Below are 41,092 nucleotides of genomic sequence, written 5' to 3' on the forward strand. Positions count from 1 at the left end.
GTGCCGGGCCGGAACGCGTTGAGCACCTCGGGACGGTCGAACGCGATCCGCACCGCGCCGGTGGACACCGCGCGGTGGTAGGTGATGTCGCGGAAGTCGAAACCCTCCACCTGCTTCCAGGCGTCGGGATCGAAGGTCTCGGAGATGATCGTATTCACGATGCAACCCTAGAAGATCCAGACCTTGCGCCTGCGCCTGACCTGCTTCGCCGGCGGATCAAGTTCCTTGTAAAGAACTACGACACGGGCACCGGAAGGAAGCATGTCACTCCGCCACGCATAACCGCAGGTCGAGGGCTCGCCACCAGGTGTCGGCAGGGCCTTCGGGTCCCTCGTGAACACATCTCCGTGTCGCTTCCGCCTCTGCGGCTGGGGCACGCGATAATCTCTGGTTATCTGACCTATCCCGCGGAAGCGGGCGCAGGCCCATGCCGACGGAAAGGCCCTGATGAGCGCCGAGAGCACCCCAGACGGCGGTCCGGGGGCCGGTCCGGGCGCTGGTGCGGGCATCATTGAGCTCGACACGGGGGTGCTGGCCGGTGGTGTCGCGTCCGCGGCGGCCCGCGCTGCTTCGCTGGCTGCGTTGGCCGAGCGGGCCGACGCGCATGCGGTCGCGGCCCGGGCGGCGAGCACCCGTGCCGCGTATGCCGGGGACTGGGCCCACTTCGCCCGCTGGTGTGCCGCGGCGGGGTTGGCGGCGTTGCCGGCGGCGGTGGACACCGTGCGGTTGTATCTGGCCGATCTGGAGGCCACCCGCACCGAGTGTGGCGAGATCGCGTTCTCCCCGGCGACGATGGGCCGGCGGTTGGCTGCGATCGCTGCCGCCCACCACGACGCCGGGCACCCGTCGCCGACCCGCGACCCGGCAGTCGGGGCGGTGCTGACCGGCATCAAACGCGCCCGCGCCCATTCCAGGCACCAGATGCGCCCGCTGCTGCTCGAGGACCTGCGCACTGTGCTGGGCGGGATGGGGTTCGGGACCTGGCCGGCCGGGTTGATCGCCGCACGGGACGCGGCCGCGTTGCTGATCGGGTTCACCGGGGCCCTGCGCCGCAGCGAGCTCGCCGCTCTCACCGTCGCCGACGTGGTCTTCCATCCGGTCGACGGGCTGCACGTGCGGATCGCGAGGTCCAAGACCGACCAGACTGGCCGCGGCGCCACCGTGGTGCTGCCCTACGGCACCTGGCCGGGGACCTGCCCGCCCTGTGCGGTGCTGCGCTGGCTGCAGCTCCTCGCCGCCGCCCCGCAGGGGCGTCCGGCGCTGATGCGTGCCGTCCTGGAAACCCCGCCCTGGCCCGACCTGACCCACCTGTTCGACCACCCCGACCCCACCACCGGCACGTCTGCGCCGGCCGAGACCGGCACTGCGGGAGCCGCGGGGCAGACACCCCGGTCGGGGCGTGCGCCGGTGCCCGCACTGGCCGGCGACACGCCGCTGTTGCGCGGGGTCCGCCGCGGCGGCACCCTCACCGATACCGCGATGACTGGGGACGCCCTGCACGCCATGGTCCGCCGCCGCGCCCACACCGCAGGCCTACCGGGGCCGGTCGGGTTCCACTCGCTGCGCGCCGGGTTCGTCACCACCGCCCGCCGCGCGGGTGCTGATCACCGCTCGGTGCGCCGTCAGACCCGCCACTCCAGCGACGCCATGATCGAAACCTACGACCGCGACCACACCCCGCTCGCCGGCAACGCCGTCACCCGACTCGGGCTGTGAACTCCCGATGACCCCCGAGCCCGCCGTTGTTCGACCGGTCGCCGGTCGAGCAGCCCCGGTGGGTTGCGCGGAGCCACTGCGGGATGCCGCCGGTGCCGGTTACCGCCGGGAGTGGGCGTTGTTCTGCGACTACGCCGCCGCGACCGGGCAGCCGGCGCTGCCGACCACGGTCGCCGCGCTGGCCGGGTTCTTCACCGCGCTCCCGGCCCGCCCAGCCACCCAGGCCCGGCGGATCCGCGCGATCGCCGCCGCACACCGGCGAGCCGGGCACATCCTGGCCCGCCCACAGAACGGACCAGCCGCGCTACCGGACCCGACACCACGGCCCCGGACCGCCCACGCCGCCGGAGTGGATCCGCTCGAGATGATCGCCGCCTGCGCGACCCGCGGCTGGCCACACGGCCTGCACGGACGCCGCGACGCCTTCCTGGTCGTCACCACCCTGATCCTGGGGCTGCCGCAGGGACGCGTCCGCGCGCTGGTCCCCGCCCAGATCACCCTCGGAGCCGATGGCGTGCGGGTCGGTGCCCACGCAGTGCCCGCCGACGCCGATCCGCGGCGCTGCCCGGTATGTGCGGTCGTACGCTGGCTGGACATCCTCGGCATCCTCGACGGCCTCGGACGCGGATCAGCCCGCATGCACCTCACCGCCGCGCACACCCCCACCACCCTCGATCCGCACCGCCACTACATCCCAGGCCCGCAGCGGTGGCGCGCCGCCGCCACCCTGCTACCGGCCATCGACCGCCACGGCTGGCACGACGACTACCAACCCATCACCACACGCACCATCCGCACCCGCCTCACCCTCGCCGCACAACACCACGAACAGGACACACCGGCCCTCGGTACACAGGCACCGGGGACGGTCGAGTGCGGGCCGGTTACCGCGGGTCGGTCAGCTCCCGGGCTGGAAGAGGCCCTTACCCTCCTCGAGGACATCGCCGACGACGCCGACGCCCTCAACGACCGAATCCTCGCCCTGCTCAAGGACAACCAATGACCCCGTGAACCCGTTGCCACCCAGTTGTTAAGGCAACGCCGATGAGTCTCCTATCTCATACATCCTTTCCCCGGGCTTATCGGTTACGATCACCCTAATCACACTAGATTCTCGTAGAACCTGGGAGACGGACCGTGGCTCGTATTGAGCACATTACGCTGGTCGATGACCTCGACGGCAGCAGCGCGGACGAGACCGTCGAGTTCATCGCGGACAACGTCGCCTATGAGATCGACTTGAGCCGGGCCCATGCCGCCGCATTCCGTGAGGCACTCGCGCCCTACGTCGCCGCAGCGCGACGGGCACCCGGCACGGCACGACAGCCGAGGCGAGACCGCACGACTGCAGTCACGACGATGACCAGTGAACGACGCCAGCGGAACAGCGCGATCCGTTCGTGGGCCCGCGAGAAGGGGTACCCGATCGCGGTCCGTGGCCGTATCCCGACCGAAGTCGCCGATGCATACGCCAAGGCCGTTGAATCGGGCCCCGCCCCGGATCCGCGTGCGTCGACCCCGTCGGCGCCACACTTCCAGGACGCCGGCTGACCCTGAGTTCGCATGCTCAAAAATTGTGTCGTCTTCGTATTGAGAGATGCTGCGATGGTGCCTGCCTCGAGGACAGAGGCACCATCGAGCCGTTCGCCTCGACTTCGGGGGTCCCCCCGATGACGCCGCAGAAGTGACAGCGACGCGGAATCGAGGTATCTGACACCCTGCCTGCGCACCGGTCGACGACAGTGTGCGGACCACTGGCGAAGGGCCCGTGCGCAATAAGCCAGTCAGTCGTTAGTACTCCGACGATGCTTACGACAGGGAGAACCAGATGACGCTGCCGGGCTCACGACGCCTCACGTTGAAGGAAGCAACAGCGCACTTGGCCTCTCAACCTTTCAGTGTGTTGTTGGGGACGCGCCTGGTCTCGTTCAGCCCCGACCGGACGATCCTCGAGGTAGATGCACGCGAGGACCTACTTCAGCAGAATGGTTTCCTGCACGGAGGCGTCCTTGCCTACGCCGCTGACAACGCTCTGACCTACGCCGGCGGTGCAGCGCTGGGGCCGGCGGTTCTGACCGGTGGGATGAGCATCGAGTATCTGCGTCCCGCGCTCGGAATCACACTGCGGGCGACCGCGCGGGTCCGCCATGCCGGCAAGCGCAGAACCACCTGCGCTTGCGACCTGGAGATGATCGACGAGACCGGCCAGGTGCGACTGTGCGCGGTGGCCCAGGGCACCGTCCACCCGGTATGACGGGTGGACGGTCCTTGGACTCCACCGGGCAGCTGCCTCCACGATCTTGGGGGAACCGCACGTGTGACCGGTGCGGAGTGGTCTGAGGGTCTGCTGGTCGTCGTGTCCCTCTCATGGTTGTTCGGGTGCACTCGATGGGCGGTGGCGGTGGAGGTATCCCACGGAGGCCGCGCCGAGTAGCGGTGGCCAGAGGGCGGCGAGCAGATAGCAGACGGCGCACAGCCATGCCCAGGCGTTGTAGTCGGTGCCCGCGAACGGGTCGACCTTGTCCCAAGCGATGATGGACATCGCCACGAGCAGAGCGAGCACGAGCGCACCCGCCGATCCCGCGCCGCTGACGACCGCCGGTACGTAGCGGCCGGGTCGAGGGGGCAGCCAACGTGGAGTCACCTTCCTCGGCTCGATCGTGAGGAAGAACATGCATCCGATGGCTGCGAGCTGCATGGCCGACAACAGGAGCAGATACCACGCTCCCGCACCCGGAATCTCCTGCTCCTGGCGCCAAGCGTCCGGTGTGCCGAGAGTGGCCCCCATCGCGAGAGGGAGCCGCCACAGAGCGGTCGGCAACGCGACCGTCATGCCGGCGTACGCGCACCACGCCACCCAGTTCACCGAAATCGACCGAGTGCTCATCGTTCGCCGAGCGCCGCGCGACCGTGCCCGACGACGTGACGCGGAACGGAGGTCCTCATGATGTCGTCTCCGTGCCCGCGGAACCACTGCGCTGGTGCCCGGTGATTCCCGTCGATCGCCTGTGCGGGAACGGACTGTCGGCCGGCTGAGGAGCGGCGGCCCGCTCGGCGAGGCGTTCCAGCCGCAGTCGCGGGAGCGTGCCGAGCGCGTGCCCGAGAACCACGGCGAGAGCCCCGTGCCGCTCGACCGTGTGCGTCACCCGCGTCTGGTGCCGCGTCGGGTGCGGTGACAGCTGCCACTGACCGGTTTCGGAGAGCCCGCTCACCCGCCAGGACATCGTGATCTCCTCACTGTCGACGTGGGTGTAGGTGAGGGTTCCTCGCAGGCCACGGATGACCTGGAGTTGATAGTCAGTGCCGGCTGCGGCACGCGCAGGGCCCTCGACCCGCACGAAAGCCGGGTTCCATTCGGGCAGTAGCGGAGCGGACAGGAGTACCCCGCGAATGCGCTCGGCAGGAGCCTCGATGATGGCGCTCAACGTGGCGGTGGCCATTGGACGGTTCCTTCCTGCGGACTCGACGGGATGTATGCCATCGACGCGGGCCTGCACAGGTACCTCTGTGTCTGCTCGGCGACTGGTCTCTACATCGGTGTCGCGATGACCGCCGTGGCGTGGGCATCGAGCACGGCCCTGCCGTCCTCGATGACCGAGCGGGCCCGGCCTGGACCACTACTGCCGACCTGTTCGAGGTGCGCCCCCGCCGTCGTCAGGTCCCCGGTCAGGTCCCCGGCCAGGGCCACGGCGACCGGCTTGGCGGTCTTGTTGACCAGGAGGATCTTCTGGTGACCGTCGGTGGTGAGGTAAGCCTGGGTGTGCAGGCGAGTGTCGGGGTATCCGTGTTCGGTGGTCGCTGAGGTGCTGACCAGCGTGTCTCCGGGGCTGAAATGATGAAGGAGCAGGGCCAGGGCGTCGTATCGCGCGTTGGGTTTCCCCGTCTGCCAGTCCAGCAGGCTGATGCCCGGGTTCATTCCGGGGTAGTCGATGAACTCGGCGATTCCGACCAGGTCGATGCCCAGTTCGACCAGCTTGGCCCAGATGTAGGACTGGACCGATCCGCTCAGCGCCCAGTACTCGGCGGGGAAATCCGGGGCGGGGTCCATGGGCGCTGGTGGGAACGTGCCGAGTTCGTTGATGTGGGTGGCCGTCTGCGGCGCGAGCCGACGCCGTACGGCGTCGATATGGCGGGCCTGGTCGATGAATGCGTCCGCCTGGGCGAAGAAGATGTCCCGCCAATGTTCGTACGGTGCGTTGCCTTCCGGGCCGAACGGATTGACGATCTCTGGCTGGGCGTAGAAGTGGTAGGAGAACGCATCGATCGGGACGTCGTCGGCGTGGTTGTCCCGGTCCAGGAAGTGCCAGTAGTACGCCGGATCTGGATGGACGTGGCTCAAGGACAGGCCGATGAACTTCATGTCCGGGTCGAGGGGCTGCAGTCGGGTGACGACCGCGTCGTAGAGCCGGGTGTAGACTTCCGGTGAGAGCTGATGGCCGACGTCCGGCTCGCACAACACCTCCCAGTAGGCGAAGCGGTACCGGTGCCCCGACTCATGCCAGACCCCCAGCTCGTCGGTGAAGCCACCGGCGATGTACCAACTGGCCAGGCGATAGAAGTAGTCGGCGACCTCCGCACAGGTCGGGTCGCGCAGTTCGGTTCCCTGCTCGTACTCCCAATGGATCTCGTCCGGGTCCTCAGCGACCGGCACCGGCTCGGGGGTGATGAACATCCAGGTGGGGATGGTGGCGAAGTTCGCGACCACCGGCCGGCCCTGGGCGGCCGAGACGAAGTCCTCGACGAAGGGATCGAGCAGTTCGAAGTTCCACGATGTCGCCTCGGCGCTCGGCGGGGCGATCTCGGGTACCGCAAGCCGGGGCTGGGTGAACCAGGGCAGAAACCGGGTCAGATCGGCGCGCAGGTCGCGCAGCGCAGCAAACGCCGCCTCGTGGATCGCAGAACCCCGCCGGAGCTGAGGAGCGGTCCACAAATGGGTCGTCAGCGTGGTCCGGGATGTACCGGTCGGCGTGGACCAGTCGACCCGAAGCGTGGCATCTGCGCCCCCGGGAGAATGCGGTGGAGCTTCGGTCATGTCAGTGTTCCTTCCTCGGGAGGGCGTGCGTGGCCGAGCGCAGGCAGGATCGCCTGATCGACGATCGCGGCCAGGGTTGGGGCATCGGGCACCTCACCGGTGTCGATCTGGTGCTTGAGTACCAGCGCCTCACCGATGTCGACGACGACCGGCGTGACCAATCGAGGATCGACGACGCCGCGCGCGGCATAGTGCTCGATGACAGTACGAGTGAACCTGTTGCCACGAGCGTCGAAGACCCGCTCGTAGAGAGACTCGACGAGATCAGGACGTCGTCGACGTTCCGCCAGGATCGCAGCCACGACCGGCGCGGCGGGCCCCTCGAGCCAGCCGACCAGATGCTCCAGCGCGCGCAAGAGATCCGATCTCAGCGCATCGCCACCCGGCGAGACCTCCTCGACCGGCACCATCGCTCCAAGCGCGTCGAGCAACAGATCCTCGACCGACGACCAGTGCCGATAGATCGAGGTCTTGGCCACGCCTGCCCGACGCGCAACCCCCTCGACCGTGAGCCGGCCCAGCCCACGCTCGGTCACCTCCGCAATGACCGCCATCTGGCAGGCGTCGCGCACATCGGCCAGTGAGCGCCGAGGCGCGCCAGCCTTCCTCGTGTTCACACCGGCCAGCATAGATACGCCGTCGTGGCTACGCAACCGTCGCTACTGCTAGGTAAGCAACACGAGGAGAACCAGCGCAGCCACACCGAGCCAGTGGAAGGCGAGTGCGAATCGTGCCGCCCCGGCCAGGGAGCGACGTCCAGACGACGGGGCCCGGGCACTGTGATGCCATCGAGCCCTGAATGCTGTCCAAGTGGACAGGAGAGTCGCGGACTTGCTAGCGTCCTGTCCATGCGGACAGGACCTGCGGCTGGAGCCGCACTGCCGGGGACCACGGGTCAGGCGACAGATCGACCGGCGCGGCTGCACTACGTGGACTCGATCCGGATCGCCCTGTCTGCCTTGGTGATCTTTCACCACGCCGCGCAGGCCTACGGACCACAGGACTGGTGGTACGTCGAGGATCAGCCGACGGCACAGTGGATCGAGGATTTCGCCGTCCTCAACGCCCCGTTCAAAATGAGCCTGTTCTTTCTGGTCGCAGCGTTCTTCCTGCCCGCCGCTGTCGACCGCCGCAGGGAGCGGCCCTACCTCGGGCCACGGTTGCGGAAGCTGGGCGGACCGATCCTCGTCGGGTTCTTCCTGCTGATCCCGGTCCTGATGTACGCCTACTACCTGAACTTCCGGCACCACGGGCCGATCGGGTTCGGCGACTACTACTGGAACATCTACCTCGGCGCGGGCCCGGAGCCGGAAGGCTGGAGCGGCCCGATCTGGCCGGATCGTCAGTTCGGGCATCTCTGGTTCATCCAACACCTACTGGTCTACTCGCTGCTCTATCTGGTGTGGCGCGCGGTCGTCGACCGCATCCGCACCCGTCGCGGCCTACCAGCTGCACCAGGCGTCCGTCGCACGCCGGAGAACATCAGCGGGCTCGCAGTGCTCAGCTTCGCCGTGGTTGTGGCAGTCGGCACCGCTGTCCTACGGATTCGGTACCCGGTCGACGAGTGGATACCGGTCGCGGAGATCATCCAGACCGAGCCGGCCGATCTGGCCCAGCACCTCCCGTTCGTGATCGCCGGCGTCCTCGCCTACCGCAGGGGCTGGCAGGAGACGATCCGGCCTCGGGTGGCCTACGCCTGGTTCGCCGCCGCTGCTGTGTTGAGTGCCGGCTACGTCAGCTTCCGTGAGCCGTTGACCAGCTTCTTCGCTTGGGGCGGCGCCAGCGCCGGGCAGTTCGCGTGGGCCGGCTACGAGACGGTGCTGTGCGTCGGGTTCGCGCTCGGCCTGGTGGTGTTCTTCCGCGACCACGTACGTGGCACCAGCAGACTGCAGCGCGGCGCCGCGAATGCCACGTTCGCGATCTACCTGATCCATCTCCCGATCGTGGTCGGGCTGCAGTACCTGGCCCGCGACGTCCCCCTCGACGCCAGCGGCCGCTTCCTGATCGTCGCAGGGGTCGGTTTCGCGCTCAGCGTTGCGGCCGCCCTGGTCCTCCGTCGCACGCCGGTCGTCCGCGCGGTCCTGTGACGATTACGCTCCTACCGTGCCACCAGCGCCCGCCAAGCCGAACCGCGGCGATGCCCGCGTCGCGCTCGTCGCCGCAGGACGCAAGCTCTTCGCCGAGCAGGGGTACGACGCCACCACAACCCGCCAGATCGCGGCCGAGGCGGCGGTCTCGCATGCGCTGCTCCGCTACCACTTCTCCTCCAAGGCCGGCCTGCGCGACGCGGTCGACGACGACGTGCTCGGCTCGTTCACGAACGCCGTGGCATCAGCTCGCGAGGAAGGCATCGAGGACGGTGCCCTGGCCGAGGTCGGCCGCGCCACGGCGCTCCTGTTCGGCGCGGACCAGGAACGGCGACGCTACCTACGACGAGTACTCATCGACGGCGATGACCGCGCCGCAGCACTGCTGGCACGCCTCGTCTCAGGCGCCGAACGGGAAGTCGAACGTCTGCTGCCCCAGCCCAGCGCGTTACCGCCGGAGCACCGTCGATGGGCCGCCTACCAGACGCTCTTCCTGATCCTCGGGCCACTCCTGCTCGAACCAGCCCTGCACGCCGTCCTGGGCAGCGACCCCTTCGCACCCGAGACCCTCGCCCAACGAAGCAACGCCAACCAGCGACTGCTGCAACACGGCTTGTTCGCCTGAGATGACTCGATGAGCCTTTGCCAACCTGGTGTTCGGGCTGTTCAGCAGGTGTGCGGCGTGGCGTGACCTCGACCGCGGTGGTCGGCTGGCCCGCCCGATGGGTGCGGCTCATCGCGTCGGTTGCCAGAGGCCGATGGTGTTGCCTTCGGTATCGGTGACAGCCGCGCTGTGGCCGTGGTCGCCGATCGGAACGGGGCCGGTGACGCGGCGCCCGCCGACGTGCTCGACGTCGTACAGGGTCGCGGCCACATCGGTGACCTGAACGACGATGACGGGCGCGGCGTTCGGAGCGGCGTCGTGGACGAGACCGCCGTTGATCGCTCCCGGTGCATCCGGTCCGGCGGTGAGCAGCTGGGTGTACCCGGTGTCGGGGACCGCCACGGTGTGCCAGCCGAACGCGGCTCGATAGAAGTGTCGGGCGCGCTCAGGTTCGGCGGCGGAGAGCTCGAAACGGACGACGGGACAGATCATCGCGGTTCTCCTGTCGGAGCGGTGTTCCAGAGTCGTGCCGTCACGACCGCGGCGCTGACCACGAGCAGGACAGCGGCCAGGGCTGCGGCGGTGCTGAAGCCGCATACGAACGCGTCGGTTGCGGCGGTGACCGCGGCAGTCGGGTCAGGGAGTGACGGCGCGATCTGCAGCGCGCCGCCGAGCGTGTCGGCGGCGTCGCGGGTGACGAGCAGTTCGGGTGGGGCGGTATCGGCCAACCCGGTGCGGTAGATCGCCGCGGCGGCGGTGCCGAGGATGGCGATTCCGACGGCACCACCGAACTCCGCGGAGGTCTCGCCCAGTGCGGAGGCTGCGCCGGCCCGCTCGGGCGGTGCGGTGGACACGATCAGATCGACTGCCAGCGGGGCGACCAGCCCGGTGCCGAAGGTCAGCACGGTGTAGGCGGCCATGACCGCCGGTACCGTCGAGGTGGCGCTGATCGTGGTGAGCAGCAGGAATCCGGTCGCGGCGAGCAGCAGGCCGGTGCCGACCGGTACGGCGGTGCGCACCCAGCGGACTGCGGTGGTGGCGAGCACGATCCCGGCAACGGTTCCGGCGATGGTGGGCAGCATCCACAGCGCTGCAGTGAACGGGCGCAATCCGAGCACGAGCTGCACAAACTGCACCGCGAGGAACCCCATGCCCGCACTGGCCGCGACCACCACCGCCTGGCAGGACAGTGCGGCACCGAACCCCCGACGACCGAACAACGCCAGTTCGATCAGCGGTGCCCGGGCCCGCTGCTGACGCCGCACGAACAGCACTCCCGCGAGCGTTCCGATGATCAGACCTGTCACCGGCATCGGTCCACCCGTGCCAGCGGCGAACTCCTTGACCCCGTAGATCGTCGCGGTCACCGCCAGCAGCGACAACACCGCCGAGGCCACGTCGGGGCGAGGCCGGCCGGGATCGCGGGACTCGGGCAACAAGACCGGTCCGACTAGAAGCAGGGCCGCCATGACCGGCACGTTGATCAGGAACACCGAGCCCCACCAGAAGTGCTCCAGCAGCACCCCGCCGACGATCGGCCCGATCACGACGCCCCCGGTGAACGCCGCGGTCCACACCCCGATCGCGGCGCGGCGGGGCCCGTCGTCGGGGAACATCGTCCGGATCAACGCCAGGGTCGACGGAGCCAGGGTTGCCCCACCGACACCGAGCAGCGCCCGGGCCAGGACCAGCGTCTCCGGTGTCGAGGCGAACGCGGCCAGCACCGACGCTGCGCCGAACAGCGCCGCGCCGGCCAGCAGCAGTCGTCGCCGCCCGATCCGGTCTCCCCACGCACCCATGGTGATCAGCAGGCCGGCCATCGCGAACCCGTACACGTCCATGATCCACAGCAGCTGGGTGCCACTCGGCGCAAGATCCGCCGATAGCCACGGCGCGGCCATGAACAGCACCGAAAGGTCCATCGACGCCAGCAACGCCGGCAGGGTCAACGCCGCCACCCCCCACCACCGCCGACCTCGCCGCCGGTCCGCCTCGTTCTGCACCGTCTCGTCCACCATGGCTGAACCATACACAGTATTAAACGTTGTATGAATCCTGTCTTAGACGGTGTGTAGGTAGACTGTGGCGTGTGGGGCATCGTCAGGACCTGCTCGCGGCAGCTAAGCGGCTGATCACCGAGCAGGGGTATGCCCAGATCACCGCCCGGGACCTGGTGGCCGCCTCCGGGACGAACCTGGCCTCGATCGGTTACCACTTCGGGTCCAAGGACGCGCTGCTGACGGCGGCGGTCCTGGAGGCCTACGAGGAGTGGGACGAGATCGCAGAAGCGGTCACCGCCCTGCCGCCCGGTACGCCGAGTGAGAGGCTGCACGTGTTGCTCGACGGGCTGCGCGCCGCTGTTGCCGCGCAACCCCGGCTTTTCGCGGCCGGTCTGCACGTCATCGCACGCAGCGAGGGTGACGCCGATGATCGTCGACGCCTGGTCGAGGCCTACGGCCGTGCTCGACGCGGGTTCGCTGCGCTCGTCCTCGACCAAGACCCTGACGGGCTCGACGAACACACCGTGCACGCCGTCGGCTCGCTCGGACTGGCCGTCATCATCGGCGTTGCACTGCAGTGGCTTCTTGACCCGCACGCGGCGCCGGACGGTGAGGGACTCACCGAGGCCGCCCGAGCGCTCGCTGAGCACCCTTCACGACCACCGCCCACCCAGGCCGAGGCTGACAGCAGTGGCGGCAGCCATGATCGTCGCTCGGCCCACCATGAGGTCGACTGAGAACACTGCTCCTGCACTCGGCCACCGGAAACTCGCGAGCACATCTGCGGGGACACCAGCAGGACCCTGTCGGTGGGCTCGACCCCGAGCGACTTGCCCTCGGCCCGTCGACCACGTTGTCGCGGTGGCGTCGGTGAACGCCACTGCGCGGTCCGAGTGGAGCGACATGACTCGATCCTAGGTGTCACCGTGGCGCGGGAGGGTGCCGAAGAAGGCACGGATGTCCGCGGCGTGTGCGGCGGGCTCCTCCATGGCGACGAAGTGGTTGCCAGGGTTGTCGTTGGGCCAGTGGGCGATGAGGTTGTTTCGCTCGGCCAGTCGGCGGATCAGCTCCGAGCCGCCGGCATAGACGCCGGTGGGGACTTTGTCCTGCCCCTTGGGCCAGCCGAAGCCGCCGTCGACCAGCCCGTCATACATCGGCCACGACGACGACGCGACGGTCCCGGTGAACCAGTAGAGGCTGACGTTGGTCAGGACGTGATCACGGTCCATCACGTCGTCGGGGGCCTTGGCCATCGGGGTGAACTCCTGGAACTTCTGCAGCATCCAGGCGAGCAAGGCGACGGGGGAGTCCTGCCAGGCGTGTGCGAAGGTCTGCGGCGCCTTGCGCAGGAGGACGTGGTGGTCGACGCCTCCGCCGGACCAGGCCAGCATCTGCTCGTACTCCGCACGCTCGTCGTCGGTCATCTCGGCCACGTCGTCCTCGGTAGGGAAGCCGATCCCGCCGTCGATGTGCACGCCCACCACACGCTTGGGGTCAGCCTCGGCGATCGCCGGAGCCACGTAGGCGCCGAGGTCGCCGCCCTGTGTGCCGTAGCGCTGATAGCCGAGCCTGCTCATCAACTCGGCCCACATCCGGGCGACGCGGTCGACGGTCCATCCGGCCTCCCGGGGCGCTTCGGAGAAGGCGAAGCCTGGGACGGACGGGACCACCACGTGGAAAGCCTGCGCCGGGTAGCCGCCGTGCGCGCGGGGGTCGGTCAGCAACGGGGTGATCTGAGTGAACTCCACAAATGTGTTGGGCCAGCCGTGGGTAAGGATCAGCGGCAGTGCGTCGGGCTCCGGCGAGCGCACGTGCAGGAAGTGCACGTCGTATCCGTCGATCTCGGTGAGGTACTGCGGGAACTCGTTGAGGCAGGCCTCCTGCGCACGCCAGTCGTAACCGGTGCGCCAATGCTCGGCCCACTCGCGCAGATAGTCGGCGGGAACACCCCTGCCCCATGCGTCACCGGGAGCGCTGCGGGGCAGTTGTTTCACCCAGCAGGTACGGGCCAGCCGCTCGGTAAGATCGTTGAGCGCGGTCTGGGGGATTGCGATTCGGAAGGGGCGGATCTCCGGGCTGGTCATGCTGTGCCTTTCCGGTGGATGTCGGCGATGCGGTCCCCAGGCTAGGCATCATATAGGTCAAATCCGGTCCTATTCGCGTGTCAACACGAAAGGGGACCGCGACCGATACAGCCGCCCTCCTGCTGGCACTGCTCGCGTTGTTGCAGATCCCGCGCAAATGATCGGGCAGCGAGCTGGCCGAGCGCATGGAGTGAGTCGGCGCACGGTCGGCGCGACGTCGACCGGTTGCGATCGCTCGGCTATCCGGTCGAGGCAGTCATGGGCGCCCCTGGGTGGATAGCGGCTGGTGGCCAGCGCGGTGCTTGGCGGCGATCAAGACCGTCACTCCGACGCCTTGCTCGCAGCACCCCGGCCACCTACCGGCGCAAAGTACGTCTTCACGCCATCACCTTGATCATCTCAAACACCTCGCAGGAACCGTTGGAGTTCGCGGTTGAAGGCCTCCGGGTTGTCCTGGTTAGCGTTGTGTCCGGCCTCGGGAATAACGACGTAGTCGATCTGCGGGTCGCTCGAAGCCCAGCGGGTTCCGTCCTTGCGGATGTTTCCGGTGCCATCGTGCTCTCCGTGAGTGAGGAGGAAGGGGACGTCGATCCGGAGGTCGGGGGAACCCTCCCGGCGCACCGCAGTCGCGACGGCATCGAAGATGCGGGCTAGATCGCGTTGAGCGATCGTCGACAACGCGTCGAGCGCGTAGGCCCGCACGTCCTCCCGCACCGCGGTCGCCCTGGCCATCGAGCGGCGCAGGTGGCCAATCGGCCAGAGGGCGAAGGCATGGACGGCGAAGCGCATCGCCGCGTGCTCCGCCCGGGTCAAAGTGGAGGCAATCGGGGTCGAGCCGATGACGACGAGCGCCACGACGCGATTGGGATGTCGCAGAACAGTGTGCTGTGAAACGTACGCGCCCATCGACTGGCCCACCAGCACGGCTCTGCCGATTCCGGCGTCGCCAAGCACTGCGACGAAGTCGTCGACATAGTCGTCGATCGTGGGGCGATCGATGCCTAGGGGATGGGATCGGCCGTGGCCTCGAGCGTCCCAGAGGAGCACGCGGTGGTCAGAGAGGAGCACTGGGACCTGGGCATTGAACATGCGGTGATCCATGGCCGCGCCGTGCAGGAGCGCGATCGCGGGCCGGTCCACGGCACCCCCCACCCAGTAATGGAGGGAAGTGCCGTGGCGCTCCAGCACACGGCTCTCGAGACCCACAGGCGTGCGGGTCCAGTCGATGGTCATCGCCGCCTCTTTCGGGTCGGTGGTTCGTGTCGGTGTTGCCCGGGTGTTGACGGTCAGGAACTGCTCCACCCTCCCCGCTACTTGCTTGCCCGCTACCTGTCGCCCCGCCACTGACCCAAGAAGGCTGGTCCTGGTCGGCGCCGCCGACAGGAGTGACTCGGGAAAGATCTGCACTGCCCCAACTTGGCCTGCCCTCCTGTCGAACCTCAGATGCTTTGGCCTGGCCGCCCGGTCGGCCGGAGCCCCGCTGATCGGCAGGCCGACAGCGACACCGATCGGAAGGTGGCTCTGCTGGCGACGGTTGCAATCGACAACGGCGGCCTGTTCCCGTCGTTCCGGTTCGAGGACTCATCACCGTCCACCCGAGCTGCGCCACGCCCGGACGTTGGTGCGCTCGCCCGGTCGGAACGGCTCGTGTGAAGGCAGCTTCGGGACTCTGACGTTGACGTACGGGCGCTGTTCCCGGGGAGGTCCCCGTTGTACTGGACGTGATCGCGCACTCCGGGGGCAGCCGCACCGACTGCAACGCCATCTGCCCCTGCCGAGTCCCTGGCCTGCCGGCGGCATCTCGAGTTCGGGACAATGCTCCAGACCGCCGCGTCATGCGGTGAATGGTTCTACTGCCAACCGGCCCCACACCACCACTGCCGCTAGCGCCAGGTAGGCAAGGTTGATGACTACGTGAGGGTGTTCCTTGCGGCGCAGGTGGGTGACGGCCGCACCGACCATGATGACGACGAGGCCGAGCGCGGCGAGCGGCACCAGCACGGGCGCGATGCCGACAAGGGGTGGAGCCACCAGGCCGATGGCGGCGAGCAGCTCGAGCACTCCGATGGCCTTGATCGCGACTGGACTGAATTCCTCGGTCCACGCGGCGCCATCGCGCCCGCGGATTCGGCCGGCAGCACGGAGCTTCTCCTTCGACAGGGCGACCTTCAGCGTTCCGCTCGTGAAGAAGACGGCGGCCAGCACGATGGCAGCTGCCCATAGGATCGTGTTCATTCAGTGGATTCCCCTTGTGTTCCCGCCATGTTGGCGGTCGGTGTGCCGGCGACAGATCGCTAGCCCGGATCTTTCGTCCCGCGGCGCGGGCTTGATCGACACCGGTGCTGGCCGGTTTGGTGGGGTTGATTGTGCCTGTGGGGTGTGACAGTTCGGCCGAGGTCGCTCGGGTGGCGGCGGCTCCACGGTCCGGTCGAGGGGTCCTGGGTCGGGGACTGTAAAAACTTCGGCTCTGGCACAGATTCGGTGGTGGACTGTCAGCTGAGCAGGATCCGCTGCCGGAGCAGCGGGAACCCGGCCCGGCGATACATCTGCCGCTTGAGCAGCTTGACCTTGGTGTTCGCACCTTCCGATCGGCCCGTTGCTGTAGGGCAGGGTCAAGCCCGCCAGGACCGCGGGCAGGTCCTGGCGCAGGCCGCGGACAAACCTGTGCAATGGGGTGAGGTCGCTGTTGTCGACCGCGTTCATCCAGGTGTGCACCTCGGTGCCGCGCCGTTGGGTGAGCAGGCTCGCGACGTCGCGCACGTGTTCGACCAGCGCGGTGAGCTGTGGGCATGCTGCGATCAGGTTGTCGAGGTGCGCGCGTCACCGTCGGCGAGATCGCCCGGCGGGGTCATGATCCACGAGACCAGCCGACGCGGTGCGGGGACGGCCCGCTCGGTGCGGGCCCGGCCTTGGTTGAGGTAGCGGACCAGCAGGTTCGCGCTGCCGGTGTAGCCGCGCTCGCGGATCTCGGACGAGGTCGCCAGGCCTGTCGTGCCGAAGGTAGCGGCTGGGCTCGATGCCCTGGACGAGCAGGTGGTGGATGGTGGTGGACCGGGGCGTGCCTGACCCGGGTGCGCTTAGTTAGAGAAGGCCGGCTGTGCGAGCGGCGATGGCTGCGCGTCCTCGGTTCGGGGCGTCGAGCTTGCGCATTGCGCTGTGCAGGTAGGCCTTGACGGTATTGACGGTGATCCCGAGTTGGTCGGCGATTTCTGCGTTGCTGGCGCCCACGGCGACGTGTCTCATGGCCTCGAGTTCCCGCGGCGAGAGCCCCCGTCGGCCAGGGTCGGCGCGTTCGGTGTGTGCGGACCGGGCTCCGGTGAGCCCGTCTCGGATCCGGGTGAGTCGAGTCCTGAGCTGGGGGTCGGTTGTCGAGGCGATGAGCGCGGCGAGATCACCGATCGCTTCGCTGCGGGGGGCGTCGAGTGGCGGTGGGGCGTGTCTTTCGAGTAGGCCAGCGGCGTCGCGGCTGATGTTTGCGATGACGGCACCTGCGTTGCGGACGGCGAGGTCGCCGATCGGACGGTTCTCGCGTAAGGCCCCGTACACGACACCGCGCACCGCGCCGTGGAGCACGATCGGGTAGGCGAGGATGGCGGCGAGCTGCTCACGCTCGACCACCACGTGGTCGTAGTCGTGGGTGATGGCGGCGGTGGTGGCGTAGTCGCTGACCCGGCACGGCACCCGGCGGGCCATCGCGGCCCCGCCCAGTCCTCGCCCGGCGAGCACGCTGATCATCCGCAGGGAGTCGCCGAACGTTCCGACGAGCTGGTTGATCGTCAGTTGCACGCCGCCCCGCAGCTTGCGGGTGGTGCCGCCGAACACGACCGGCAGGCCCGTGGCGGCGCTGAGCTCGTGGAGGTGGCGGTGCATGACCTCGTCCAGGACCCGCGCGACGGTGTCGTCGTCGACCACGGCCGTCTCCCTTCGTCGGGGAGGCGCCGATGCCGACCCCGGTTCTGTGACGTGCAACGAGCCGATGCGCTCGATGTTGTGACTCAGGACCCGTGCGATCGGTCAACTCGCCGGTCGGCCCTCCGAGCAGCACGCGGGCATCTGTCGCAGGTCACCGAGCTGCCAGCGCGAATCTGCGCGGGGGAGGGCCCGATCGACGCCCCGTTCATCCGGGGCGGGTACCGCCTTAGGTTGGTGTCATCGTCACCTTCCCCGAACGGCCCCGTTGTGGTCCGCAGCGTGTGCGACGACGCCGCGCAGGACGCAGGGAGGGCACTGTGCGAAGGAGCCGACGGCTCGCCGTCCTCGCCGTGACGGCGGCGATCATGGCCGGTGGAGCGGGAGCCGCGATCGCGGCTCCTGCACTGCCGCTGCCTATCCCCGGAGTTCCCGGGGCGCAGGAAGTGACCGACTCCGGTGAGTGCGAGATGACCCGGACCGGCGAGTACCCGCGCTCGACACCGGAGTCCGTCGGCCTGGACTCGGCCAAGCTCGACGAGGCCATCGGCTACTGGACCTCGCAGGGCGCGGAGACGGTGAAGGTCTTCCGGCACAGCTGCCTCACCGGCGAGTCCGCGCTCGACCCCGCACTCGAGCGCGTCCCCCGCATCAACTGGAGCCAGACCAAGACCGTTTCCGCTCTGATCGCCGGTGTCGCGGTCCGCGAGGGACTCATCGAGGTCGACGCACCGATCGGCGACTACCTGCCCGAGGGTCTCGGCGACGAGGCACACCGGACGATCACGGTCCGCTCGGTGCTGACGATGAGCACCGGCGTCCAGATGAACTGGGCGCGCGGCCTCAACCTGTTCACCGACATCTCCCGCGCCCGCGAGGCCATGTCGATGGAGATCCAGCATGAGCCGGGCGAGTACTTCCAGTACGACCAGACCACCCCGTCGGTGCTGAACTACGTCATCCAGCAGGCGATCTGGCAGCAGGACCCGGAGCTGGACTACCAGGACTGGGCGCAGCAGGAGTTCTGGAACAAGCTCGGGATCCCCGAGTCCGCCTACTGGTGGCAGCGTGACCGTTCGGGCAACACGCTCGGCTACTCGAAGCTGTTCCTGCGTCCGTTGGAGTTCGGACGGCTCGGTGAGCTGATGCTCAATGACGGCGTCTACCAGGGCGAGCGCGTCATCGACGAGTCCTACATGGCGGAGCTGCGGACCGGTAGCGACGCCAACTGCGGCTACGGTTTCCTGACCTGGCTGAACTCCTGCGAGCCGGGCAAGACCCAGGTCGACGCGGCGTTGTTCGAGCGCCGCACCTACGACCCGGCCGGGCCGTGGATCACCTCCGCGCCGAAGGACCTGTACTTCTCGTTCGGCCTGCACGGCCAGCACACCTTCGTCATCCCCAGCCTGGACATGGTCGTCACCCGCAGCGGTGAGGTCCCGCCCGACACCCTGGAGAACACCCCGAGCGGCGACACCAAGCCGCTGGCCGGGGCGCACATCCAGGAGGGCTACTTCACCTTCTTCCGCAAGCTGATGGATGCGGTCACCGACATGCCCGACGACGTCCGCGCCACCATCGCGAACCCCGACGGCCCCTGGGAGGGCCCGACCGGACCCGACCTCGCCCTCGACCCACAGCTGTTCCTCGACCCGATCGATGCCGCACCCGGCTCCTACCTGGCCGTGGGAGACCAGGCGCCGCAGGGCTGCACGATCGCCGGCTGCGAACAAGAGCCCAACGACGGCCTGAAGTGGATCACCGACGTGCCACGCACCGTGCCCGGCGTGGCCGGTATCGAGGAACGGCCGAACGGCTGACCCTCGACCCCAGATCCGGCGGGACGTTTCTCCTGGCGTCCCGCCGGACCGGTGAGCCGGTCCCCCCCGGGATCACCACAAGGCTGCCCTGTGTGCGAACCGCAGGTCATATCGGCGCATCGGCACGGCCGGCTCACCCCGGCGCGCGCCGAGGGACAGAGGACGTCAGCGCCGACCCGTCCCGCTCTACAGCGACCCCGGCTACGACTCCAAACCGCACCGACGCATTCTGCTCAGCTAATCCGGCACACCACCGCTTCTGCGCCAGAGCAGGAAAGTTGACAGTCCCCCGTCGCCGAGGGTCGGCAGCACTGTCAGTGGTGGCCGAGGTGGTTGCCGGCCTGTGCCGCGGCGGCGAGCGCGGCCACGACCGGGCCGAGTGCCACCCGGGCCTGGTCCAGCGCCCCGGCCACCTCCCGGCAGGTGTCGGCCCCCGACCGGTCGCCACGGTCGTCGTAGAGGGTGAACGCCTCGGGGAGGTGGCCGGCGACGTGCGCGAGCAGCTGATCCAACCGTGCGGCCGCGGACTCGAGGGTGGCGACGAGCTGGACCACTGCGGCGGGGGAGCCCAGTGCGCCGGGGTAGCGGGTGGTGTTGTTGAGGTAGCGCACCAGCTCGCTGAGCGCCACGGCCGCCGCCGCGTTGAGCTCGGGGTCGCGGGGCCCGTCGTAGGGCCACCGCGGCGACGAGGTCGTCGCCGTGGAACTCCGGCCAGCCACCCAGCGCCGCCCGCCCCTCGTCGCCTCGACTGTGCTCGTTCACGGGCCCGCCACGGTCACAGGGGGTGCAGTCGGTCAGTCCGGGGTGTTGGTGTGGGTTTTAGCGGATGGCGATGACGGTGATGTCGAGGTCGAGTCCGGTCCAGGCCTGATCAGCGGTGATCGCGGGCCCGTCGAGGCGGGCGGCCAGGGCCAGGCAGCACCGGTCACCCAGGGACAGCCCAGCGGTGCGGGTGGCCGGCCACAGCTTGGCTGCGGTGGTGGCGTCGGCGGCGTCGAGGGGTTCGATCCGGATGCCGAGGGTGCGCAGGCGAGTCACGGCGCGGTCGGCGTCGACGCCGTGCTGGGCCAGTTTCTGGTGGACCTCGGCCAGGTTGACCGCGGACAACACGGCTCCGCCTACGTGTCGGTCGACGATCTGGGCGCCGGGTTCGGCGCGTAACCACGCCAGGACCGCGGACGCGTCGAGCACCGACGGGCCCGCCCCGGCGGACCGCTCGCTGCCGCTGCCGCTGCTGGTCATCGGTCACCGTCGATCTCGCCCCAGGACTGCCCGGCCGCAGGCGCGACCTCGTCGCGGTCGGGGTGGCGGTCGGGCAGGTGTGCACCGGTCTCGTCGTCGTAGATCTCGCCGCAGGCCGGGCAGGACCGTTGGCCGGGCCCGAACGGTTCGAGCTCGGTGCCACAGTCCAGCCGCCCGCACATCCACACTTGGTAGGCCGGGCCGACGTCGTCGGCCGGGTCGGAGTCGCGGGTCATCGGGCGTTCTCGGCGGCGGCTTCGGTGCGCCGTTCGGCGATCAGCTCGTCGACCGGCGAGCCCTCGGGGTCCCCGGTCCAGGACTCGGCGATCTCCCGACGCATCCGGTCGATCAGCTGTTCACGGGTCTCCAACACGACTCGACCGTCCTCGACCGACAGGATCAACGTCGCTCCGGGATCCATCTGTAAGTCGCGTCGGATCTGCGCGGGGATCAGGACCCGGCCGTCCTGGTTGACGACGACCTCCGCCGAGCGACCGGCAGGTACCTGTTCTGTCATGAGTCGAGGATACCCCATGCACGCGATATAGCTGTCACCTCACGGTCATATATGTCAGATGCTCGACATGCCCTGCATCCTGTAGCTACGCGACATAACGTTGCTTCTGTCGCGCAGCACGAGAGCAGGGTTTGAGGGTCCTGTCTGCGGTCCGAGGGGGCAGGATGCCGGGGTGGATCTCACCCCGCTCCAGCGCGTCACCCTCTACCGCCTCGTCGAGGGCACCCAGACCGTGGAGACCGCGCACCGGCGGTCGCTTCGGTGGCTGCGCCGGTACGGGCTCATCGACGCCGACCACGTCCCCACCGACGAGGGGCGGGCCTACCTGCAGTCCACCCGGCGGGGACGACGGTCGCGCTCGTCGTCGCCAGAGCCGGTCGACCCGACGAGCGGGACGCGGGACGCGATCCGGCGCTGGCAGGCCGGCGAGCGCGAGTAGCGAAGACCCGTGCGGCGGCGACTTGCCGGCCCCTGACGACGGTACATCGGAAACCCCCGGGTGGCCGATGATGCGCCGGGTCTGAGTCTCATGTCGGGCCGCGCCACGCAGTCCGGGCTAGCCGCTCCCAATCGGCCGCTCTATTATATCAGATGTTACCACATTAGGGCCAAATTCAAGCAGGAGGAGCACGCGTGGATCCGACCGTCAGGAAGTGGCTGAATGAAAGCGGCATGGCGATGTTTGCGGCAGACTTCGACGACGAACTGACTGTATTGACCCTTGTCGCTTCTCACCCAGAATCAAATCGGTTACCCAAAGAAGTACTACATGCTTGGTGTCGCAGATTGTCCGAAGCTCGGATGACATGGCGTCAGGCGGAAGTCGCTTTTGTCCACGCGGCACGTGATGCGGGCTGGGCAGACGAGCGCATACGGGTTGCCCTTGGACTGGGCCAGAACCAGGACCTGGATGACCACGTATCGATACTCGAGCGCCAGAGCGTTGAGCAACATCCATCACGCAGTCCGGGATCCTGGGGAGCAGCTCCCTGAATCACAAAAACCGTGTTGGGCGAGGTACTCAGGTGCCGTCCAATCGTCCTCGTCGAGTCGGCGAACACCGTGCGTAAGCAGAAATCGCGCCGGTCAGGCGGATGCAGGACCCGATTTCCGCAGCTTACGTGTGGCCGCGTGCGTGATCGTGGGGTGTCACTGCTGGTCAGCGGGACGGCGTCTGGTCTAGGTGTACTGACCACAGACATGGGTCGAGGTCGTCTGACGACACGACCTGACTGATCTTGAAAGGCGAAGACCTCCTACGGAGCGTGTGGAGCTGTCGAAGGCATCCGCACCTCAACCACAGCAGGTCCTCGTGGTTCACGCTAACGCCCCGCTCACCGAGAAGCACAGGCTGCACCTTGCCCTCCTGATCGTCGAGAACGGGCTGCCGATCGCGCAGGCCGCGCAGCGGTTCCAGGTGGCATGGCCGACGGCGAAACGCTGGGCCGATCGCCGGGCTGCACCGCCTGACCCACGTGGACCGGGCCACCTGCTCCATGTGCACGTTAAGAAGCTGGGCAACATCCCCCGACGGCGGCGGCTGGCGCTACCTGGGTCCGGGTCCAGCAGTCCTGGCCCTGGGCGATCGACCTCGCGGCCGCGTTCACGCGCCTGCACGCACTTCCCCCGGTTGACCGGCACCTACAGAAGATCGATCGCGAGCTTCATGAATCACCAGGGCTAAACGGGCCGAGTTGCGCGGGGCGATCTCGACCAAGCCAATCCGAATAGTTTCTGCGGGCCACCGTTGGCGAGCTGTTCCGCGTCGACGCCGCGAAGATCGCCGGCCACACAAAGCTGATCAGCGCGCGAATGGACACCGACAGCGCGGACGGGAAGGAAGGGGACCGGAGCTCCTGGTGACAACGAGTTGATCTCAGCGATCACTCGTCTACCAGGGCTCCTCTACGTCCCGGGACCGCCACGCCGGCCAGGACCAACCCGTGATCACCACATGGAAACGGTTCAATGCCGCTCAGGTCTTAAGCACCGGGGGTTGACTCATCGACGATCTGCAGGTTAAGTGGTTTGCGACCCTGTAGTTCTTTTCTAGTCGAAGCGACATCTAACCGAACAGTGAGACGCGATGCACACTCACGCAAGATCGAAGATCCCCCACACAGTGGGCCGTTCAATGGTGCTTGGCGCACTTCTCGCCACCCTGCTGTCCTTTGGCCTGACAGGTCCGGCTGCAGCATCAGGCGCGACTAGTCCATCTGTCGCGCATGAATCGGTTTCTGTGATGCAGGACGGCGGGACCGCCCCTCCACCCAGCAACATCAATATCTACGTTCGAACGTATACACTGGACGATACACCAAACCCGATATCTGCATGTCGAGCGGGCGGCGCGGATGGCGTCGCTAACGGCGTCTACGGCCGCTACTACTGCTGGGACACGGTGCCGGGTGAGATCTCAGAGCTATGGGTTACCCGAATGGCAAGATAGGAAGCGTCGAGTAGTCTCAGGCTAGTTCGTGGGGCCGTCCGGGTCTCCTACCCCCGGCGGCCACGACGGACGGCCCCGCCGGCACCGGGCCGCCCGGGTGCGGTGAGAGTGTCAGAGGGACCTGCGAGGCTGGTGGGGTGAGCTGGCCCCAGCGCGTGTACCACGCGGTGACCTGCACCGATGACTGGTGTGACCCCAGCTGCCCGATCGCCGGCCTCGATCCGACCGGGTGCCGGTCACCGTGGCGCGTCGGACGACACGCCGCGCGATGTGCGCCTCGGGTGAATCCCGGCGGTCTACCGTGACCGCATCGGCGGGCGTGCAGGCCGGATCGGCTACATCTCGTGGAGCGGGCGTGCCCTTGCCGGGCAGGTCCGGTACGGCCTCGTCTCGATGCACGGGAGTGTGATCGATGTACACCTCGGCCTCCCACATCGCACCCGGCCACTCGGCCACCCCCGCCCGGGTGCCGCGAGCCGCGGGGCGGGTGGGGTTGCGGCGGTGTGACCGGTGTCGGCGCACCCCGTGTGAGCCGATGGAGCAGGTCCTGATGAGCGCCGAGTGGCTCATCGCCGGTCCGGACGGCCCGACCTTGGCCTGCTTCTGCCGTTCCTGCACCCCCACCGGTTCGATCACTGATCTGACCTGTCTGCGTTGCGGTGACGGCCCGCTGCTGGCCGGCGGCCTGGCTGTCGACACCCTCGACAATCTTCCCGCCCCGGCCCGCCGTTGGTTGACCGCGGCGGGGTGGCGCCTCGACGGTCCGGTGTGCCCGGGGTGTCTGCCCTCGAGGGCCCGGTGACCGCCGCCGCGCACCGGCGGGACCGGGCGGCGCGGTTGGTGTGTTGTGGGCGTAGCTGGGGTGGGGTCGAGCGGGCGCACTGTTGTCGCCGCTTCGGTGGTTGCGGGCATGTCTTCGACGACGCCGCGCTGTGGGACGCCCACCGTGCCGGCGGGCGCTGTGTCGCCCCGCACGAGCTCGGGCTCCTCCAGACCGCCACCGGGACCTGGGTCCGGGCCCTGCAGCGCCCCCAGACCTGAACCACGCCACCGGGCAAGCGCGTTTGTGGTCGGTCCCGGTTGCGAACGGGCTGTCCGGACCATCATCCGCGGAAAACGCAGGTGCGAGGGGTCTGCCCGCTGCGACAGGTGTCTTCGCCGATCGGGCGGTGGATGCCGCGGGTCCGGCCCCTGGATGCTGTGGTCGGTGCGGGCCTGCAATGTCGGCGGGTCTGTGGTGGTCATGGCGAGTGTTCTTTCCTCGTGATCGTGGTGTGCCGGCCGGTGTCGGTCGACTGTTCCTGCGGTGTGCGGCCCAGGATTTTGGTGGTGCTCGCTTCGGGGGTGAGGTCGAGGCGGCGTAGGAGTTGGGCGTTGAGTGCGACGACGACGGTGGAGGCGGACATCAACAGGGCGCCGATGCTCATGGGCAGCACGAATCCGACGGGTGCCAGCGCTCCGGCGGCCAGGGGCACGGACAGGAGGTTGTAGCCGGCGGCCCACCACAGGTTCTGCTTCATCTTGCGGTAGCTCGTACGGGAGAGGTCGATGACCGAGAGCACCGAGCGGGGGTCGGAGGAAGCCAGGATCACCCCCGCCGAGCCGATGGCCACATCGGTACCGGCGCCGATGGCGATCCCCACGTCGGCCTGGGCGAGGGCGGGAGCGTCGTTGACACCGTCGCCGACCATCGCGACTTTGCTGCCCTCGTCCTGGAGTTCGGCGACCTTGGCAGCCTTGTCCTCGGGGCGCACACCGGCAAAGACGCGGTCGATCCCGAGGTCCTGGGCGACGGTCTCGGCGACGGCTTGGGCGTCACCGGTGATCATCACGACCTGGGTGCCGGTGGCATGCAGGGCCTCGACCGCATCGCGGGACTCGGGCCGGATCTCATCGGCCAGCCGCAGCGCGCCGATGATCTGGCCGTCGGCCAGGACGTGGAGGATGATCGCGCCCTCGTCCCGCCAGGCGGCAACGATGTCGAGCTCGTCGAGGCCGTGCTGGTCGAGCAGGTGAGGGCCGCCGACCTCGACCACGGTGCCGTCCACGGTGGCTCTGACCCCGACCGCTGGGGAGGAGGAGAAATCGCTCGCTGTCGGCGTGCGGAGCTCACGCTCGCCCGCGGCTTTGACAATCGCCCGCGCCAGGGGGTGTTCGCTGTCAGACTCGGCCGCGGCGGCCAGGACCAGCACCTCGTCCCGGCCGCGGTTGCCGGCGGGCTCGACGGCGGTGACGATGGGCTCGCCCTTGGTCAGGGTGCCGGTCTTGTCGAACAGGACCACGTCGACGGTGCGCATCGACTCCAGCGCGAGCCGGTCCTTGACCAGGACACCGCCGCGGGCGGCGCGTTCGGTGGCGATGGAGACCACCAGCGGGATCGCCAGGCCGAGCGCGTGGGGGCAGGCGATGACCAGCACGGTGATGGTGCGCACCACTGCGGTCTCGGGCAGGCCGACCAGCGACCACACCACGGCGGTGATCGCGGCTGCGCCGAGCGCGAACCAGAACAACCACGCCGCGGCGGTGTCGGCGAGCCGCTGAGCTCGGGACGAGGAGGCCTGCGCGTCGGCGACGAGTTTCTGGATGCCGGCCAGGGTGGTGTCGTTGCCGGTGGCGGTCACCTTCACCCGGAGCCCGGAGTCGGTCGCCACGGTCCCGGCCACCACCGCGTCTCCCACCTCGCGGCGGACCGTCGCGGACTCGCCGGTGACCATCGACTCGTCCATCGAGGCCGCCCCGTCGACGATCCTGCCGTCGGCGGGCACCGCCGATCCGGGACGAACGATGACGACGTCACCGACGACCAGGTCAGCGGGTAGGACTTTCACGACGTCCTCGCCGTCGATCCGTTCGGCCTCGTCGGGCAACAGCGCCGCCAGCGAGTCCAGGGCGGAGGTCGTCTGGGCCAGGGAACGCATCTCGATCCAGTGACCCAGCAGCATGATCACCACCAGCAGCGCCAGCTCCCACCAGAAGTTCAGATCATGATCCAGCAGGTGCAGGCTGGCGCCCCAGGAGGCGAGGAACGCTACCGTGATCGCCAGCCCGATCAGCAGCATCATGCCGGGCTTGCGGGCACGGATCTCGCTGATCGCACCGGTGAGGAAGGGTCGACCGCCCCAGGCGTAGATCACCGTGCCCAGCACCGGGGAGACCCACCACACCCACGTGGCCTCAGGCAGGTGGTAGCCGATCAGGTGGGCGAACATCTCGTTGAACCCGACCACGGGGACGGCCAGGGCCAGCATGATCCAGAACAGTCGCCGGAACTGCCCCGCGTGGTCGGCGTGGCCGCCGTGGCCGCCGTGGCCGTTGTGGTCGAGGTGTTTGCGGTGATCGTCGTGGCCACCGTGTCCCGTGGGCCCGCGGCGGTCCGGCCGTCCGTGGTGCGCGGGGTCGACCTGGCCGCTGGGGGTGTGGTGCGCGAGGTGGTCGTGTCCGTGTTGCTCAGACCGGTGGTGCTTGGTGCGCCCGCCCTCGCGCTGATGGCGGCCGCTGGGTGTGGTGTTCATACCGGTCTCGTCTCTCCTGCTCGGGTGGGATCTGGTGCTGGCGGGGGCGTGGCGGTGGCGGGTCCGTTCACGGGTTCGATCTCAGGTCGACGACGCATGTGGCTGGCCACGGCCAGCCCACCGGCCTGGTGGTCGACGCCGTGGACGGTTTCCGCGGCCCGTGGCGGTGGCCGCGCCGAGGCACTCCACGTCGGTCGGTGAGAGCACCTCGGTGCCGACACCGCAGTCCAGGTCGAGGGCCTCGGTCGTCCCTCGGCACTGGTCCACCGCGCGTCGGTGGACCGTATCGCCATGATCTTCCCCGGCCCTCGTGTTCGGCCGAAGTCGAGGCCCGGTCCGCGTCGTCGTCCTCTGCACAAGCGCAGCAGACCAGCAGGTGGGCCGCACCGGGTACCGCAGCCCGTTCGCGCCGGCCAGGTTCTCGACCGTGGGAGTGGTCTCCGCAACCGCCAGAGGCAGCATCGTGGCCATGATTGCCGCGGCTGGAGTGGCTGTCGCGGCTGGTGGGGCGTCGTGTGCAGCCATCGTGGCCGTGTCATCTCCGGTTGGCCAGGGTTCGGGGTTCAGGTCCGGGCCGGGCAGGAGTGCTGCCCGCGGGGGCGGCCTGGTCGTCAGCGGTGGCCCGGAACCTGCGCAGGCGCAGGCTGTTCGCCACCACCGACACGCTGGAGAAGGCCATGGCCGCTCCGGCCAGCATCGGGTTGAGCAGCCCGAAGGCGGCGATCGGGATGGCGGTGGTGTTGTAGCCGAACGCCCAGAACAGGTTCTGCTTGATGATGCGCAGGGTCCGGCGTGCCAACCGGATCGCATCGGCGGCCGCGCGGAGGTCACCGCGGACCAGGGTGATGTCGGCGGCTTCGATGGCCACGTCGGTGCCGGTGCCCATCGCCAGGCCCAGGTCGGCCTGGGCCAGGGCGGGGGCGTCGTTGATCCCGTCACCGACCATCGCGACGACCTTGCCCTCGGACTGGAGGCGGGCGATGACGTCGACCTTGTCCTTGGGCAACACCTCGGCGACGACCTCGGTGATGCCGACCTCAGCGGCGACCTGCTCGGCGACCGTCTGGTTGTCCCCGGTCAGCAGCACCGGGGCCAACCCCAGCTGCTTGAACCGGGCGATCGCCTCGGCGGAGGTGGGTTTGATCCGGTCGGAGACGACCAGCACCCCACGTGCCCGACCGTCCCAGCCGACGGTGATCGCGGTCTTGCCCTTGGCCTCGGCGGCTCGCTTCGCGGCCCCCAGGTGCTCACCGAGGGGCATCGACCAGTCGTTGAGCAGTGCCTCGCGACCGACGAGGACGGCATGACCGTCGATGACACCCTGGACACCCTTGCCTTCGATGTTCTCGAAGGACTCCGGGGCCGGCAGGTCACCGACCTCCGCGATGGCTGCGGCGGCGACGGCTCGGGCGATGGGGTGTTCGGAGTAGTCCTCCAGGCCACCGGCCAGGCGGAGCAGCTCGGTGGCGTCCACCCCGTCGGCGGTGATGACCTCGGTGAGGGTCATCTTGCCGGTGGTGACAGTGCCGGTCTTGTCCAGCACGATCGTGTCGACCTTGCGAGTGGACTCCAGCACCTCGGGCCCTTTGATGAGCACCCCCATCTGCGCACCGCGTCCGGTACCGACCAGCAACGCCGTCGGTGTCGCCAGGCCCAGGGCGCAGGGGCAGGCGATGATCAGAACCGCCACCGTCGCGGTGAACGCCGCGCTGGCCGGGAACCCGGCGCCGAGCCATCCGCCCAGGGTGGCGACCGCGACTGCGATCGCCACGGGCACGAACACGGAGGAGACGCGGTCGGCCAGGCGCTGGATCTCGGCCTTGCCGGACTGGGCGTCCTCGACCATCTTCGCCATCTGCGCCAGCTGGGTGTCCGAACCGACGCGGATGGCCCTGACGACCAGGCGGCCCCCGGCGTTGACCGTGGCACCGGTGACGTTGTCGCCGACGGTGACCTCGACCGGCACGGACTCACCGGTGAGCATCGAGGCGTCGATCGCCGAGCTGCCCGAGGTGACGACCCCGTCGGTGGCGATCTTTTCACCCGGCCGGACCACGAACTCGTCCCCGACGCTGAGCTCGTCGATGCCGACCCGCTCCTCGGTCGTGTTCCCATCCGGGGCGTTGCGGAGGATCGAGACCTCCTTCGCGCCGAGTTCGAGCAGTGCGCGCAGAGCGGCGCCGGCCTGGCGCTTGGAGCGCTTCTCGAAGTATCGGCCCAGCAGGATGAAGGTGATCACCCCTGCGCCGACCTCCAGGTAGATGTGCCCGAGCCCGTCAGAAGGCGAGATCGTCAACTCGAAGGGGTGAACGACCCCGGGTTGACCTGCTGAACCCAAGAACAGGGCGGTGATCGACCAGAGCAGCGCCGAGATGGTGCCCACCGAGATCAGCGTGTCCATGGTGGCCGCACCGTGCCTGAGGTTCGCCCAGGCCGCCTTGTGGAACGGCCAGCCCGCCCACACCACCACAGGAGCGGCGAGCACCAGCGAGGCGAAGCCCCAGTAGTCGAACTGCAGGGCAGGGATCATCGCCATCGCGATCACCGGCACCGACAACACCGCCGCACCGATCAGACGCTGCCTGAGCGCCCTGATCTCGGCGTCCCCCCTCGCTTCGTCCTCCTCGACGGGAGCACTGGCGGTGCCCCCGCGCGAAGGGGGGAGTTCGGCGGAGTAACCGGCCTTCTCCACCTCCGCGATCAGCAGCTGCGGATCGTAACCCTCCGGGGCGGTGACGACGGCCTTCTCGGTCGCGTAGTTCACACTCGCGCTCACACCGTCGAGCCGGTTGAGGCTCTTCTCGATCCGGTTCGCGCACGAGGCGCAGGTCATGCCACCGATCTGCAGCTCAACCCCGGTGAGACTCACCTCGGCACTGGCGCGGTCAGTGGCCATCCCCTTCCCCTTCCCCTTCTCCGTTTTCGTCGTGACCGTGCCCGTCACTGGTGCTCGCGCCACCACCGGCGATATCAGGGCGGGTGGCAGCAGTGACGTCGACAACCAGTGGGGCGGTGTGGACCTGTCCGTCGACCTGGAAGTCCAGGAACAGCAGGTACCGGCCCGGTGTGGGGGCGGTGGTCTCGAACACGATGTGCGGTCCCGAGGTCTCACCGACCCGGGGGGCGTGCCCGTGGGGGTGGACGTGCAGGTAAGCCAGATCCCCCTCACGCAACATCACCAGATGACCGAACGCACCCAGGTACGGCTCCAGCGTGGTGACCGGTTGACCGTCACGGGTGACGGTCAGCGTCAACGCGCTGGCCTGGCCCGCCCTCAGCTCACCGTCCACGGTGACCTCGAAGTCGGCGACGGTGGTCTCGGTGACCGGGCGATCGGCCGGTTGCGGGTGGTAGTCACCGGCGACCTGCGTCGTGGTCGACAACGTCAGCGCCTCACCGGTCGCGGCAGGAACGAAGTCGACGAAGATCCGATACGTCCCGGCTGCCTCCCACTGCCACGGAACGGTCCAGGTGCCCTCGGCGCCCGGTTCCGGGTGGACGTGGCGGAAGTGCTGCCCGTCAGCCCGGACCACGATCAGGTGCAGCTCCTTGTCGTGCTCCAGCTCGACGTCCGTCACGGGCGCACCGTCGGGGCCGGTCACGGCCAGTGAGATCTCACCGTCGGTGTCGGTTGAGGTCGGTGTGTCGACGGTGACGAGCTGGTAGCCGACCTGGGCCAGACCGAGCCCCAGCAGCGACGCACCGCCGTCGTGGTGCCGGGGGCCGGCGTCGGTCTCGGCGTCTGCCTCTGCTGTTCTGTGATGCTGCTCGGAGACCTCGGCGCTCCAGGCCTGCACGGTCTCGTCGGGGACGACCGCGCCGGCCGCGGTGAACGCCACGGTGAACACGGCCACCAACCCCGCCCCGTACAGGCCCAGCCGCGCAGGCGCGTTCATCTCAGCTCCTGGCCGCGGCGTAACCCGCATCGGCGACCGCCGCGATCACCGCAGCGTCGTCGACCGGCCGGTCGGACTGCTCGGCGGTGATGACCAACCGCCCCGTCTGGGCACTGACCTCGACATCGGCCACGCCCGCAACACGCGAGACCTCCTCACGTACCGACGCCTCGCAGTGCCCGCAGCTCATCCCGCTCACCGTGTACTCGATGCTCGACACTCCACTCAATTCCTTCACCTGTGTACGACTTGACGCACCGACGATATACCCCCCGGGGGTATAAGTTCAACCAGGAGCGGTCCCCTCGACGAGTGGTCGGGCCTGACCGGTGGGAGGGACGTGACGCAGGCGAGTGGCGGCGATGACTGCTGCGAGCACCGCGATGACCGCGGAGACGAGCGCGGCGGCGTTCAGGCCACCGGTGAAGGCGTTCTGGGCTGCAGTGAGGAGTTGTTCGCCGAGGGGGCCGTCCAGCTGCCCCGCGGTGGCCAGTGCGCCGTCGACACTGTCCGATGCCATCGCCGCGGCACCGGTGGGCAGCTCATCGGGCACCGAACCGCCGATCCGGTCGCGGTAGGCGGCGATCCCGACGCTGCCGATCACCGCGACCCCCAAGGAGATCCCCAGGTCGTTGGCGGTGGTCGCCAGACCCGAGGCGCCACCGGCCTGCTGTGGCGGCACCGAGCTGACCACCAGGTCGGTCGTCAGGGCCATGGAAGGCGCGACACCGGGGTAGGTGATCACGAAGCTGGCGATCACCAGCACCAGGCCGGTGTCGGAGTCGAGCTGGGTGAACAGCAGGTAGCCGGCGACCTGGGTGAGCAGTCCGATGGCGATCACGTTCCCGGGCCGGAACCGGCGCGCCAGCACCGGGGACAGCGTGGCAACCACGATCAGCCCGGCAGCGGCCGGCAGGATCGAGAGTCCGGCTTGCAGCGGGGAGAGCCCCTGCACGTGTTGGAGGTACTGGGTGAACAGCGAATACACCCCGCCCAGCGCAGCGGCCGAAAGCAGGAAGACCACCAGCGCACCGCTGACGGTGCGATTGGCGAACAATCGCACATCCAGCAGCGGTATCTGGGCCCGCAGCTGGCGGATCACGAACCACAACCCGGTCGCCATCCCGGTAGCCAGCAGGCCGATCGAGGGGCCGACCGGCTCCTGGGCGGCGAAACGCTTGATCCCGTAGATGGTCGCCAACAGTCCGCCGACGAGCAGCAACGCGCTGAACAGGTCGATCCGCGCGGTGGGGTCCCGGTGCTCGGGCACCAGCAGAGGAGCTCCGAGGACCACCAGCGCCATGACCGGAACCGCCACCAGGAACGTCGCCTGCCAACCGAAGACCTCCAACAGCAACCCCGACAGCAGCGGGCCCAGTGCCACACCGGCGGAAATTCCCCCGGCCCACACCCCGATCGCCACCCCGCGCTGCTTCGCATCCGCGAACAACACGAAGATCAACCCCAGAGTCGCGGGAATCATCATTGCCGCTGCCAGCCCCAGAACGGCCCGCCAGGCAATCATCAACTCCGGGACCGTCGTCAACGACGCCGCCACGGAGACCGCCGCGAACAGGATCGCGCCGATCACCATCAGCAGGCGTTTACCCACCCGATCACCCAGCACCCCCATCGCGACCAGGAACCCGGCCATGACGAACCCGTAGATGTCGAGAATCCACAGCAACTGCGTGCTGGTCGGGTTCAGCTCCGCTGCCATGTTCGGCGCAGCCAGGAACAAGATGGTCAGCATCATGAACAACAGCGTCGAAGGCGTCACCAGGACCGCCAGACCCCACCACTGCCGCGCACTCGCCCCGGGCGCCGAGGTGGGTGGCGCGCCACTCATGACCCACCTCCGGTGCGTGCGGGTGTCCTCATCATCGTCGTGCGCTCCTCTCGCCTCACCTCCGACGCCGCCCTGACGGGAGGGCCGGAACTCAATCATCGCTGTACGGGATATGGCCGGGTTACGATAACTCATGCACCCCAGTACGAGTTATGAGGTGGAGCATGCCGACCAAGAAGGACGCGGTTCCGGGCCGCCTCCGGCGCGCACCGGTCAGCGCACCGCGCGCGGCGAATCAGCGCGCCGACGCCCAGCGCAACCGGACGAAGATCCTCACTGCGACGGTCACCGCGATCCGCAAGAACCCCGACGCCTCGGTCGCCGACATCGCCGCCGAGGCCGGGGTGGGCCGGATGACCCTGTACGGGCACTTCCAGAACCGCGCCGAGCTGATCGACGCCGCTCTGGTCGAGAGCATCGAACGTGGTGAAGACGTGCTGCGCGAGGTGCCCGTGGAAGGCGAGGCGCGCGAGGCGTTCCGGCGGCTGGTCACCTCCAGCTGGTTCCTCGTCGACCAGTCCCGCGCCCTGCTGGCGGCTGCGCAGAAGGAGCTTCCCACCGCCCGCATCCGCGACATGCACGAAAAGGCCGAGGCCCGCATGCGGGACCTCCTGCTCCGCGGCCAACGCGAAGGCGCGTTCCGCCGCGACCTGCCAGTGACGTGGCTGCTGACCACCACCCACGTCGTGGTGAACGGTGCAGCCGAGGAAGTGCACAACGGACGCCTCGACCCCGAGCAGGCCCCGCGGTTCATCGAAGCGATCCTGCTGCCCGCCTTCACCGCGACCGCCGACGACACCGACGCGACATGAACACCCACGGTCGGGACGATCGGACGCGGGTACGGCCGGTAACCCTGCCGGGCGCACCCGCCATGGCGGGTGCGCCCGGCCTGCACGGGCCGCGCAGCCACACCGGTACCGTGACCGCCGTGGGCAACAGGCGACACCGGCTGCGACTGCTAGTGCTGGTCCTGCCCGTCCTGCTCGGCGTCGTGGGCATGCACGCGCTCGTCGCACCGGTTCCGGCATCCGCGATCGAGACCGGCCACGGGACAGCAGCGGTCACCACCGAGCGTGCGAACCATGCAGCCGAGACACCGCCCACCCCGGCCGCGTTGCCGACGGTCGCCGCTCACCAGCACGAGACGCCGCCCGGCCACGAGAAGCACGACACCGCCCACGGGTTGCACCTGTGCCTGGCGGTGCTGGCCGCAGCCGGGCTCGCGCTGCTCGCGGCGTGGTTGTTCCTCGGACGTCTCGCGCTTCCGGCATCGGTCTCCCCGTCGCGCCGTCGGGCCCATGACAGGCCGGTCCAGCGGCCACCTCCGGTCCCTCGACGACTCGCCCAGCTCTGCGTGATGCGGACCTGATCGGCCCCCGGCGCGACAGAGCGCCGGAACCGGGCCGATCACCCGTTCACGACACGGAGAGCTAGAACCACACATGAAGATCACCACCGTGGCCGCCGCGGCCACGACACTGACTGCTGCCCTCGTCCTGGCCGCCTGCGGCGGCGGGGACCCCACCGGCAGCGCCGCGCCCGCGAGCCCGGCACCCGCCATCAGCGCCGCTCCCGACAGCGCGGCGATCTCGGCCGAGCACAACCAGGCCGACATCGCCTTCGCCCAGGACATGATCCCGCACCACCAGCAGGCCGTGGAGATGTCCACGCTGGCCACCGAGCGCGCCGGCAGTGACGACGTCCGCCGTCTCGCCTCCGAGATCGAGCAGGCCCAAGGCCCAGAGATCACCGCGATGCAGGCCTTCCTCGCCGCCTGGGGCGCACCCGCACCTGGCGCCATGCCCGGGACGGACCATGAGTCGATGGGCCACGGAGCCGACCAGGACGGAATGGGTGAAGGCGGCACGGGACACGGCGGCATGGACCACAGCGGCATGGGCCACGGCGGCATGGCCGGGATGATGACCCCTGAGCAGATGGCCCAGCTCGAGCAGGCCAACGGTGCCGAGTTCGACCGCATGTTCCTCGAGATGATGATTGCCCACCACGAGGGTGCGGTGCAGATGGCCCAGGCCGAGCTCGCCAACGGGGTCAACCCCGAGGCGAAGGCCCTGGCCCAGCAGATCATCGACGCCCAGGAAGCAGAGATCGCCGAGATGCGCGAGCTCCTCGGCTGACGACTCCCGGTCAGGGTGAGTCAGCACCGACAGGCCACCTCACCCTGACCGATACGGGCGGGGGGTATCTACGGTGGGCCGTGCCATACCCCCCCGCCCGTATCGACGAAGGAGGCTGTCCGATGGCGACGAGCGCGAGCCGGTCTGCTGCTCGAGGTCCGATGTCTGTTGTGATCACGATCGCCACGTCCGGACCCGGCCGCGCAGTTCTGCGCTGCATGCTCGGATGCGCGCTGCAGGCGCTGTCTTCCGGCGCCCCCCACCGACCGGCGCGCGGCAGGGGTGACCGTCGATGACGCGCGACCGGGCGGACCGGACGACTCGCCGAACGCGCAACCACCTCTGTCTCCACATCCTGTTCACGGCTCGACCCGCCGAGATCCCAGCGATACCGGAGATCGCCCCGGCTTGAAGAAGGCCCCACATGTTGATGATCGACAGGCATCCAGCGCACCCCACGGACCGCACCCCCACGGAACTCGATCCCGCCCGGCCTACGCGCTGCTCACGGTAGGCGTCGCCGTAGTGCTGACGGGGTGCGGCGGACCGGTTCAACCAGTCACCGCCCCGAGCGCCACCGACCTGTTCGAACAGGTCGGTCACGTCCATGAAGTCGGTATCGACCCCGCCGACGGCGCCATCCTCATCGCAGGCCACCACGGCCTGTTCGGCCTCACCCCCGAGGGGACACTGGCCCCGCGCCAAGACTCACCACCGACCGGCGGACCGGATCTGATGGGCTTCACCGTCGCCGGGCCGGTGACGTATCTGGCCAGCGGCCACCCCGCCCCCCAGGACACCAGCACACCGAACCCGCTCGGTCTGGTCCGCAGCACCAACGGTGGTGCGACGTGGGAGCCGATCAGCCTGCACGGCCTGGTCGACTTCCACGCGCTCGACGTCGACGGCACGGTCGTCATCGGCCTCGACGCCACCCGTGGACTGCTGATGACCAGCGACGACAGCGGACGAACCTGGCAGGAACGCGCCCCGCTGGAAGCCCTCGACATCGCCCTGGCCCCCGGGGGCGCCGGGATCCTGGCCACCACCGAGAACGGGCTCATGGCCAGTAGCGACGGCGGCACCACCCTCACCACCGTCACCGGGAGCCCGCCGCTGGCCTACCTGGCCTGGGCCGATGACGGCACCGTGTACGGGATCGGACCGGACGGCGCGCTGCACGCCAGCACCGACCGGGGTGCGACCTGGCAGCGACGCGGCGGTACCGCGAGCCCCCCACAGGCGATCACCGCCGAACCCGGAGGACAGCTGACGGTCGTGACCGAACACGGCGTCGAACGATCCACCGACGGTGGCGTCACCCTCCGGCGCCTCGCCTGACGAGAGGGGGATGGGCCTGGCAGGTGCCGCTTCGCCCCCACATGAGCTCGGCCCGGCCGCTACTCGACGATCAGGTCGGGCCATCCGGATACCGATCTGCCTGCCCGCTTCAAGCTGGGTGGCCTGATCGGCGCGCCGCGCCCGGATGACGGCTGCGTCGCGGCGAGTGATGGGGGCGGCGTCGGGGTGGTGGTGCCCGCACCACGCACACAGGTAGAGCGCACAGCACGCCACCGCCCATACAGGTACTCGTGGGTGAGCGCGTCGGCCTCGGGCGGCCCTCACTGTGACGACGCCGTCGTCGAACCCACCGCGCGGGCGGCGAGGCAGCCCAGGTTCGGTTCGTACGCAGGTCCAGTTCGGGCGGACTCACAACGCTCACCGGGTGTCGACCGGGCCAGGATGAGCAGGGCTCGCCTGCAACGATTGAGCCCGCACGGGGCGCGGTGCTCGAGGGTTGGGGAAGTCGGGTCACGGGTTCGGACTCGAGCCGGTCAGTTCCACGAGCAGGTCGTCGACCCGGGCGGCGATGTCGTCACGGATCAGGCGCATGCGGTCGATTCCCTCGATCCCGCGGGAGGAGGGTTCGTCGGTGTCCCAGTTGCGGACCTCGGTGTCGCCGGCGTCGACCCGGGCGCCCCGACCAAGGGTGACCACGAGGTCGACACGCTGGAGCAGGTCGGAGTCGATGAACCTGGGTGATTCGTCGCTGATATCCGTGCCGAGTTCGGCGAGCACCTGCGCGGACAAGGCGTTGACCCTCGCCCCCGGCTCGGTACCGGCAGAGTGCACCTCGACCCGGTCACCGGCGGCCGTGCGCATGAGCCCGGCGGCCATCTGAGACTTGCCGCCGTTACGGACGCAGACGAACAGGACCGCTGGTGTCTCGGTCATGAGGCCCTCGACTTGGTGGGGGTGCCGGTCAGTTCGGTGAGCAGGTCGCGGACCCGGGCGTCGATGTCGTCGCGGATGGGGCGGATCTCCTCGGTGGTCTTGCCGGAAGGGTCACTCAGCTGCCAGTCGAGGTAGCGCTTGCCGGGGAACACCGGGCAGGCGTCACCGCAGCCCATGGTGATCACGACGTCGGCCGCTTCGACCACCTCGGTGGTCAGGCGCTTGGGGAACTCGGTGTCCAGGTTCAGGCCGATCTCGGCCATGACCTCCTGCGCGGCAGGGTTGATGCTGTCGGCCGGGGCCGAGCCGGCCGAGGTGACCCGGACGGCGCCGTTGGCGTGGTGGTCCAGCAGGGCGGCGGCCATCTGGGACCGGCCAGCGTTGTGGACGCAGACGAACAGTACTTCAGGGACGGAGTCGGCCATCACGGTGTTCTCCCGGATCGGTGGCGTCGGGTGGGATTCGAGGTCAGACAGGGGTGGCCAGCAGCTCGTCGACGAGCTCCCGGGCCCGCTGCTCGATGGCATCTCGGATCGGACGGACGGCGTCGAGGTCGAGGCCGTCGGGGTCGGCGATGTCCCAGTCCTCGTAGCGTGGGCCGGGGAAGATGGGACAGGCGTCGCCACAGCCCATGGTGATCACCGCGTCGGCGGCGCGGACGATCTCGTCGGTCCACGGCTTCGGGAACTCGGTGCTGATGTCGATGCCGACTTCTGCCATGGCGGCCACGACGGCCGGGTTGATCGTGTGCGCGGGGGACGAGCCGCCCGACCAGCCGACGGCGCGGTCCCCGGCGATGTGGGTGAAGAAGGCGAGTGCCATCTGCGATCGGCCGGAGTTGTGGGTGCAGAGGAACAGCGCGACCGGTCGCCCGTCGTTGCCACGGCCCTCTACTCGTGCCAGGGCGCGCAGTCGCTGGCGTGCGAAGCGCTCGGCCAGCAGCGGCAGGAAGTTCAGCACGACCGCGCGGCCGGCGAACTCGTCGTAGGACGAGTGCAGGAATCGCTCGATGGTCTCCGTGCCGAACATGTCGTCGAACTCCCGGGCCAGATTCGTGGCTGCGGTGGTCAGGGCGATCTGCTGGTCGATCGACAGGGTGTCGCGGTGCCACGGGCTGGGCATGGCGGGCCTACTTCCTCGGCGGGTGATTGGTGGTGTGGACGTGGTGGATCAGGTGCGGGAGACGACATCGTGGGGTGCGGGAAACAGGCGGTTGCGAAGCCACAGCGACACATGGACCAGTGCGATGAGCACCGGGACCTCGATCAGCGGTCCGACGACCCCGGCCAGCGCCTGGCCGGAGGTCACGCCGAACGTGGCGATGGCCACCGCGATGGCGAGCTCGAAGTTGTTGCCCGCCGCGGTGAACGCGAGTGTGGTGGCGCGTTCGTAACCCATCCCGAGGGCCCAGCCGACGGCATAGGAGCCGGCCCACATCAGGGTGAAGTAGGCCAGCAGCGGCAGTGCGATCCGGGCGACGTCGAGCGGCTGGGAGGTGATCGCGTCGCCCTGCAGCGCGAACAGCAGCACGATCGTGAACAGCAGCCCGTAGAGCGCGAACGGCCCGACCCGCGGCAGGAACCTCTCCTCGTACCAGACCCGGCCCTTGGTCTTCTCCCCGAACCGGCGTGTGAGATACCCGGCCAGCAGCGGGATCCCGAGGAACACCAGTACCGACTTCACGATGTCCCAGGTGGAGAACGACACGTCGATGACCGGCAGGCCGAGCCAACCGGGCAGCACGACCAGATAGAACCAGCCCAGCACACCGAACATGACGACCTGGAACACCGAGTTCAGCGCGACCAGCACGGCGGCCGCCTCACGGTCCCCGCAGGCGAGGTCGTTCCAGATGATGACCATCGCGATGCAGCGGGCGAGCCCGACGATGATCAGTCCGGTGCGATACTCGGGCAGGTCGGGAAGCATCAGCCAGGCCAGCGCGAACATCAGCGCCGGGCCGATGACCCAGTTGAGCACCAGCGAGGTGACCAGCAGCCTGCGGTCACCGGTGACGGTGTCGAGGCGGTCGTAGCGGACCTTCGCCAGCACCGGGTACATCATCACCAGCAGACCGAGCGCGATCGGCAGCGAGATCCCGTCGATCGCGATCGCGTCGAGGGCCTCGCCGAGGCCGGGGATCAGCCGTCCGGCGCCGAGGCCGGTGACCATGGCGGCCAGGATCCACACCGCCAGGAACCGGTCGAGGGTGGACAGTTTCCTCACGACCGCATCACCGGCCGGCCCGGGCCGGCCAGCAGTGGCGTCGGGGACGGTGCTCACGCGGGCAGTTCGCTTCCCGCTGGGGCACAGGTGCTGCGCAGGGGGGAGCCGGCGGGGACCAGGACGTCGGCGAGCAACGCGACGCTCTGCGGATGGACCCGGTAGTACACCCAGGTGGCGCGGCGCTCACTGGTGACCAGGCCGGCCTCGCGCAGCACCTTGAGGTGGTGCGAAATGGTCGGCCCGGTCAGCTCGAACGCACCGGAGATGTCACAGACACACGCCTCTCCACCCTCATGGGCGGCGATCAGCGACAGCAGCCGTAACCGCACCGGGTCACCGAGGGCCTTGAACGCCACCGCGAGCTCGGCGGCCTCGACCGGGTTGAGCGGGGCGCGGGTGGCCGCGGAGGAGACCAGCAGCGGCAGTGAGTTCGACATGTGTCTATCTTCACCAGTATCAAACCAGTGACGCAAGTGGATGACGTGGAAACTTCGACGTGCATCGAATCCGATTGGGTTCGCGCCGGGAGCGGGCCGGGCAGGTGCGGGGCGGTGGCCTGGACGTGTCGGTGCGCGTGGTTAGCGTGTCGGGCATGTCGGACATGCCGTCCCCGTGGCGGCTTACCGCGCCACAGCGCCTGAACTGGATCGCCGAGCAGTGCGAGAGTTGGAAGCGCTACCGCGAGTCTCCGCAGGTGGCGGCCCCGGGCAGTATCCTCGCCGTCGACGATGCGGTCCTGGCGGAGCCGCCGCCCAGCCACCTGATCGCCTACCGGATCGCGCACGCGGTCGAACACCTGGAGTTCTTCCTGTACCCGCTGGTGAACGGTGGGGTCGGGTTCCCGACAGCACCGAACACCGTGGCCCGTTCGGGGGTGATCGCGGCGGCCCACGCCTTGTGGATGCTCGGGCCCGCCGAGCGCGCCGAGCGGCAGCGGCGTGGGCTGCGAATGGCCTACCTGGAAGCGGCGCGCGAGCGTACCGCCCTGTACGAGGTCGAGTCGGGCCCCGGAACCCGGGATGCACCAACGAGACGGGCGATCTGGCAGCGCCAGGTCGAGCGCTGTGACGACACCATGGCCCGGGCCATCGCCGCCGGCGCCACCCTGGATATGACGGCCAAGGACGTCACCCGCGTCCCCGACGACACCACGGTGATCGACCACGTGGCCAAGGACTACATCGCGGCCTCACACACCGACGACGCCGCCTTGGTCACGGCCTACCGGCTGAACTGGCGCATGCACAGCGGAAACGCCCACGCGTTGCGGTGGGCGGCGCTGTGGCACAGCGACTCCCTGGGCTCCTTCACCCGTGGCGGCGCCGCGGTGCGCATCACAGCCGGCGGCGAGGAGGGGCTCTCGATGGTCGGCGCGGCGATGGCGCTGTTCACCAAGCGGGCGATCGAGCTCTTCGAGCACGCCCGGCAACGCCCGACCGACAGGTAACACCCAACAGGTCACTAACGCAGGCCTCGGACCGTGTGCGGGGACGGGTGATCTCCTCACCTCCCCGGGGCAGAGACGGGCGTGCCCGAGCGCAGCGACGGCCGGGGAAGCCGCAGCGACCGGAATCAGCGGTGGCCCACCTCGTCCGGCCCGGCCGCCGCGGGCGGCGGGGACGGGACGCCGGGCTGCCGGAGTCCGGTGCCGCCACCGCGGACGGGGTGCGCAACGGTGCCGGCGGCCAGGACCGCGGCGACGGCGGCGATCGCGGCGAGCAGGCCGAACACGGCGGGGTAGCCACCGAGGGCGACGGCGAGCGCAGCACCGGC

The 41,092-nt window shown here is 69.0% G+C and carries 41 protein-coding genes and 3 pseudogenes; 18 read left to right on the forward strand and 26 right to left on the reverse strand.

The window, feature by feature from the left end; all coding sequences use genetic code 11:
• Positions 1 to 161 (reverse strand): annotated as a pseudogene (locus AB0J24_RS27175) (1,4-dihydroxy-2-naphthoyl-CoA synthase); the annotation flags it as partial.
• 286 nt (positions 162 to 447) lie between these two features.
• On the opposite strand from AB0J24_RS27175, the gene AB0J24_RS27180 reads away from it, so the two are divergent.
• The 4 genes from AB0J24_RS27180 to AB0J24_RS27195 all read left to right on the forward strand — a co-directional run bounded on the left by AB0J24_RS27180 (position 448) and on the right by AB0J24_RS27195 (position 3,970).
• Positions 448 to 1,716, forward strand: coding sequence for an integrase (locus AB0J24_RS27180; protein WP_358686560.1), 1,269 nt, complete (start codon positions 448 to 450; stop codon positions 1,714 to 1,716).
• Positions 1,717 to 1,774: 58 nt separating this feature from the next.
• Complete coding sequence (locus AB0J24_RS27185) at positions 1,775 to 2,719, forward strand: hypothetical protein (RefSeq protein ID WP_358686562.1); 945 nt, start codon at positions 1,775 to 1,777, stop codon at positions 2,717 to 2,719.
• Positions 2,720 to 2,853: 134 nt separating this feature from the next.
• Positions 2,854 to 3,267 (forward strand): Lsr2 family protein, encoded by a 414-nt coding sequence (locus AB0J24_RS27190; protein WP_358686564.1) that lies wholly within the window; start codon positions 2,854 to 2,856, stop codon positions 3,265 to 3,267.
• A gap of 277 nt (positions 3,268 to 3,544) precedes the next feature.
• Positions 3,545 to 3,970 (forward strand): PaaI family thioesterase, encoded by a 426-nt coding sequence (locus tag AB0J24_RS27195; RefSeq protein ID WP_358686566.1) that lies wholly within the window; start codon positions 3,545 to 3,547, stop codon positions 3,968 to 3,970.
• Positions 3,971 to 4,081: 111 nt separating this feature from the next.
• Here AB0J24_RS27195 and AB0J24_RS27200 read toward each other — a convergent pair whose 3' ends face one another.
• The 4 genes from AB0J24_RS27200 to AB0J24_RS27215 all read right to left on the reverse strand — a co-directional run bounded on the left by AB0J24_RS27200 (position 4,082) and on the right by AB0J24_RS27215 (position 7,365).
• The gene (locus AB0J24_RS27200) at positions 4,082 to 4,582 is read right to left on the reverse strand and encodes a hypothetical protein (protein WP_358686568.1); all 501 of its coding nucleotides are present in this window, start codon (positions 4,580 to 4,582) and stop codon (positions 4,082 to 4,084) included.
• A gap of 76 nt (positions 4,583 to 4,658) precedes the next feature.
• On the reverse strand, positions 4,659 to 5,156 hold the full coding sequence (locus tag AB0J24_RS27205; protein WP_358686571.1) for an SRPBCC family protein: 498 nt from the start codon (positions 5,154 to 5,156) through the stop codon (positions 4,659 to 4,661).
• Between the two features lie 89 nt (positions 5,157 to 5,245).
• On the reverse strand, positions 5,246 to 6,748 hold the full coding sequence (locus tag AB0J24_RS27210) for a hypothetical protein (RefSeq protein ID WP_358686574.1): 1,503 nt from the start codon (positions 6,746 to 6,748) through the stop codon (positions 5,246 to 5,248).
• Positions 6,745 to 7,365 carry a TetR/AcrR family transcriptional regulator gene (locus AB0J24_RS27215; protein ID WP_358686577.1) on the reverse strand — a complete coding sequence of 207 codons (621 nt, stop codon included), beginning with the start codon at positions 7,363 to 7,365 and terminating at the stop codon, positions 6,745 to 6,747. Before AB0J24_RS27215 ends, AB0J24_RS27210 begins: the two co-directional genes overlap by 4 nt.
• A 231-nt stretch (positions 7,366 to 7,596) precedes the next feature.
• Between AB0J24_RS27215 and AB0J24_RS27220 the strand changes: the two genes are divergently transcribed.
• Both AB0J24_RS27220 and AB0J24_RS27225 read left to right on the forward strand, forming a co-directional pair.
• Entirely contained in the window at positions 7,597 to 8,835 is a 1,239-nt protein-coding gene (locus AB0J24_RS27220) for an acyltransferase (RefSeq protein ID WP_358686579.1), read from the forward strand.
• A gap of 16 nt (positions 8,836 to 8,851) precedes the next feature.
• Positions 8,852 to 9,460 carry a helix-turn-helix domain-containing protein gene (locus tag AB0J24_RS27225; protein ID WP_358686581.1) on the forward strand — a complete coding sequence of 203 codons (609 nt, stop codon included), beginning with the start codon at positions 8,852 to 8,854 and terminating at the stop codon, positions 9,458 to 9,460.
• 108 nt (positions 9,461 to 9,568) lie between these two features.
• Here AB0J24_RS27225 and AB0J24_RS27230 read toward each other — a convergent pair whose 3' ends face one another.
• Both AB0J24_RS27230 and AB0J24_RS27235 read right to left on the reverse strand, forming a co-directional pair.
• Positions 9,569 to 10,036: a VOC family protein gene (locus tag AB0J24_RS27230; protein ID WP_358686583.1), complete on the reverse strand. Its 468-nt coding sequence runs from the start codon at positions 10,034 to 10,036 to the stop codon at positions 9,569 to 9,571.
• On the reverse strand, positions 9,928 to 11,457 hold the full coding sequence (locus AB0J24_RS27235; RefSeq protein WP_358686586.1) for an MFS transporter: 1,530 nt from the start codon (positions 11,455 to 11,457) through the stop codon (positions 9,928 to 9,930). The genes AB0J24_RS27230 and AB0J24_RS27235 overlap by 109 nt, the downstream gene beginning before the upstream one ends.
• Positions 11,458 to 11,528: 71 nt before the next feature.
• Between AB0J24_RS27235 and AB0J24_RS27240 the strand changes: the two genes are divergently transcribed.
• Entirely contained in the window at positions 11,529 to 12,176 is a 648-nt protein-coding gene (locus tag AB0J24_RS27240) for a TetR/AcrR family transcriptional regulator (RefSeq protein WP_358686588.1), read from the forward strand.
• Between the two features lie 177 nt (positions 12,177 to 12,353).
• Here AB0J24_RS27240 and AB0J24_RS27245 read toward each other — a convergent pair whose 3' ends face one another.
• From AB0J24_RS27245 to AB0J24_RS27260, 4 genes are all read right to left on the reverse strand, one after another.
• Positions 12,354 to 13,523, reverse strand: a complete 1,170-nt coding sequence (locus tag AB0J24_RS27245; RefSeq protein WP_358686591.1) for an epoxide hydrolase — start codon at positions 13,521 to 13,523, stop codon at positions 12,354 to 12,356.
• Between the two features lie 399 nt (positions 13,524 to 13,922).
• A complete protein-coding gene (locus AB0J24_RS27250) occupies positions 13,923 to 14,825 on the reverse strand; it encodes an alpha/beta hydrolase (RefSeq protein WP_358686593.1) in 903 nt (300 codons plus the stop codon).
• A gap of 531 nt (positions 14,826 to 15,356) precedes the next feature.
• On the reverse strand, positions 15,357 to 15,758 hold the full coding sequence (locus AB0J24_RS27255) for a DoxX family protein (RefSeq protein WP_358686595.1): 402 nt from the start codon (positions 15,756 to 15,758) through the stop codon (positions 15,357 to 15,359).
• Between the two features lie 846 nt (positions 15,759 to 16,604).
• Complete coding sequence (locus tag AB0J24_RS27260) at positions 16,605 to 17,435, reverse strand: LuxR C-terminal-related transcriptional regulator (RefSeq protein WP_358686598.1); 831 nt, start codon at positions 17,433 to 17,435, stop codon at positions 16,605 to 16,607.
• Between the two features lie 317 nt (positions 17,436 to 17,752).
• Between AB0J24_RS27260 and AB0J24_RS27265 the strand changes: the two genes are divergently transcribed.
• Positions 17,753 to 19,252, forward strand: coding sequence for a serine hydrolase (locus AB0J24_RS27265; protein ID WP_358686601.1), 1,500 nt, complete (start codon positions 17,753 to 17,755; stop codon positions 19,250 to 19,252).
• A 314-nt stretch (positions 19,253 to 19,566) separates the two neighbouring features.
• Here AB0J24_RS27265 and AB0J24_RS27270 read toward each other — a convergent pair whose 3' ends face one another.
• The 4 genes from AB0J24_RS27270 to AB0J24_RS27285 all read right to left on the reverse strand — a co-directional run bounded on the left by AB0J24_RS27270 (position 19,567) and on the right by AB0J24_RS27285 (position 21,011).
• Complete coding sequence (locus AB0J24_RS27270) at positions 19,567 to 19,971, reverse strand: hypothetical protein (protein WP_358686603.1); 405 nt, start codon at positions 19,969 to 19,971, stop codon at positions 19,567 to 19,569.
• Between the two features lie 100 nt (positions 19,972 to 20,071).
• Entirely contained in the window at positions 20,072 to 20,494 is a 423-nt protein-coding gene (locus AB0J24_RS27275; RefSeq protein ID WP_358686605.1) for a type II toxin-antitoxin system VapC family toxin, read from the reverse strand.
• On the reverse strand, positions 20,491 to 20,730 hold the full coding sequence (locus tag AB0J24_RS27280; protein ID WP_358686608.1) for a hypothetical protein: 240 nt from the start codon (positions 20,728 to 20,730) through the stop codon (positions 20,491 to 20,493). The genes AB0J24_RS27275 and AB0J24_RS27280 overlap by 4 nt, the downstream gene beginning before the upstream one ends.
• Complete coding sequence (locus tag AB0J24_RS27285; RefSeq protein WP_358686610.1) at positions 20,727 to 21,011, reverse strand: AbrB/MazE/SpoVT family DNA-binding domain-containing protein; 285 nt, start codon at positions 21,009 to 21,011, stop codon at positions 20,727 to 20,729. The genes AB0J24_RS27280 and AB0J24_RS27285 overlap by 4 nt, the downstream gene beginning before the upstream one ends.
• A gap of 172 nt (positions 21,012 to 21,183) precedes the next feature.
• Here AB0J24_RS27285 and AB0J24_RS27290 point away from each other — a divergent pair, with 172 nt between their 5' ends.
• From AB0J24_RS27290 to AB0J24_RS27310, 5 genes and pseudogenes are all read left to right on the forward strand, one after another.
• Positions 21,184 to 21,450: a hypothetical protein gene (locus AB0J24_RS27290; RefSeq protein ID WP_358686613.1), complete on the forward strand. Its 267-nt coding sequence runs from the start codon at positions 21,184 to 21,186 to the stop codon at positions 21,448 to 21,450.
• Positions 21,451 to 21,644: 194 nt separating this feature from the next.
• The gene (locus tag AB0J24_RS27295; RefSeq protein ID WP_358686616.1) at positions 21,645 to 22,004 is read left to right on the forward strand and encodes a hypothetical protein; all 360 of its coding nucleotides are present in this window, start codon (positions 21,645 to 21,647) and stop codon (positions 22,002 to 22,004) included.
• 319 nt (positions 22,005 to 22,323) lie between these two features.
• Positions 22,324 to 22,564: pseudogene (locus tag AB0J24_RS27300) on the forward strand (helix-turn-helix domain-containing protein); the annotation flags it as partial.
• A gap of 1,446 nt (positions 22,565 to 24,010) precedes the next feature.
• Entirely contained in the window at positions 24,011 to 24,262 is a 252-nt protein-coding gene (locus AB0J24_RS27305; RefSeq protein ID WP_358686619.1) for a hypothetical protein, read from the forward strand.
• The gene (locus tag AB0J24_RS27310) at positions 24,238 to 24,501 is read left to right on the forward strand and encodes a hypothetical protein (protein ID WP_358686621.1); all 264 of its coding nucleotides are present in this window, start codon (positions 24,238 to 24,240) and stop codon (positions 24,499 to 24,501) included. Before AB0J24_RS27305 ends, AB0J24_RS27310 begins: the two co-directional genes overlap by 25 nt.
• Positions 24,502 to 24,701: 200 nt before the next feature.
• On the opposite strand, the gene AB0J24_RS27315 is transcribed toward AB0J24_RS27310, so the two are convergent.
• The 5 genes from AB0J24_RS27315 to AB0J24_RS27335 all read right to left on the reverse strand — a co-directional run bounded on the left by AB0J24_RS27315 (position 24,702) and on the right by AB0J24_RS27335 (position 32,717).
• A complete protein-coding gene (locus tag AB0J24_RS27315; protein WP_358686623.1) occupies positions 24,702 to 26,972 on the reverse strand; it encodes a heavy metal translocating P-type ATPase in 2,271 nt (756 codons plus the stop codon).
• A gap of 535 nt (positions 26,973 to 27,507) precedes the next feature.
• A complete protein-coding gene (locus AB0J24_RS27320) occupies positions 27,508 to 29,868 on the reverse strand; it encodes a heavy metal translocating P-type ATPase (RefSeq protein WP_358686626.1) in 2,361 nt (786 codons plus the stop codon).
• Positions 29,858 to 30,868: a hypothetical protein gene (locus AB0J24_RS27325; protein WP_358686629.1), complete on the reverse strand. Its 1,011-nt coding sequence runs from the start codon at positions 30,866 to 30,868 to the stop codon at positions 29,858 to 29,860. The genes AB0J24_RS27320 and AB0J24_RS27325 overlap by 11 nt, the downstream gene beginning before the upstream one ends.
• A 1-nt stretch (position 30,869) precedes the next feature.
• On the reverse strand, positions 30,870 to 31,088 hold the full coding sequence (locus tag AB0J24_RS27330; RefSeq protein WP_358686631.1) for a heavy-metal-associated domain-containing protein: 219 nt from the start codon (positions 31,086 to 31,088) through the stop codon (positions 30,870 to 30,872).
• A 66-nt stretch (positions 31,089 to 31,154) separates the two neighbouring features.
• Positions 31,155 to 32,717, reverse strand: coding sequence for an MFS transporter (locus AB0J24_RS27335; RefSeq protein ID WP_358686633.1), 1,563 nt, complete (start codon positions 32,715 to 32,717; stop codon positions 31,155 to 31,157).
• Positions 32,718 to 32,881: 164 nt separating this feature from the next.
• Here AB0J24_RS27335 and AB0J24_RS27340 point away from each other — a divergent pair, with 164 nt between their 5' ends.
• The 4 genes from AB0J24_RS27340 (at position 32,882) to AB0J24_RS27355 (ending at position 36,199) form a co-directional block, all read left to right on the forward strand.
• Positions 32,882 to 33,529 carry a TetR/AcrR family transcriptional regulator gene (locus AB0J24_RS27340; protein ID WP_358686635.1) on the forward strand — a complete coding sequence of 216 codons (648 nt, stop codon included), beginning with the start codon at positions 32,882 to 32,884 and terminating at the stop codon, positions 33,527 to 33,529.
• Between the two features lie 119 nt (positions 33,530 to 33,648).
• Complete coding sequence (locus AB0J24_RS27345; protein WP_358686637.1) at positions 33,649 to 34,089, forward strand: DUF6153 family protein; 441 nt, start codon at positions 33,649 to 33,651, stop codon at positions 34,087 to 34,089.
• Between the two features lie 73 nt (positions 34,090 to 34,162).
• Entirely contained in the window at positions 34,163 to 34,858 is a 696-nt protein-coding gene (locus AB0J24_RS27350) for a DUF305 domain-containing protein (protein WP_358686639.1), read from the forward strand.
• Positions 34,859 to 35,383: 525 nt separating this feature from the next.
• The gene (locus AB0J24_RS27355; protein WP_358686641.1) at positions 35,384 to 36,199 is read left to right on the forward strand and encodes a F510_1955 family glycosylhydrolase; all 816 of its coding nucleotides are present in this window, start codon (positions 35,384 to 35,386) and stop codon (positions 36,197 to 36,199) included.
• A 471-nt stretch (positions 36,200 to 36,670) separates the two neighbouring features.
• Here the strand turns inward: AB0J24_RS27355 and AB0J24_RS27360 are convergent, their stop codons facing one another.
• From AB0J24_RS27360 to AB0J24_RS27380, 5 genes are read right to left on the reverse strand one after another with little or no spacing between them, the layout of a single operon-like run.
• Positions 36,671 to 37,093 (reverse strand): low molecular weight phosphatase family protein, encoded by a 423-nt coding sequence (locus AB0J24_RS27360; protein ID WP_358686644.1) that lies wholly within the window; start codon positions 37,091 to 37,093, stop codon positions 36,671 to 36,673.
• Positions 37,090 to 37,518 carry an arsenate reductase ArsC gene (locus AB0J24_RS27365; protein ID WP_358686646.1) on the reverse strand — a complete coding sequence of 143 codons (429 nt, stop codon included), beginning with the start codon at positions 37,516 to 37,518 and terminating at the stop codon, positions 37,090 to 37,092. Before AB0J24_RS27365 ends, AB0J24_RS27360 begins: the two co-directional genes overlap by 4 nt.
• Positions 37,519 to 37,561: 43 nt before the next feature.
• The gene (locus AB0J24_RS27370; protein WP_358686649.1) at positions 37,562 to 38,215 is read right to left on the reverse strand and encodes an arsenate reductase ArsC; all 654 of its coding nucleotides are present in this window, start codon (positions 38,213 to 38,215) and stop codon (positions 37,562 to 37,564) included.
• Positions 38,216 to 38,263: 48 nt separating this feature from the next.
• A complete protein-coding gene (arsB, locus tag AB0J24_RS27375) occupies positions 38,264 to 39,319 on the reverse strand; it encodes an ACR3 family arsenite efflux transporter (RefSeq protein ID WP_358686651.1) in 1,056 nt (351 codons plus the stop codon).
• A gap of 53 nt (positions 39,320 to 39,372) precedes the next feature.
• Positions 39,373 to 39,756 (reverse strand): metalloregulator ArsR/SmtB family transcription factor, encoded by a 384-nt coding sequence (locus tag AB0J24_RS27380; RefSeq protein WP_358686653.1) that lies wholly within the window; start codon positions 39,754 to 39,756, stop codon positions 39,373 to 39,375.
• 125 nt (positions 39,757 to 39,881) lie between these two features.
• Here AB0J24_RS27380 and AB0J24_RS27385 point away from each other — a divergent pair, with 125 nt between their 5' ends.
• Positions 39,882 to 40,766 (forward strand): hypothetical protein, encoded by an 885-nt coding sequence (locus AB0J24_RS27385; protein ID WP_358686655.1) that lies wholly within the window; start codon positions 39,882 to 39,884, stop codon positions 40,764 to 40,766.
• A 125-nt stretch (positions 40,767 to 40,891) separates the two neighbouring features.
• Here the strand turns inward: AB0J24_RS27385 and AB0J24_RS27390 are convergent.
• Positions 40,892 to 41,092 (reverse strand): annotated as a pseudogene (locus AB0J24_RS27390) (MFS transporter); the annotation flags it as partial.

The sequence above is a fragment of the Pseudonocardia sp. NPDC049635 genome (assembly GCF_040659795.1).
In the GTDB taxonomy this organism is placed as follows: domain Bacteria; phylum Actinomycetota; class Actinomycetes; order Mycobacteriales; family Pseudonocardiaceae; genus Pseudonocardia.

What these genes read in the sequence shown, in the direction of transcription:
- AB0J24_RS27180 (WP_358686560.1), top strand. Translation starts at nt 448, where the DNA reads ATGAGCGCCGAGAGCACCCCAGACGGCGGTCCGGGGGCCGGTCCGGGC.
- AB0J24_RS27195 (WP_358686566.1), top strand. Translation starts at nt 3,545, where the DNA reads ATGACGCTGCCGGGCTCACGACGCCTCACGTTGAAGGAAGCAACAGCG.
- AB0J24_RS27205 (WP_358686571.1), bottom strand. Translation starts at nt 5,156, where the DNA reads ATGGCCACCGCCACGTTGAGCGCCATCATCGAGGCTCCTGCCGAGCGC.
- AB0J24_RS27210 (WP_358686574.1), bottom strand. Translation starts at nt 6,748, where the DNA reads ATGACCGAAGCTCCACCGCATTCTCCCGGGGGCGCAGATGCCACGCTT.
- AB0J24_RS27220 (WP_358686579.1), top strand. Translation starts at nt 7,597, where the DNA reads ATGCGGACAGGACCTGCGGCTGGAGCCGCACTGCCGGGGACCACGGGT.
- AB0J24_RS27230 (WP_358686583.1), bottom strand. Translation starts at nt 10,036, where the DNA reads ATGCGGCTTCAGCACCGCCGCAGCCCTGGCCGCTGTCCTGCTCGTGGT.
- AB0J24_RS27235 (WP_358686586.1), bottom strand. Translation starts at nt 11,457, where the DNA reads ATGGTGGACGAGACGGTGCAGAACGAGGCGGACCGGCGGCGAGGTCGG.
- AB0J24_RS27245 (WP_358686591.1), bottom strand. Translation starts at nt 13,523, where the DNA reads ATGACCAGCCCGGAGATCCGCCCCTTCCGAATCGCAATCCCCCAGACC.
- AB0J24_RS27255 (WP_358686595.1), bottom strand. Translation starts at nt 15,758, where the DNA reads ATGAACACGATCCTATGGGCAGCTGCCATCGTGCTGGCCGCCGTCTTC.
- AB0J24_RS27275 (WP_358686605.1), bottom strand. Translation starts at nt 20,494, where the DNA reads ATGACCAGCAGCGGCAGCGGCAGCGAGCGGTCCGCCGGGGCGGGCCCG.
- AB0J24_RS27280 (WP_358686608.1), bottom strand. Translation starts at nt 20,730, where the DNA reads ATGACCCGCGACTCCGACCCGGCCGACGACGTCGGCCCGGCCTACCAA.
- AB0J24_RS27285 (WP_358686610.1), bottom strand. Translation starts at nt 21,011, where the DNA reads ATGACAGAACAGGTACCTGCCGGTCGCTCGGCGGAGGTCGTCGTCAAC.
- AB0J24_RS27305 (WP_358686619.1), top strand. Translation starts at nt 24,011, where the DNA reads ATGAGCGCCGAGTGGCTCATCGCCGGTCCGGACGGCCCGACCTTGGCC.
- AB0J24_RS27315 (WP_358686623.1), bottom strand. Translation starts at nt 26,972, where the DNA reads ATGAACACCACACCCAGCGGCCGCCATCAGCGCGAGGGCGGGCGCACC.
- AB0J24_RS27320 (WP_358686626.1), bottom strand. Translation starts at nt 29,868, where the DNA reads ATGGCCACTGACCGCGCCAGTGCCGAGGTGAGTCTCACCGGGGTTGAG.
- AB0J24_RS27325 (WP_358686629.1), bottom strand. Translation starts at nt 30,868, where the DNA reads ATGAACGCGCCTGCGCGGCTGGGCCTGTACGGGGCGGGGTTGGTGGCC.
- AB0J24_RS27335 (WP_358686633.1), bottom strand. Translation starts at nt 32,717, where the DNA reads ATGAGTGGCGCGCCACCCACCTCGGCGCCCGGGGCGAGTGCGCGGCAG.
- AB0J24_RS27340 (WP_358686635.1), top strand. Translation starts at nt 32,882, where the DNA reads ATGCCGACCAAGAAGGACGCGGTTCCGGGCCGCCTCCGGCGCGCACCG.
- AB0J24_RS27350 (WP_358686639.1), top strand. Translation starts at nt 34,163, where the DNA reads ATGAAGATCACCACCGTGGCCGCCGCGGCCACGACACTGACTGCTGCC.
- AB0J24_RS27360 (WP_358686644.1), bottom strand. Translation starts at nt 37,093, where the DNA reads ATGACCGAGACACCAGCGGTCCTGTTCGTCTGCGTCCGTAACGGCGGC.
- AB0J24_RS27365 (WP_358686646.1), bottom strand. Translation starts at nt 37,518, where the DNA reads ATGGCCGACTCCGTCCCTGAAGTACTGTTCGTCTGCGTCCACAACGCT.
- AB0J24_RS27370 (WP_358686649.1), bottom strand. Translation starts at nt 38,215, where the DNA reads ATGCCCAGCCCGTGGCACCGCGACACCCTGTCGATCGACCAGCAGATC.
- AB0J24_RS27380 (WP_358686653.1), bottom strand. Translation starts at nt 39,756, where the DNA reads ATGTCGAACTCACTGCCGCTGCTGGTCTCCTCCGCGGCCACCCGCGCC.